Annotated in this window: 52 protein-coding genes and 4 pseudogenes (2 of these 56 running past the window's edge); 33 read left to right on the top strand and 23 right to left on the bottom strand. The window is 68.4% G+C overall.

Going from position 1 to position 56,823, the window contains the following annotated elements; translation table 11 throughout:
- The 12 genes from D4740_RS08585 to D4740_RS08530 all read left to right on the top strand — a co-directional run.
- Window positions 1–507 carry the 3' portion of an L-threonylcarbamoyladenylate synthase gene (locus tag D4740_RS08585; RefSeq protein ID WP_119836526.1) on the top strand. It extends 300 nt beyond the left edge of the window, so 507 of the gene's 807 nt are visible here — the last part of the coding sequence; the start codon falls outside the window, past its left edge; its stop codon occupies window positions 505–507.
- Window positions 504–1,841 carry an MraY family glycosyltransferase gene (locus tag D4740_RS08580; protein WP_119836525.1) on the top strand — a complete coding sequence of 446 codons (1,338 nt, stop codon included), beginning with the start codon at window positions 504–506 and terminating at the stop codon, window positions 1,839–1,841. The genes D4740_RS08585 and D4740_RS08580 overlap by 4 nt, the downstream gene beginning before the upstream one ends.
- Window positions 1,841–2,362, top strand: coding sequence for a pseudouridine synthase (locus tag D4740_RS08575; protein WP_119836524.1), 522 nt, complete (start codon window positions 1,841–1,843; stop codon window positions 2,360–2,362). The genes D4740_RS08580 and D4740_RS08575 overlap by 1 nt, the downstream gene beginning before the upstream one ends.
- A gap of 280 nt (window positions 2,363–2,642) precedes the next feature.
- Entirely contained in the window at window positions 2,643–3,461 is an 819-nt protein-coding gene (atpB, locus tag D4740_RS08570) for a F0F1 ATP synthase subunit A (RefSeq protein WP_119836677.1), read from the top strand.
- A 174-nt stretch (window positions 3,462–3,635) separates the two neighbouring features.
- Entirely contained in the window at window positions 3,636–3,845 is a 210-nt protein-coding gene (gene atpE, locus D4740_RS08565) for an ATP synthase F0 subunit C (protein ID WP_119836523.1), read from the top strand.
- Window positions 3,845–4,435, top strand: a complete 591-nt coding sequence (locus D4740_RS08560) for a F0F1 ATP synthase subunit B (RefSeq protein WP_119836522.1) — start codon at window positions 3,845–3,847, stop codon at window positions 4,433–4,435. Before atpE ends, D4740_RS08560 begins: the two co-directional genes overlap by 1 nt.
- Window positions 4,432–5,247, top strand: coding sequence for a F0F1 ATP synthase subunit delta (locus D4740_RS08555; protein ID WP_119836521.1), 816 nt, complete (start codon window positions 4,432–4,434; stop codon window positions 5,245–5,247). Before D4740_RS08560 ends, D4740_RS08555 begins: the two co-directional genes overlap by 4 nt.
- A gap of 125 nt (window positions 5,248–5,372) precedes the next feature.
- Window positions 5,373–7,004 (top strand): F0F1 ATP synthase subunit alpha, encoded by a 1,632-nt coding sequence (atpA, locus tag D4740_RS08550; RefSeq protein WP_119836520.1) that lies wholly within the window; start codon window positions 5,373–5,375, stop codon window positions 7,002–7,004.
- A 1-nt stretch (window position 7,005) separates the two neighbouring features.
- Window positions 7,006–7,905: a F0F1 ATP synthase subunit gamma gene (locus tag D4740_RS08545; RefSeq protein ID WP_119836519.1), complete on the top strand. Its 900-nt coding sequence runs from the start codon at window positions 7,006–7,008 to the stop codon at window positions 7,903–7,905.
- A gap of 95 nt (window positions 7,906–8,000) precedes the next feature.
- Window positions 8,001–9,437 (top strand): F0F1 ATP synthase subunit beta, encoded by a 1,437-nt coding sequence (gene atpD, locus D4740_RS08540; RefSeq protein ID WP_119836518.1) that lies wholly within the window; start codon window positions 8,001–8,003, stop codon window positions 9,435–9,437.
- 27 nt (window positions 9,438–9,464) lie between these two features.
- On the top strand, window positions 9,465–9,842 hold the full coding sequence (locus D4740_RS08535) for a F0F1 ATP synthase subunit epsilon (protein ID WP_119836517.1): 378 nt from the start codon (window positions 9,465–9,467) through the stop codon (window positions 9,840–9,842).
- Between the two features lie 2 nt (window positions 9,843–9,844).
- The gene (locus D4740_RS08530; RefSeq protein ID WP_119836516.1) at window positions 9,845–10,255 is read left to right on the top strand and encodes a DUF2550 family protein; all 411 of its coding nucleotides are present in this window, start codon (window positions 9,845–9,847) and stop codon (window positions 10,253–10,255) included.
- Window positions 10,256–10,370: 115 nt separating this feature from the next.
- On the opposite strand, the gene D4740_RS08525 is transcribed toward D4740_RS08530, so the two are convergent.
- Window positions 10,371–11,864 carry a DUF418 domain-containing protein gene (locus D4740_RS08525; protein WP_119836515.1) on the bottom strand — a complete coding sequence of 498 codons (1,494 nt, stop codon included), beginning with the start codon at window positions 11,862–11,864 and terminating at the stop codon, window positions 10,371–10,373.
- Window positions 11,865–12,097: 233 nt separating this feature from the next.
- Here D4740_RS08525 and nucS point away from each other — a divergent pair, with 233 nt between their 5' ends.
- From nucS to D4740_RS08505, 4 genes are all read left to right on the top strand, one after another.
- The gene (gene nucS, locus D4740_RS08520) at window positions 12,098–12,793 is read left to right on the top strand and encodes an endonuclease NucS (protein WP_119836514.1); all 696 of its coding nucleotides are present in this window, start codon (window positions 12,098–12,100) and stop codon (window positions 12,791–12,793) included.
- A 6-nt stretch (window positions 12,794–12,799) separates the two neighbouring features.
- Complete coding sequence (locus D4740_RS08515; protein WP_119836513.1) at window positions 12,800–14,101, top strand: DNA glycosylase AlkZ-like family protein; 1,302 nt, start codon at window positions 12,800–12,802, stop codon at window positions 14,099–14,101.
- Window positions 14,102–14,242: 141 nt separating this feature from the next.
- Entirely contained in the window at window positions 14,243–15,484 is a 1,242-nt protein-coding gene (locus tag D4740_RS08510) for an N-acetylglucosamine-6-phosphate deacetylase (protein WP_119836512.1), read from the top strand.
- Window positions 15,485–15,633: 149 nt separating this feature from the next.
- On the top strand, window positions 15,634–16,419 hold the full coding sequence (locus tag D4740_RS08505) for an MBL fold metallo-hydrolase (protein WP_119836511.1): 786 nt from the start codon (window positions 15,634–15,636) through the stop codon (window positions 16,417–16,419).
- 20 nt (window positions 16,420–16,439) lie between these two features.
- On the opposite strand, the gene D4740_RS08500 is transcribed toward D4740_RS08505, so the two are convergent.
- A complete protein-coding gene (locus D4740_RS08500; protein ID WP_119836510.1) occupies window positions 16,440–16,967 on the bottom strand; it encodes a carbonic anhydrase in 528 nt (175 codons plus the stop codon).
- A 135-nt stretch (window positions 16,968–17,102) separates the two neighbouring features.
- Between D4740_RS08500 and D4740_RS08495 the strand changes: the two genes are divergently transcribed.
- A complete protein-coding gene (locus D4740_RS08495; RefSeq protein WP_162933905.1) occupies window positions 17,103–17,396 on the top strand; it encodes an FMN-dependent dehydrogenase in 294 nt (97 codons plus the stop codon).
- 85 nt (window positions 17,397–17,481) lie between these two features.
- Here D4740_RS08495 and purU read toward each other — a convergent pair whose 3' ends face one another.
- The 3 genes from purU to D4740_RS08480 all read right to left on the bottom strand — a co-directional run bounded on the left by purU (window position 17,482) and on the right by D4740_RS08480 (window position 19,220).
- Window positions 17,482–18,480 (bottom strand): formyltetrahydrofolate deformylase, encoded by a 999-nt coding sequence (gene purU / locus D4740_RS08490; RefSeq protein WP_259390759.1) that lies wholly within the window; start codon window positions 18,478–18,480, stop codon window positions 17,482–17,484.
- Between the two features lie 93 nt (window positions 18,481–18,573).
- Complete coding sequence (locus D4740_RS08485; protein ID WP_119836507.1) at window positions 18,574–18,882, bottom strand: helix-turn-helix transcriptional regulator; 309 nt, start codon at window positions 18,880–18,882, stop codon at window positions 18,574–18,576.
- Window positions 18,879–19,220 (bottom strand): type II toxin-antitoxin system RelE/ParE family toxin, encoded by a 342-nt coding sequence (locus D4740_RS08480; protein WP_310732076.1) that lies wholly within the window; start codon window positions 19,218–19,220, stop codon window positions 18,879–18,881. Before D4740_RS08480 ends, D4740_RS08485 begins: the two co-directional genes overlap by 4 nt.
- 426 nt (window positions 19,221–19,646) lie before the next feature.
- Between D4740_RS08480 and glyA the strand changes: the two genes are divergently transcribed.
- Window positions 19,647–21,074 (top strand): serine hydroxymethyltransferase, encoded by a 1,428-nt coding sequence (gene glyA, locus D4740_RS08475; RefSeq protein WP_119836505.1) that lies wholly within the window; start codon window positions 19,647–19,649, stop codon window positions 21,072–21,074.
- Entirely contained in the window at window positions 21,071–21,979 is a 909-nt protein-coding gene (locus D4740_RS08470; RefSeq protein ID WP_119836504.1) for a bifunctional methylenetetrahydrofolate dehydrogenase/methenyltetrahydrofolate cyclohydrolase, read from the top strand. Before glyA ends, D4740_RS08470 begins: the two co-directional genes overlap by 4 nt.
- Before the next feature lie 50 nt (window positions 21,980–22,029).
- On the opposite strand, the gene lanM is transcribed toward D4740_RS08470, so the two are convergent.
- Window positions 22,030–24,891 (bottom strand): type 2 lanthipeptide synthetase LanM, encoded by a 2,862-nt coding sequence (gene lanM, locus D4740_RS08465; RefSeq protein WP_182911377.1) that lies wholly within the window; start codon window positions 24,889–24,891, stop codon window positions 22,030–22,032.
- Between the two features lie 367 nt (window positions 24,892–25,258).
- The gene (locus tag D4740_RS12735) at window positions 25,259–25,462 is read right to left on the bottom strand and encodes a hypothetical protein (RefSeq protein ID WP_147392882.1); all 204 of its coding nucleotides are present in this window, start codon (window positions 25,460–25,462) and stop codon (window positions 25,259–25,261) included.
- A 238-nt stretch (window positions 25,463–25,700) separates the two neighbouring features.
- On the opposite strand from D4740_RS12735, the gene D4740_RS08460 reads away from it, so the two are divergent.
- The 5 genes from D4740_RS08460 (at window position 25,701) to D4740_RS08440 (ending at window position 30,391) form a co-directional block, all read left to right on the top strand.
- Entirely contained in the window at window positions 25,701–27,011 is a 1,311-nt protein-coding gene (locus D4740_RS08460; protein WP_147392881.1) for a sensor histidine kinase, read from the top strand.
- A 6-nt stretch (window positions 27,012–27,017) separates the two neighbouring features.
- A complete protein-coding gene (locus D4740_RS08455) occupies window positions 27,018–27,866 on the top strand; it encodes a response regulator transcription factor (RefSeq protein WP_259390758.1) in 849 nt (282 codons plus the stop codon).
- A gap of 104 nt (window positions 27,867–27,970) precedes the next feature.
- Window positions 27,971–28,885 (top strand): ABC transporter ATP-binding protein, encoded by a 915-nt coding sequence (locus D4740_RS08450; RefSeq protein ID WP_119836501.1) that lies wholly within the window; start codon window positions 27,971–27,973, stop codon window positions 28,883–28,885.
- Window positions 28,882–29,634 carry an ABC transporter permease gene (locus D4740_RS08445; RefSeq protein ID WP_119836500.1) on the top strand — a complete coding sequence of 251 codons (753 nt, stop codon included), beginning with the start codon at window positions 28,882–28,884 and terminating at the stop codon, window positions 29,632–29,634. Before D4740_RS08450 ends, D4740_RS08445 begins: the two co-directional genes overlap by 4 nt.
- Window positions 29,635–29,641: 7 nt before the next feature.
- The gene (locus D4740_RS08440; RefSeq protein ID WP_119836676.1) at window positions 29,642–30,391 is read left to right on the top strand and encodes an ABC transporter permease; all 750 of its coding nucleotides are present in this window, start codon (window positions 29,642–29,644) and stop codon (window positions 30,389–30,391) included.
- Window positions 30,392–30,540: 149 nt separating this feature from the next.
- On the opposite strand, the gene D4740_RS13335 is transcribed toward D4740_RS08440, so the two are convergent.
- Entirely contained in the window at window positions 30,541–30,843 is a 303-nt protein-coding gene (locus D4740_RS13335) for a hypothetical protein (RefSeq protein ID WP_259390757.1), read from the bottom strand.
- A gap of 77 nt (window positions 30,844–30,920) precedes the next feature.
- Window positions 30,921–31,235, bottom strand: coding sequence for an acylphosphatase (gene yccX, locus D4740_RS08430; protein ID WP_119836499.1), 315 nt, complete (start codon window positions 31,233–31,235; stop codon window positions 30,921–30,923).
- Between the two features lie 42 nt (window positions 31,236–31,277).
- Between yccX and D4740_RS08425 the strand changes: the two genes are divergently transcribed.
- On the top strand, window positions 31,278–32,210 hold the full coding sequence (locus D4740_RS08425) for an endonuclease/exonuclease/phosphatase family protein (RefSeq protein ID WP_119836498.1): 933 nt from the start codon (window positions 31,278–31,280) through the stop codon (window positions 32,208–32,210).
- A 64-nt stretch (window positions 32,211–32,274) separates the two neighbouring features.
- Here D4740_RS08425 and galK read toward each other — a convergent pair whose 3' ends face one another.
- Together galK and D4740_RS12900 are read right to left on the bottom strand one after the other, a co-directional pair.
- Window positions 32,275–33,600, bottom strand: coding sequence for a galactokinase (gene galK, locus D4740_RS08420; RefSeq protein WP_119836497.1), 1,326 nt, complete (start codon window positions 33,598–33,600; stop codon window positions 32,275–32,277).
- Window positions 33,601–33,621: 21 nt separating this feature from the next.
- Entirely contained in the window at window positions 33,622–33,771 is a 150-nt protein-coding gene (locus D4740_RS12900) for a hypothetical protein (protein ID WP_162933904.1), read from the bottom strand.
- A 199-nt stretch (window positions 33,772–33,970) separates the two neighbouring features.
- Here D4740_RS12900 and D4740_RS08410 point away from each other — a divergent pair, with 199 nt between their 5' ends.
- The 6 genes and pseudogenes from D4740_RS08410 to D4740_RS08380 all read left to right on the top strand — a co-directional run bounded on the left by D4740_RS08410 (window position 33,971) and on the right by D4740_RS08380 (window position 38,549).
- Window positions 33,971–34,558: a 2'-5' RNA ligase family protein gene (locus tag D4740_RS08410; RefSeq protein WP_119836674.1), complete on the top strand. Its 588-nt coding sequence runs from the start codon at window positions 33,971–33,973 to the stop codon at window positions 34,556–34,558.
- 11 nt (window positions 34,559–34,569) lie between these two features.
- Window positions 34,570–35,520: a YihY/virulence factor BrkB family protein gene (locus D4740_RS08405; RefSeq protein ID WP_119836495.1), complete on the top strand. Its 951-nt coding sequence runs from the start codon at window positions 34,570–34,572 to the stop codon at window positions 35,518–35,520.
- 239 nt (window positions 35,521–35,759) lie between these two features.
- Window positions 35,760–36,173 carry a VOC family protein gene (locus D4740_RS08400; protein WP_162933903.1) on the top strand — a complete coding sequence of 138 codons (414 nt, stop codon included), beginning with the start codon at window positions 35,760–35,762 and terminating at the stop codon, window positions 36,171–36,173.
- A 221-nt stretch (window positions 36,174–36,394) separates the two neighbouring features.
- The gene (locus D4740_RS08390; protein ID WP_182911376.1) at window positions 36,395–36,676 is read left to right on the top strand and encodes an AMP-binding enzyme; all 282 of its coding nucleotides are present in this window, start codon (window positions 36,395–36,397) and stop codon (window positions 36,674–36,676) included.
- An 85-nt stretch (window positions 36,677–36,761) separates the two neighbouring features.
- Window positions 36,762–36,968 (top strand): annotated as a pseudogene (locus tag D4740_RS13540) (phosphopantetheine-binding protein); the annotation flags it as partial.
- A gap of 189 nt (window positions 36,969–37,157) precedes the next feature.
- A complete protein-coding gene (locus D4740_RS08380) occupies window positions 37,158–38,549 on the top strand; it encodes a mannose-1-phosphate guanylyltransferase (RefSeq protein WP_259390756.1) in 1,392 nt (463 codons plus the stop codon).
- Window positions 38,550–38,632: 83 nt separating this feature from the next.
- Here D4740_RS08380 and glgB read toward each other — a convergent pair whose 3' ends face one another.
- The 9 genes and pseudogenes from glgB to glgX all read right to left on the bottom strand — a co-directional run bounded on the left by glgB (window position 38,633) and on the right by glgX (window position 52,425).
- On the bottom strand, window positions 38,633–40,864 hold the full coding sequence (glgB, locus tag D4740_RS08375; protein WP_119836490.1) for a 1,4-alpha-glucan branching protein GlgB: 2,232 nt from the start codon (window positions 40,862–40,864) through the stop codon (window positions 38,633–38,635).
- 158 nt (window positions 40,865–41,022) lie between these two features.
- Window positions 41,023–42,651, bottom strand: coding sequence for a phosphotransferase (locus D4740_RS08370; RefSeq protein WP_243106691.1), 1,629 nt, complete (start codon window positions 42,649–42,651; stop codon window positions 41,023–41,025).
- Window positions 42,648–44,441 (bottom strand): maltose alpha-D-glucosyltransferase, encoded by a 1,794-nt coding sequence (gene treS, locus D4740_RS08365; protein WP_119836672.1) that lies wholly within the window; start codon window positions 44,439–44,441, stop codon window positions 42,648–42,650. The genes D4740_RS08370 and treS overlap by 4 nt, the downstream gene beginning before the upstream one ends.
- 170 nt (window positions 44,442–44,611) lie before the next feature.
- Entirely contained in the window at window positions 44,612–46,717 is a 2,106-nt protein-coding gene (locus D4740_RS08360; RefSeq protein WP_119836488.1) for an alpha-1,4-glucan--maltose-1-phosphate maltosyltransferase, read from the bottom strand.
- 205 nt (window positions 46,718–46,922) lie between these two features.
- Window positions 46,923–47,345, bottom strand: a pseudogene (locus tag D4740_RS13535) (polymorphic toxin type 15 domain-containing protein); the annotation flags it as partial.
- A gap of 139 nt (window positions 47,346–47,484) precedes the next feature.
- A pseudogene (locus D4740_RS13530) lies at window positions 47,485–47,535 on the bottom strand (hypothetical protein); the annotation flags it as partial.
- Window positions 47,536–47,573: 38 nt separating this feature from the next.
- Window positions 47,574–47,813: pseudogene (locus D4740_RS13525) on the bottom strand (GAD-like domain-containing protein); the annotation flags it as partial.
- Between the two features lie 343 nt (window positions 47,814–48,156).
- A complete protein-coding gene (gene trpS / locus D4740_RS08350; RefSeq protein WP_119836486.1) occupies window positions 48,157–49,341 on the bottom strand; it encodes a tryptophan--tRNA ligase in 1,185 nt (394 codons plus the stop codon).
- A gap of 669 nt (window positions 49,342–50,010) precedes the next feature.
- Entirely contained in the window at window positions 50,011–52,425 is a 2,415-nt protein-coding gene (glgX, locus tag D4740_RS08345; protein ID WP_119836485.1) for a glycogen debranching protein GlgX, read from the bottom strand.
- Window positions 52,426–52,615: 190 nt separating this feature from the next.
- Here glgX and D4740_RS08340 point away from each other — a divergent pair, with 190 nt between their 5' ends.
- Together D4740_RS08340 and D4740_RS08335 are read left to right on the top strand one after the other, a co-directional pair.
- The gene (locus tag D4740_RS08340; protein ID WP_119836484.1) at window positions 52,616–53,389 is read left to right on the top strand and encodes an electron transfer flavoprotein subunit beta/FixA family protein; all 774 of its coding nucleotides are present in this window, start codon (window positions 52,616–52,618) and stop codon (window positions 53,387–53,389) included.
- A 74-nt stretch (window positions 53,390–53,463) separates the two neighbouring features.
- Window positions 53,464–54,462 carry an electron transfer flavoprotein subunit alpha/FixB family protein gene (locus D4740_RS08335; RefSeq protein ID WP_119836483.1) on the top strand — a complete coding sequence of 333 codons (999 nt, stop codon included), beginning with the start codon at window positions 53,464–53,466 and terminating at the stop codon, window positions 54,460–54,462.
- A gap of 151 nt (window positions 54,463–54,613) precedes the next feature.
- Here D4740_RS08335 and mnmA read toward each other — a convergent pair whose 3' ends face one another.
- From mnmA to D4740_RS08320, 3 genes are all read right to left on the bottom strand, one after another.
- Complete coding sequence (mnmA, locus tag D4740_RS08330; protein ID WP_119836482.1) at window positions 54,614–55,741, bottom strand: tRNA 2-thiouridine(34) synthase MnmA; 1,128 nt, start codon at window positions 55,739–55,741, stop codon at window positions 54,614–54,616.
- A 285-nt stretch (window positions 55,742–56,026) separates the two neighbouring features.
- On the bottom strand, window positions 56,027–56,359 hold the full coding sequence (locus D4740_RS08325; RefSeq protein ID WP_147392880.1) for a hypothetical protein: 333 nt from the start codon (window positions 56,357–56,359) through the stop codon (window positions 56,027–56,029).
- A gap of 38 nt (window positions 56,360–56,397) precedes the next feature.
- Window positions 56,398–56,823: the end of a cysteine desulfurase family protein gene (locus tag D4740_RS08320; RefSeq protein WP_119836480.1), read on the bottom strand. Its footprint extends 831 nt past the window's final position; the window shows 426 of its 1,257 coding nt (coding positions 832–1,257); its start codon lies off the right edge, out of view; its stop codon occupies window positions 56,398–56,400.

Here is a 56,823-nt window from a genome sequence, read left to right as displayed (position 1 = left end):
GTCCTTGATGCCAGGCCCGGCCTGGGCTGGCGGCTGGGGCAGAGGTCGGCGACGATCGCGGTGCGCATGCCTGACCACCCTGTGGCCCTGGCGCTGCTGCGTGACGTGGGTCCGATGGCGGTGACCTCAGCCAACCGTTCCGGCCAGGCTCCCGCCACTGACGCCGACGGCGTGCGCGCCGCCTTTCCCGACAGGGTGGTGCTGCCTGGCGGGGATGCTCGCGGCCGGGACAGCCATGACCGGGACGTCCTGCATGACATCCTGCTCATCGACTCCGGCCCTACCCCGGGGCCCACCCCCTCCACCATCGTCGACCTCTCCGGTCCCCGCGGCTGTGCCGACCAGCCGTGCGTGATACGCCCAGGGATCCTGGACCCCCAGCGCCTGGCCGAGGTCGTCGCCGCCTTCCGGGAGAGCGTGGGCACCCCCGGGGCCTTTGCCAGGGACTTGGCCGTGGATGCTGCCTCGGCCTCTGCCGGACAGGTGAGTGGGAGGGCAGGGGAGTGAGGGTCTACCTGCTCGTCCTCCTTGTGGCGGCTGCGGGAACCTACGTGATGGTCCCCGTGGTGCGCCACGTCGCCCTGGTGAGCAACGCACTCACCCCGGTGCGTGCCCGTGACGTCCACTCCACGCCCATCCCGCGCCTGGGCGGCGTGGCCATGTTCGTCGGCCTTCTGCTGGCGGTCACCGTGGCCTCCAGGATCCCCTACCTCTCCAATGTCATCGACTCCTCGGCGTGGGCCGTGGTCCTGGGAGCCGGGCTGGTGTGCCTCCTGGGGGTGATTGACGACCTGTGGGAGCTGGACTGGGCGACCAAGCTGGCGGGACAGGTGCTGGCCTCCGGGGTCATGGCCTGGCAGGGGGTCCAGCTGCTCACCTTTCCCATCGGCGGGCTGACGATCGGCTCCTCACGCCTGTCACTGGTATCCACGGTCCTGGTCGTCCTGGTGGCCATCAACGCCGTGAACTGGATGGACGGGCTGGACGGGCTGGCCGCGGGGATCGTCGGCATTGGCGCCACCGCATTCTTCCTCTATGTCTACGTGCTGACCCGCGCTACCAGCCCGGAGTCCTACACCTCCCTGGCAGCCACCGTCGTGGCGGCACTTATCGGCGTGTGCGTGGGCTTCCTTCCCTACAACTTCAACCCGGCGACAATCTTCATGGGCGACTCCGGGTCCATGCAGCTGGGCCTGGTCTCGGCCGCCTCGACCATCATCGTGACCGGTCAGATCGACCCGGGCAGCTTCGAGGGCTCCCGGGCGGTGCCCGTATTCCTGCCGATTCTCCTGCCTCTGGTCGTCCTGCTGCTTCCCGTGGTGGACATGGTCAGGCTCATACTCCGCCGTGTCCTGGCCGGGAACAGCCCCTTCCACGCCGACCGGATGCACATGCACCACCGGCTGCTGGCTGCCGGCCACTCCCACCGCCGTGCGGTGCTGGTGATGTACGTGTGGGCCGCTGCTGCCTCCTTCCCGGTGGCGGCGATGGGCTTCCTGCCCCTGTGGTGGGTCCTGGCCGGTACCCTGGTGGGCGTCGTTGCGGCGCTTGTGGCCACGGTAGACATGATGCCGGGGGTACGTAGCATGGTGGCGCGGCACACGGGCGCCCGACACGTCCGGGTGGTCTCCTCCCGGCTGGTGTCAGGAACGGGTGAGGTCTCGCTTCCCGCCAGCGGCCAGGCTCCCCAGGGTACTGAGGCAGGTACTGAGGCAGGTACTGCGGCAGGTGCTGAGGGACGTACGGGGGCATCTGTGGCGTTGGCTCACGGGTCGCAGGCCGTGCAGCCTCAGATGCCGCCGCAGGCGCAGCAGGACCCCCAACACGTAGGGAGGCACTAGTGGTAACCCACCAGCGCTATGGTGGCCGACAGCGCGGCGACGACAGCGCGCAGGCCCGGTCGGCAGCTCGGCAGGATCGGCAGCAGGGGGCGTCAGTCTCAGGGCTGTCCGGGGCCGTGGCCCGGGTTCGCCGCTGCCTCCGCGTGGTCGCTGTGGTCATGACCGCCCTGGAGGCAGTCTGGGTGATCCTAGGTGATGTCGTCTCCCCCCTGGGCACCTTCCTCGTGGCGGCAGTGGCGGTGGTGGCCCTGCTTGCCTCGGTTTGGCTCTTCCTAGAGCGTATGGTGCGTTCCGGCCCCGGCCTCATGGTGGCCTGGGTGGGGGGCGGGTACCTCCTCCGCCTGGCGATCCTGGGTGCTGCCATCATGGGCGGCAGGGTGCTGGGCCTGGACACCAGGGTCATCGGTATCTCCCTCATCCTGGCGGTCCTGGCTGGTATGACCTGTGAGACGGCGACCCTGGTGCGGGTGCGGGGGGACGTGGATCGTCTTCCACCCGAGGCCCAGCCCCCGGTTCGCTGAGGAGCGCTGAAGATTGTCCACGCTGCACTGGCGCAGGGTCAGAGGGGTCACAGGGACCGCTGTCGTAGGGGGCTGGCGCCTGCCGTTGGCACCTGTAGCGTCATCCTGCCTGGTAACATGAGCACCGCTTTGCACCGCTGAGAGACCTACTGAGATAGCCCACACGCAGGAGGAGACCCTGTCCGCACACGCTGCCACTGAGGACGCTGCCGACACGGTGGGTGCGTCCTCGCCTGACTCCAGCACCCCGGTGCGTCGTCCGTGGCCCGTCTGGTACCGGATGCTGGTCGGGCTGCTTGTCGTCGTGATTGCCGTGACGGCCGTCCCGGCCTTTACCGAGCACCCCCACCAGCCGGGGGTCACCGACTTCTTCCCGCAGACCTTCCTTGGTGAGGGAACGCTCCTGGAGGTCAACCGGCTGGTCCTGGTCAGGCTCGTCATGGCTGCTGCGCTGTGCCTGCTGGTGGCTGCGGCAGCATCCGGCACCAGGCGGGTGCCGGGCCACGGGCGGGCGCTCCTGGAGGTGGTAGCGGAGTTCCTGCGCTCCAACGTTGCGCTGCCCATGCTGGGGCCTGGCAGGGGGCGCCGCTTCGCCCCCTTTCTCGCGGCCCTCTTCCTCGGTGTCCTGGCGATGAACCTGGCTGGGATCATCCCGGGACTCAACATCGCCGCCTCTGCGGTCGTCGCGGTTCCCCTGGTGTTCGCACTGGCCACCTATGTCACCTTTATCGGCGCTGGCGTGCGGGCGCAGGGGCTGGGTAGGTTCCTGTCCTCCCAGCTCTTCCCTCCCGGGCTGCCCAGGCCTATGTACCTGCTTATCACCCCGATCGAGTTCCTCTCCACCTTCATCGTGAGACCGGCCACCCTCACGCTGCGTCTGCTGTGCAACATGGTCGCGGGACACCTGCTGCTGGCCATGACCTATTTCGGGACGACGACCCTCTTGCTCCACCTCCAGGCAACGTCGGTCCTGAGCGTTCTGACAGGAGTGTCCATGGTGGTGATGACCCTGTTCGAGGTCTTTGTCGCTGTCCTGCAGGCCTATATCTTCACCATCCTCAGTGCCGTCTACATCAGGCTGTCTGTCGAGGCCCACTGACGTGCACGAGCTGGTCGCGCCGGGGCGGAGCCCGTGATGAGGTACCTCCTGCTAGTGCTGTCAGTAGCTGTCGACAGCGGACAGTAGCTGACAGCACTGGAAGGGCGACGCCCACCCGGCACCTGAGAAACCTGAACCCAACCTGCGCCCCGGCGCCAGAGCAAAGGAACACACATGACGTCTGTCGCACTCGCCTACGTCGGCTACGGACTGGCCACGCTGGGCCCCGGCATCGGTATCGGCCTGCTCGTGGGCAAGACCCAGGAGGCCACTGCCCGTCAGCCGGAGGTCGCCGGCCGCCTGTTCACCAACATGATCATCGGTGCGGGCATGGTGGAGGCGCTCGGTCTGATCGGCTTCGTCCTGCCGCTCGTCGTCAGCTGATGCTTTCCGTGGTCATCCCGGCTGCCGCCGGGGAGGAGGTCGGAGGCGTATCCTTCCTGCTTCCCCCGTTGTACGAGGTCTTCTGGGCGGCCGTCACCCTCCTGGTGATCCTCCTCCTGGTGGGCAGGTACGGTCTCCCCCGGATCTACGCCGCCCTCGACGAGCGCGCGGCGCGCATCCAGGAGGGGCTGGACCTGGCTGACAAGGCCAGGCAGCAGCAGGCTGACGCGCAGCAGCAGGCTGCTCAGCTGGTGGAGGAGGCGCGCCACGAGGCTGCCAGGATCCGTGAGGACGCGCAGGGTCAGGCCAGGGAGATCCTCGCCCAGGCGCGTCGCGAGGCCCAGGCGGAGGCGGTCGCTATCCACGAGGCGGCCCAGCGGCAGATCATGGCTGACACGCAGGCGGCCCAGATCTCCCTGCGTACCGACGTCGGCCTGCTCGCCTCCTCGTTGGCTGAGCAGATCGTCGGCGAGCAGCTGCGCGACACCGACCTGTCGGCCCGCGTCATCGACCGTTTCATGGATGAGCTTGACACGCTCGGCCCCATCGGCGGCGTTGACGACGGCGCTGCCGCCGAGGAGCTGCGGTGAATACCGGGACCGCCGCAACCCGCGCCGAGGTCCGGGCCGCCTGGGCCCCGGTGCTGGCAGCCGCAGGTCCCCAGGGGGAGGAGCTGGGCCGCCAGATCCTTGACGTCGCCCACCAGGTCGCAGCCTCCCCCTTGCGGGGGCCGCTCACGGACCCGGGGCGCGAGGGGCAGGACAAGGCTGACCTGGCATCGCGGCTCCTGCGGGGGCGGGTGGATGAGCGTGTGGTGGAGCTGCTGTGCTCCATGGCGCGGCGGCGCTGGTCGCAGCCGGTCGACATTATCTCCGCCCTCCACGACCTCGGTATCGAGGCGCTTCTGGCCGGTGCCTACGCTGACGGAACCGTGGGCGGTATCGAACGTGAGATCTTTGGCGTCCTGGAGCAGCTCGCAGCCGCTCCCGAGCTGCGTGAGGCGCTGGATCCTTCCCGGCGTACCACCACCGAGGCCCGGGTGCAGCTGGCCGAGCAGGTCTTCGCCTCCCATCTGTCCGCCCCGGCGATGAGCCTGCTGCGATGGTGCGTGCGTCACCGTGCTGAGGGCGGCACCCAGCGCAACCTGAGACGTGTGGTGGAGAGGGCTGCCGCTATCCAGCACCGCACTATCGCTGACGTGGTCACTGCCCAGCCCCTGAGCACGCAGCAGGAGGCCCGCCTGCGCTCCATCCTCACCCGCCGCCTGGGCACCGACGTCGAGCTGAGCACTGAGGTGGACCCCTCGGTTATCGGCGGCATGCGCGTCACGGTCAAGGACTACGTCCTGGACCGCACAGTTGCCAGCACCATCGCCGACCTGCGCCAGCAGGTGACGGGCTGATCTATCGTGGTTCCACCGGTCATAGCGCGCCCTGCTCCCGCTGCCAGTCTGGTCACGGGCGCGTCCACCCAGCGGGGACGCGCCACTGCGCGCACACAGCACCCACTCATCCAAGGAGACGACAGATGGCAGAGCTGACCATCAGGCCCGAGGAGATCCGCTCGGCCCTTGCCGAGTTCGCCGCGTCCTACAGGCCCGCGCAGGTGGCCGCGGAGGAGGTCGGGCACGTCGTCTTCGCCGCCGACGGGATCGCGCATGTCGAGGGCCTGCCCGGAGTCATGGCCAACGAGCTGCTGACCTTCGAGGACGGGACCGCCGGGCTGGCCATGAACCTGGAGGAGCGCCGGATCGGCGTAGTCGTCCTGGGCGGCTTCGACGGTATTGATGAGGGCCAGGTAGTGCGTCGCACCGGCGAGGTGCTCTCCGTGCCGGTAGGTGACGCCTTCCTGGGGCGCGTGGTTGACCCCCTGGGTCGGCCTATCGACGGGCTGGGTGAGATTGCCGCGCAGACCCGGCGTGCCCTGGAGCTCCAGGCGCCCGGCGTCATGGCCCGCAAGTCCGTCCACGAGCCGCTCCAGACCGGCCTGAAGGCCATTGACTCGATGATCCCTGTCGGTCGTGGCCAGCGCCAGCTTATCATCGGTGACCGCCAGACCGGCAAGACGGCCATTGCCCTGGACACCATCCTCAACCAGAAGGCGGCCTGGCAGACCGGTGACCCCGCCCAGCAGGTGCGCTGCATCTACGTGGCCACCGGGCAGAAGGGCTCCACCATCGCCTCCGTGCGCGCCACCCTGGAGGAGCACGGCGCCCTGGAGTACACCACCATCGTCGCCTCTCCGGCCTCCGACCCGGCGGGCTTCAAGTACCTCTCCCCCTACACCGGGTCGGCCATCGGCCAGCACTGGATGTACCAGGGCAGGCACGTGCTCATCGTCTTCGACGACCTGTCCAAGCAGGCGGAAGCCTACCGGGCCGTGTCCCTGCTGCTGCGCCGCCCCCCGGGCCGCGAGGCCTATCCCGGTGACGTCTTCTACCTCCACTCCCGCCTGCTGGAGCGCTGCGCCAAGCTCTCCGACGATCTTGGCGCCGGTTCGATGACTGGCCTGCCGCTCATCGAGACCAAGGCCAACGACGTCTCTGCCTACATCCCCACCAACGTCATCTCCATCACCGACGGGCAGATCTTCCTCCAGTCCGACCTGTTCAATGCTGACCAGCGCCCTGCCGTGGACGTGGGCATCTCCGTGTCGCGAGTGGGGGGTGCGGCGCAGGTGAAGGCCATGAAGAAGGTAGCGGGAACCCTCAAGATCACCCTGGCGCAGTACCGCTCTATGCAGGCCTTTGCCATGTTCGCCTCCGACCTGGACGCCACCACCCGGGCCCAGCTCACCCGTGGGGAGCGCCTCATGGAGCTGCTCAAGCAGCCCCAGCACACGCCCTACCCCGTCGAGGAGCAGGTGGCTTCGGTGTGGACAGGGACCAACGGCTACCTGGACGACCTGGAGGTCTCCGAGGTCCTCCCCTTTGAGGCCTCCCTCCTGGACCACCTGCGACGCCGTACCACGGTGCTGGAGACGATCCGCACCACGGGTGACCTGGATACGGAGACTGAGGAGGCACTGCGCCAGGCGGTGGAGTCCTTCCGCACCTCCTACGTCGCCGACGGACGGGTGCTCGGTGCTCAGGCTGCTGACCCGCAGGCACCCAGCCCCGCCGAGCGTACCCACGAGCGGCTCGTGGTCAGGAGGGACTGACGTGGCGGGCAGCCAGCGCCTCTACAAGCAGCGCATCCGCTCCACCCAGACCCTCCAGAAGGTCTTCAAGGCGATGGAGCTGATCGCCTCGTCCCGGATTGGGCAGGCGCGACGCAATGCCCAGGAGGCCTCGCCCTACGACCACGCCCTGAGTCGGGCTGTAGCGGCCCTGGGCTCCTACGCCCGTCTAGACCACCCCATCACCCGGCCTCGTACCGACACCAACCGGGTTGCCGTCCTCGTGGTCACCTCAGACCGGGGCATGGCGGGGGCCTACTCGGCCACGATTCTGCGTGAGAGCGAGCACCTGCTCAACCAGCTTCAGGACGAGGGCAGGCAGCCGGTCCTGTTCACCTTCGGCAGGCGGGCACAGTCCTACTTCTCTTTTCGGGGCCGTGATATCGAGTACTCCTGGACGGGGGAGTCTGACCGGCCCAGCGACCCCACCATCAACGAGGTCGCCTCGCTGCTCCTGGAGTACTTCCTCGCCTCGGAGTCGGCCGGGGGCGTGGCCGAGGTCCACATCGTCTTCACCCGCTACGTCTCCATGGTCTCCCAGGTCCCTGAAGTGCGTCGCATGCTGCCGCTGACGGTGGTCGACGTCGACGAGGTGCGGGAGCAGCCGCAGCAGGCACTGCCTCTCTACGAGCTCGAGCCGAGCCCCAACGAGGTGCTGGGTGCCCTCCTGGCCCGCTACGTGACCACCCGTATCCGCAACGCCTTGCTGCAGTCGGCGGCCTCGGAGCTGGCGGCCCGGCAGCAGGCCATGCACACGGCTACGGACAACGCTGAGGAGATCATCACCACGTACACCCGGCTGGCCAACGCGGCCCGCCAGGGGGACATCACCCAGGAGATTACCGAGATCGTCTCCGGGGCTGACGCCCTGGGCTCCGGATGAGGCCCAGGACCTGCGATACTCCACCAGGAGGGCTCTGCCAAGCCCCGCGCGCCCTCGGGAAGACCCCAGGAAGACACGGACACGGAAGAACGAACATGGCTGACACCACCACCCCCGGTACGGGACGCATCGTCCGCATCATCGGCGCCGTCGTCGATGTCGAGTTCCCGCCTGAGGCCGTCCCCGCGATGTACAACGCCCTGCACGTAACCGTCCAGGCCACCAGCGAGGGCGAGGAGTCTCACGAGATCACCCTGGAGGTCGCCCAGCACCTGGGTGACAACGTCGTGCGGACCATCTCCCTCAAGCCCACCGACGGCCTGGTGCGTGGCACCGAGGTCCGTGACACGGGTGCGCCGATCTCCGTGCCCGTGGGCGAAGTGACTAAGGGCCGTGTCTTCAACGTCACCGGGGAGGTCCTCAACCTTGCCCCCGGCGAGTCCCTGGAGGTCACCGAGCGCTGGCCTATCCACCGCCAGCCCCCGGCGTTTGACCAGCTGGAGTCCAAGGAGCAGATGTTCGAGACCGGCATCAAGGTCATCGACCTGCTCACTCCCTACGTGCAGGGAGGCAAGATCGGCCTGTTCGGCGGTGCCGGGGTAGGCAAGACCGTCCTCATCCAGGAGATGATCCAGCGCGTGGCCCAGAACCACGGCGGCGTCTCGGTCTTCGCCGGAGTGGGTGAGCGCACCCGTGAGGGTAACGACCTCATCGTGGAGATGGAGGAGGCCGGGGTCTTTGACAAGACTGCCCTGGTCTTCGGCCAGATGGACGAGCCCCCGGGCACGCGTCTGCGGGTGGCGCTGTCCGCTCTGACCATGGCGGAGTACTTCCGCGATGTCCAGAACCAGGACGTCCTGCTGTTCATTGACAACATCTTCCGCTTCACCCAGGCGGGCTCGGAGGTCTCCACGCTGCTGGGCCGCATGCCATCCGCAGTGGGCTACCAGCCCAACCTGGCCGACGAGATGGGCCAGCTCCAGGAGCGGATCACCTCGGCAGGCGGGCACTCCATCACCTCGCTGCAGGCCATCTACGTCCCTGCCGACGACTACACCGACCCTGCTCCGGCCACGACCTTTGCCCACCTGGACGCCACGACCGAGCTCAGTCGGGAGATCGCCTCGCGCGGCATCTACCCTGCGGTGGACCCGTTGGCCTCAACCTCGCGACTGCTCGCTCCCGGCTACGTGGGTACCGAGCACTACGGCGTGGCCACCCGGGTCAAGTCCATCCTGCAGAAGAACAAGGAGCTGCAGGACATTATCGCGATCCTGGGCGTGGACGAGCTGGGCGAGGAGGACAAGGTCACCGTGGCCCGGGCACGGCGCATCGAGCAGTTCCTGTCGCAGAACACCTACATGGCGGAGAAGTTCACCGGTGTGCCTGGCTCCACTGTCCCCCTGGCGGAGACCATTGAGGCCTTCCGGCGAATCTGTGACGGTGACTACGACCACCTGCCGGAGCAGGCCTTCTTCAACATCGGCGGTATCGAGGACCTAGAGCGCCGGGCCGCTGAGCTGCAGGACTGAGCGAGGCACCGGACGGGAGGAGGAGCCATGGCACTGGGGGCGCTGAGCATTGAGGTGGTCTCACCCTCCGGCCACCTGTGGTCTGGCGACGCTGCGCAGCTGTCTGTCCCGCTGGTCGACGGTGAGATGGGCGTCCTGCCGGGGCGGCAGCCGATCCTGGCCGTGATCGGCTCCGGGCTGGTGCGGATCACGACCCACCGAGACAGCGGTGACGACGGTCGGGACAGCAGCCCGGGTGACGCGTCGGGTGACGGTTCGCTGGTACTGATCAGGGTCGCGGGCGGTTTCTGCTCGGTGGACCACGACACCGTCACTATCGCCGCAGACGAGGCGACCATGGAGGGGACGGCTGAGGACCGTGCCTCCCGCGCTGGCGGCGGCTCCCCAGAGGAGAACAGGGTCTGAGCATGATGGCGCACACGTGGGCAGTCCTGGCGGTCGCCACCCTGGTCGTCGTGCTGCTGTGTGCTGCTGGCTTCCTGGTGCGCGTGCGCCACCTGGCGGGGCAGGTCGGCTCCTTCGAGTGCGCCTGGCGGGTGAAGGAAGGCACCCGATGGTTCAGCGGGGTGGCATCCTTCCGCAGCGAGTCCCTGGAGTGGTACCGGCTCATGTCCCTGTCCCCGCGTCCCTCACGCTCCTTTGCACGGATCGACCTGGAGGTGGAGGGTGCCCGCCGCCGCCGGGCGCAGGGACGTGTGGTGGAGGTACGCTGTCGTGACGCGCTGGGCAGCTTTGACCTGGCGATGATGGAGGACTCCTATGCGGCACTGGTGGCCTGGGTGGAGGCTGCCGCACCCCAGCAGCCCCGCCTGTTCTGATCAGGTCCTGGCAGCCCTCGCCTGCTGTCTCTTTCCCCCACGCGTTATCCCCCACGCGACTGAGGTGGTTACGCGGGGACGTCAGTCCGGCTAATGGGACGGTCCGGCGCTGCGACTAGTCCCTGGCCCTGGTGGCCCGAACCGAGACCACGTGCACCAGGTGCTCCAACGGACCCCGGGCGAACACCGCGAACCAGGCCATGGCGAACACGCAGGATCCGCCAGCCATGGCCGCCCACAGCAGGTTGGACTCCCCGTAGTGCAGGGTGGTGGACCCCAGCACCCAGAACACCACCAGGTGTCCGCAGTACACGGTCAGGGACATGGACCCGGCAGCAGCCAGAGGGGCGAGGAGGTAGCGGGCACGGCGGGCCACCAGCTGGGCCACGGCGATGACTACCATCGCCACGCTCCCGGAGCCCACGACCTCGAAGGGCGATCCGGAGTGGGGCTCGGTTGTGGCCAGGTATCTCAGGTCTGGCAAGGAGATCGTCGGCTCTGTGGACAGGGCGCCCTTGCTCAGGACGCTACTGTCTGCCGACCCCGGCTCAGGGATCCCAGAGCCTTCAGACCCATCTGGGACGGTGTCCTTCCAGGAGCTCGACCCGGAGGGAAGGCTGCTGCCCGGGTCGTTCACGACCAGGGAGGACGACAGCTCACCAACGGAGAAGCACTCGGCAGGGTCGGCCGGGCTGACAAGGTGGAAGGTCTCCGGAAACTCGGGGTTGACAACCTGCGAGAGCGCCCATCCTGAGCCGTAGCCGATAACTGCGCACAGCAGGCCGGCTCCCGCCAGCCGTCGCAGGTTGACGGTACGGGACCAGTCCAGCCGGGACAGTCCCAGGCCCAGGAAGATGAAGGCCATCCACACCACACCCGGGTAGGTTCCGGTAACAAAGAAGTCCGTGACGGCGTTGTTGCCGTCGCCCATGGACGGCTGGAGGGTGAGCCCCAGCTCCTGGGCGAGGGCCGGTAGACCGACGGAGACGACGCCGCCGGTGAGCGCGCAGGCTCCCGCCAGCAGGAACAGGCGCGAGGGGCGCACACGCAGGAACGGGATCCCCAGCACCAGCCAGGCCGCGTAGAAGCCGAGAATGATCGCTACCGGCGTGCCCAGCCAGGACATGACTGCGGCCAGGACCAGGAGCATGGCGCTGCGCACCATCAGCCGCAGCCGGGTGCGCACCAGGCGCTCACCGCTGTGTGGGTTCCTGCCGCCTGACATGATACCCAGGGAGAACCCGGCGATAGTGGCGAAGAGGATTGAGGAGCGCCCGTGACTCTGGTTGAGCAGGCCCGGTAGCGTGGTCAGCCCGCAGGTGGTGAAGGCTGCGTGCGCCGCCATCATGCCGATGAGCGCCAGTCCGCGGGCGGCGTCCAGCCCGGTAAGACGGTCGGGGCCAGCCGTGCCGGTGAGATAGGCGCCCCGGCGCCGTGGCAGCCGCCAGGAGTAGTACGAGGCGTCGGGTCTGCTGGGCGTGGTCGGTGCCGGGGAGTCGGCGGGCTCAGCCAGGTCTGAGGCACTGGTGGAACCGGGAGCCTGCGGGGTGCCGTCGTCGTCGTGGCTGGGAGGCTCAGGTGCGGGGGGAGTAGGGGGAGCGGCTGTCATGGCGCAAGTTTGCTGTGGCAGCGTCTCGCAGCGCGTCCGTCCCGAGGATGACCCGGCTCGTGCGGACTTCCTCCTCCGGGGCCAGATAGGCGCGGTAGCCTGCGGTCCCGTGTGGCTGGGCACGATCCTGTGCGGCCGTGTCGTGCCGGTAGCGGACGGCCCGACCCGGCTGGTGTCCGGGTCCGGCGCGCGCTGCGCCCGGCTCCGCCTGCCTGAGCCGTTACAGTGTCCGGGTGCGCCTTGTCATCGCCTCCTGCTCCGTGGACTACTCCGGCCGTCTGGACGCCCACCTGCCCCGGGCCAGGCGGCTCCTCATGCTCAAGGCCGACGGGTCGGTCCTCGTCCACTCTGACGGAGGCTCCTACAAGCCCCTGAACTGGATGACAGCCCCTGCTCGTCTCACTGTCACCGACCCTGACCCGCAGGACGCGCTGGACGGCGTCACCCAGGTCTGGCAGGTCCAGGCCACCAAGACTGACGACCGGCTGGTCATCCGCGTCTACGAGGTGCTGTCTGACGTCACCCAGGACCTGGGGACGGACCCGGGCCTGACCAAGGACGGGGTGGAGTCCCACCTCCAGCAGCTGCTGGCCGAGCAGATCGAGCTCCTGGGACCCGGGCACCGGCTGGTGCGCCGGGAGTACCCCACAGCCATTGGCCCGGTCGATCTCCTGGCTAAGGCTCCAGACGGCACCTCCGTGGCCGTGGAGATCAAGCGCGTAGGCGGGATCGACGGGGTCGAGCAGCTGACTCGCTACCTGGAGCTGCTGGAACGTGACCCGCTGCTGTCACCGGTGCACGGAGTGTTCGCCGCGCAGACCATCAGGCCCCAGGCCCGGGTGCTGGCCCAGGACCGGGGGATCCGGTGTGTCGTGCTCGACTACGACGCCATGCGCGGCATGGACGACTCCGCCGCCCGGCTGTTCTGAGACGTCATGCCTGCTGCTCGGCCCGCGGCCGCCCCGCGCGAGATGTCCTACCTGCGCATTGTCGCCCAGGGGCTCGTCCCCGCCACGACCGCCCCGGATGCCGTCGAGGCGGTGCGACGCCTGCTGGCAGTCCAGGGCCAGCAGGTCTCCGCTGTTGCGCACGCTCTGGTCGTGCGTGCCGAGGACGCAGGAGGGCCGGATGTTGACGCGGCCTTTGAGACAGGCAGGCTCGTACGCTCCTGGCCGATGCGCGGCACCGCCCACATCACCACGGCTGCCGACCACCACTGGCTGCGCGTGGCACTGATGCACCGCACCGACGCGTGGACGCGCTCCAGCGAGCGGCGTCTTGGAATCGATGACTCCGTGCTGGCCCGTGCGGCCGACACCGCCCTGGGACTCGTTGCCGAGCGCGGGCCAGTGACGCGGGCCGCGCTTGTCAGTGCCTGGGTGGACGCGGGTCTGATCCCGGCCACAGAGGCTGCTGGCTCCTTGGCTACTGGGGCCGGGCGACGGCGCCACCTGATCGTGCGCCTCCACCGCGAGGGCGTGCTGGCCCAGGGGCCTAGGCGGGGCAACGAGCACCTTGTCGTGGACGCCCGCAGCCTTCCCGGCGCACAGACGGGACCAGGCGGCACGGGAGGCGGCGCCCGCGGAACCGGCGGACACCGGGCCGCGCTGGCGGAGATCGCCCGTAGGTACGCGACCTCCCACGGACCGGTCAGCGCTGCGGACCTCGCCAGATGGACCACGCTGCCGGTCAGGGAATGCCTCCAGGCGCTTGAGGACGCCGTCGAGGTCACCACCGCTGCCGGGTACCAGGTGGACCTGGCGACTGCACGGGTACCTCTTGTCCGGGCGACGGTGAGGGGTGGTCTGCGAGGGGCAGTTGATGTCCTGGGTGCCCAGGGCGTCGTTGGCCGCCAGGGCAGAGCCTCCCAGGACAGCAGCTCCTCGGTGGCGCCGAGCGACCGGGCGCGGGTCCGCTACCTGCGCGCTGACCTGCCAGAGCTCCTGGCCTCCAGCCGTCGTGCTGCCGGGCGGACCTTGTTCCTTCCCTCCTTCGACGAGCTGCACGTGGGGTACAAGGACCGCCTGTGCCTGACTGACGCGGCCGGAGAGGCGCTGATATGTCCGGCATCCAACGGCATGTTCCGCCCTCTGCTGGTGGACCGGGGGCGCCTGGTCGCGGTGCGTCCGGTTAGTGAGGGTCTGTTGTGGCTGGGCGGGCAGGCTCCGTCCGCCCGGCTGGAGCACGATGTGGAACGGGTTGTCGGGCACGTCCAGCGGCGCCTGGCCCAGGTCTAGGTCGGCTGCGCACCGACTGGGGGCTGGCTGCTGCCGGCTGGACAGGCAGGTCGTAGCACCTCGCTGCGCCCAGGCTGGAACGTACGGAAGTGTCACTGCTTCTGCGGGTGCCACACTGGTGCCGTGAGCAACGAGCAAGTGATGACATGCACCCATGTCCTGCGCGGTCGGGTGGTCACGCCGGAGCGGGTCATTGACGACGGGCTCGTGGTTACCGAAGGCAGCCGCATCGCCTGGGTGGGAGAGGCTGACCGAGCCGGAAGCGCAGGTTATGGTCCGGCTCTGGACCAGGCTGTGCCTGCACCGCAGGGAGGCTATCTGCTTCCCGGTCTGGTGGACCTCCACTGTCACGGGGGCGGGGGTGCGTCCTTCCCCGATGCGCAGACGCCGCAGCAGGTCATGGTCGGTGTCATGGAGCACCGTCGCCACGGCACCACCTCGCTCGTAGCCTCCTGCGTTACGGCGGCTCCTGAGGTCCTGCGTCACAGGACTCGGCTCCTCGCCCGCCTGTGCGAGGACGGTGAGCTGGCCGGCATCCACTACGAGGGGCCCTTCCTGTCGTCACGGCGCTGTGGGGCCCAGGACCCGGCCTTCCTCACCGAGCCTGACGCGGACCTGGTCCGTGAGCTTGCCCGCCTGGCCTGTGGCCATGTGGCAACCATGACCGTGGCCCCGGAGAAGCCTGGTGTCACGGGGACCGCAGGGGTCAATGCCGCCCTTGTCAGCGCGGGGGCGCTGCCTTCCTACGGGCACACCGATGCTGACGGTGATGCGGTGCGGGCTGCTGTGGCCGACGCGGTCGGCCGGATCTCCTCCCGCCGGGCCGCAGGTCTGCCGGTCCGCTCCCGGCGCCCCACGGTCACCCACCTGTTCAACGCGATGCCTCCTGTCCACCACCGCCACCCGGGTCCCGTTCCTGCCTTCCTGGCTGCGGCTCGACGTGGGGAGGTCGTCCTGGAGCTGGTTGCCGACGGAGTGCACCTGTCTGCTGAGCTGGTCACCGAGCTCTTTGAGGTCCTGGGACGTGAGAGCCTCGTGCTCGTTACTGATGCCATGGCGGCTGCGGGTATGGCGGACGGGAGCTATGCGCTCGGCCCGGCTGCCGTCACGGTGTCCGGCGGGATTGCCCGGGTCACGGGTAGCAGCACCATCGCCGGGGGAACTGCCCATCTCATCGACGTCGTGCGCACCACCTGGCGCGGGGGCGTGGATCTGACGGACGCCGTATACGCCGCCAGCCTCCAGGGGGCGCGGGTCCTGGGAGACCCGGAAGTCGGGGCGCTGGTGGCGGGTCTGCGGGCTGACGTCGTGGTCACGGACACCGCGCTGCGCCCTGTCCGGGTGATCAGGCGCGGTCGGGAGGTGCCCGGGTGCGCCGGTTAGCACCAAGTGCCGTATCGCTGTTCAGCCAGTCTTTTCCACTCTGCTGGCCCGGCCCTGGGCCGTGCCGTCTACCGCTATGACTCGCGGTACCGACGTGACATGCGGGTGTGTCGCGCTTGTGTCACCGAGTTGGAATGTAGGGTGTCGATATGGAATTTCTTCACATTCGCAATGCCACGGCCAGGCTGACCTACAGCGGGCAGGTATTTCTTATTGACCCGATGCTGTCGCCCAAGGGTTCCCTCGACCCCTTCCCGTCGCTTCGAGGCAGTGAGCGCAATCCGCTCCAGGATCTCCCCCTTCCAGCCAAGGAGGTCGTGCGTGGTATCGATGCGACTATTGTCACGCATACACACATAGACCATTGGGACCAGGAGGCAGCTCACTTTGTTCCCAAGGAGATACCGGTGTTTGTCCAGAATGAGTACGACGCCGACACCATCTCCTCCGCAGGCTTTACCGACGTTCGGGTCCTGGAGGGGACGGCGCGTCTGGGCCAGGTGGTCCTAGCCAGCGTCGCGGGTCAGCACTACGACACTCCTGAGCTGGTGCAGCCGATGATCGAGCGCACCGGCAGCGCGGACACGATGGGGGTGGTCCTCAGCGCGGAGGGGGAGCCGACCCTCTACCTCACCGGTGATACCGTCTGGTTCGCCGGGCTGGAGAAGGCCCTGGACGTCTTTGCTCCCGACGTCGTGGTAGCTAACGCTGGGGGCAACAGCATCCCCGGGGGGCGGCTGGTCCTGGACGACGCGGAGGTGGCCCAGATCCACCGAGCGGCACCCGAGGCCAGGATCGTGGCTGTCCACATGGAGGCCCTCAACCACTGGGGCACCTCCAAGGAGCGCCTGCGCCAGACTGCTGCCGAGCAGGGTTTCGAGGGAAGCCTCCTCATCCCTGACGACGGCCAGTCCCTGGTGCTGCATACGCGTTGACAGCCGCTGCCAGCGGTGGCCTAGCGCTGCACCTCCGTCAGTCTCCCGGTGGCGACGTCGTAGACAAAGCCTCGCGCGCTCGCCCCGCCAGGCACGTGCGGGTCGGCAGTCAGCCCGGCCAGGGCCTGGCGCACGTCCTGGGCAGCGTCGGTGAAGCCTCCGGGCTGCCAGGGAGGGCGCTGGCCAGTCTCCCGCTCCAGGGAGTCGGTGAAGGTCTCGTCGTCCAGGCGGGACATGCCGCAGTCGGTGTGGTGGATGAGCAGAATCTCCTGGACCCCCAGCGCGTGCTGGGCGATGGCCAGGGAGCGGCGCACGTCCTCGGTGAGGATACCTCCGGCGTTGCGGATGACGTAGGCGTCTCCGGCCTGCAGCCCCAGCAGCGACATGACGTCCAGGCGCCGGTCCATGCAGGCGACGACGGCCAGGGTGGCGTGCTCTCCTCGTGCGGGGACAAAGTCCGCGGCGTAGTGGCGGGCCGCCTCAAGCGCTGTGGCAGCTGTGGGAGCGGAAGGGGCGGCGTCAGGGTTGGTGGGGGACTGGGACGACATGGGCGCTCCTTGGGTCTGGTCGTGCTGGCTCCCGGCTGGGGCGCTGGTCACGACGGTGCTGGAGCCACTGACACTACCGGTCACGCCTGCTGGCGGGAGCGGTGACTCCTCAGACTTCTGTCTAGGCTTGCCGCCGTGCCCTCCTACCGCACCGTGCTCACTGTGACTACTCTGCATCCCGGCCGGGTGCCCTGCGATGTCGAGGAGGCCGCCCGTGCTGCGGTCACCATCTCGACCGCGCTGGAGGCCTTCCAGGTCGACGTCGTGAGTGGTGAGCCCCGCGTCACCATTCGCTTCACTGGGACCGACGACGTCGATGCCCGCCGCACCCACCGCCGCGTGGTAGCCGAGGTGCGCGGTGTTGCGGATGTCTCCCGGCAGCTGCTCGCTAAGGTCGTTGCTGGTCGCAGCGTGCCGACGCAGGTGTGAGGCGTGGCTGCTCCAACTCCACGACGATCTGCCGTGCGAGAGGTCTTGTCCGGCCGGGTCCTGGACCGGGGCTCAGGCCATGATCTCAGGCGAAGACGACGGTGCGGTGCCCGTTGAGGAGCACCCGGTGCTCGGCGTGCCAGCGCACGGCCTGGGCCAGCACCCGCCGCTCGACGTCCTGGCCCTTGGAGCGTAGCGCCTCCACGGAGTCCTCGTGGCTGGCCCGGGTGACGTCCTGCTCGATGATGGGTCCCTCGTCGAGGTCGGCTGTCACGTAGTGGGCGGTGGCGCCGATGAGCTTGACCCCGCGCTCGTGGGCCTGCCGGTAGGGGTTGGCCCCCTTGAAGCTGGGCAGGAAGGAGTGGTGGATGTTGATGACCCCGCCGTGGAGGCGCTCACACAGGGTAGGGGAGAGGATCTGCATGTAGCGGGCCAGGACTACCAGCTCCACGCCCAGGGAGTCCACCAGGCCCAGCAGCTCGGCCTCAGCCGCCTCCTTGGTGTCCTTGGTGACCGGGATGTGGTGGAAGGGGACGTCGTAGAACTGCGCGACGTCGCGCAGCGTCTCGTGGTTGCCCACGACCCCGGCTACCTCGACGGGCAGGCCCTGGCTGCGGGCGCGGAAGAGAAGGTCGGTCAGGCAGTGGCCCTCCTTGGAGACCATGATGAGGGTGCGTACCCGGCGGCCGACCTCATCCAGGGTCCAGGTCATGGAGTAGGTACGGGCCAGCTCGTCGAGGTCCTTCTCCAGCTCGGTGCGAGGCACGGTGGTCATGACCTGGACGCGCATGAAGAACAGGCCGGTGCGCTCGTCCCCGAACTGCTTGGACTCGGTGATGTTGCCCCCACGGCGTGCCAGGGCGCCGGTGACCGCGTGGACGATGCCGGGCCGGTCCGGGCAGGACAGGGACAGGACCAGGTGCTGGGCGTGCGCGCCGTCTGCCGCTGCCGGGGAGGGCTCCGGAGCCTGGGCGCCCGAGGAGCCGCCCGGAGTGCCTGGGCGGCTCTGGGTGCCCAGGCTCGTCGGGGAGCCCGGGGACATCGGGGTGCCTGGTGAGCCTGGGGTGCTCGTCGGGGTGGTCATGGGGCGAGGGTAGCCCGGGTGTGGGACGGGAGGACAGCCGCAGCGGGCCGACCGCAGAAGATGGCTGGGAATGCTGGGAATGACTGTCATCTGTCATGCGGCGGTCTGGATGGTCAGGGTCCCGCCCAGCGCGTGGGCGATGCGCGCGAGCATGACACCTCCAGGAGCCTGTGCCCCGTTCTCGATGGCAGAGATCACCGACTGCCGGGTGCCGGCCTGCTGGGCGAGGCCGGTCTGGGACAGCCCGGCAGCAGTGCGGGCGTTGTAGACCAGTTCGGCCAGCTGGAGCCGAGCCTCCGCCTCAATGGCGGCTGCGTCGTACTCTGAGCGCTCGGCCTTGGTCATGGCGGCAAGAGACTCCTGCCGGACTTGCTCCCACGATGTCGTGCTTGTGGTAGTCATGATGCTCCGTCCTTTCTTCTGTCGGCCTGGCGGGTTGCCTTATGGGCAGCCTGCGCCTGTCTGGCTCGAAGGATCTCGGTGCGCTCGTTGCTGCGTTGCTTGCGAAAGGTCGTGAGCGTCACCACCATGGGATCCGGGTCGATCACGTACGTGATGCGTCGGTTGACGTTCTCGCAGAAGAACCGCAGCTCAAACAACCCGTCGCCGAGCGCCCGTGAGTGTGGCATCCGCAGCAGGTGTCCCTGAGACGCCAGGCGCTCTATGGCGCGGTCTGCCGCAGCCTTTCCCGCTGGACTGAGCGCGAGGTACCAGGTGCGTACCTCCTCGGAGAGCGTCACCGTCCATCTCATGTACTGACTATGCTGCTGGGGGCATATTCTGTCAAGAGGATACTCGCTGATTGGGAGGAGTGGACGTGAGGACGTTGTCGGTTCCTGCTTCAGGATCCCCGTCCGTGCCAGGTCATGGGTGGCTGGTACGGACGGGCCTGCCGGGGGTGCGGGGGCCGTCGTCAGAGCGAGGTCCTGAGACAGGCAGTCCGTCCGGGTCCTGCTGTCGTTGTATGACGGGCCGCGAGAGGCGGGCCTCGCGCCCGACGAACGTGCGGTCACGATGCGGTAGGCTGCGTCCGTCGCGACTGGCGCCGGGTGGAGGACCACCGGGGAGCGGCACGAGGATCGAGACCACGGGGTCGCCCGCCTGGGCCACGGGTCACCCGATCACGCGTAGGCCTGTGCCACGCGTCCCACCACGGAGGAGACCACATGACCGCTGAAGTTCCCTCTGCTCCTAGCGCAGCCGCTGAGACTCCCGAGGCCCAGGCCGTCCCCGCTGGAGCCCGCGCCGTGGGAGCCACCACCACAGGGTTCCCTGACGCCCCCGCGCAGCCCAGCCTGCTCAGCCAGCCCCTGGCGCAGCTGGACCCGCAGATCGCTGCCACCCTGGCCGGGGAGTTGGACCGCCAGCGCTCCACCCTGGAGATGATCGCCTCGGAGAACTTTGTGCCCCGGGCCGTCCTGGAGTGCCAGGGCTCGGTTCTGACCAACAAGTACGCGGAGGGCTATCCCGGGCGGCGCTACTACGGGGGCTGCGAGGTCGTCGACGTCGCGGAGTCCCTGGCCATCGAGAGGGCCAAGGCTGTCTTCGGGGCCGAGTGGGCCAACGTCCAGCCCCACTCCGGCGCCCAGGCCAATGCCGCTGTCCTGCACGCCCTGGCCGCTCCCGGTGACACGCTCCTGGGGCTGTCCCTGGCCCACGGCGGCCACCTCACCCACGGGATGAGGATCAACTTCTCCGGCAAGAACTACCATGCCACCGCCTACGGCGTGGACCAGGCCACTCACCGCATCGAGATGGACCAGGTGCGCCAGGCCGCCCTGCGCGAGCGCCCCCGGGTGATCATCGCCGGGTGGTCGGCCTACCCCCGCCACCTGGACTTCCAGGCCTTCCGTGAGGTCGCCGACGAGGTCGGCGCTGCCCTGTGGGTGGACATGGCTCACTTCGCCGGGCTGGTCGCCGCAGGCCTGCACCCCAGCCCCGTGCCGTGGGCCGATGTCGTGTCCACCACTGTCCACAAGACGCTGGGCGGGCCGCGCTCTGGCCTGCTGCTGTCCAGCCGGGCCGAGCAGTGGGGGCGCAAGCTGGACTCCGCTGTCTTCCCCGGCCAGCAGGGCGGTCCGCTTATGCACGTGGTCGCCGCCAAGGCCGTGGCCATGAAGATCGCCGGGACCCAGGAGTTCGCCGAGCGCCAGGCCCGCACCGTCGAGGGCGCCTCGATCATCGCCGAGCGCCTCCTGGCCGACGACGTCCGCTCCGCCGGCATCACCCTGGTGACCGGGGGCACCGACGTCCACCTGGTCCTGGTGGACCTGCGTGAGTCCTCCCTGGACGGCCAGCAGGCTGAGGACCTTCTGCACGAGGCCGGCATCACCGTCAACCGCAACGCCGTCCCCTTCGACCCCCGGCCCCCGCGCGTGACCTCCGGCCTGCGCATCGGCACCCCCGCCCTGGCCACCAGGGGCTTCGGTGCGGCAGAGTTCACCGAGGTGGCCGACGTCATCGCCACCGCCCTGGTGCGTGGCGCAGCCGGCACCGCAGACGAGGATCTGCTGGGCGCCCTGCGAGGCCGTGTCACGGCCCTGACCGACGCCTTCCCCCTCTACGAGGGGCTGCCTGGGGGGCTGGGCCAGTGAGGGCGCCGTGGCAGGGGCCTGCCCGGGTCCTGGACGGCACGGCGACTGCCGCCCGCATCAAGGCCGAGCTCACCCAACGGGTCACGGCCCTGGCGCAGCGCGGGGTCACCCCCGGCCTGGGCACCGTCCTGGTGGGGGAGGACCCGGGCTCGGTGCGCTACGTGGCGGGCAAGCACTCCGACTGCGCGGAGGTGGGGATCACCTCCATCCGGGTGGACCTGCCCGCCACTGCCACTCAGGCTGAGGTGGAGGCCGCCGTGGACCGGCTCAACGCGGACCCCGGCTGCACCGGCTACATCGTCCAGCTCCCCCTGCCCGCAGGGATCGACACCAACGCCGTCCTGGAGCGGGTGGACCCGGGCAAGGACGCTGACGGCCTGCACCCCACCAACCTGGGGCGCCTGGTGCTGCGCGCCTCGGAGCCGGTCACCTCCCCGCTGCCGTGCACGCCCCGGGGCTGTATCGAGCTGATGACCCGTCACGGCATCGACCTGCCGGGACGCAACGTGTGCGTGGTGGGGCGCGGCGTGACCGTGGGGCGCTCCATCGGGCTGCTCCTGGGCCGTAAGGACGTCAACGCCACCGTGGACGTGTGCCACACGGGCACCACGGACCTGGCCAGCCACGTGCGCCGGGCCGACGTCGTCATCTCCGCCGCAGGCAGCCCCGGCATCATCACCGCCGACATGGTGGCTCCCGGGGCGGTGGTCCTGGACGTGGGCGTCTCACGCGTGGTGGACCCGCTCACCGGCAAGGGGCGGATCGCGGGCGACGTGGCCGACGGGGTGGATGAGGTGGCCTCCTGGCTGTCCCCCAACCCCGGCGGCGTGGGTCCCATGACCCGCGCGCTGCTGCTGGCCAACGTCGTGGAGGCTGCTGAGCGGGCTGTGGGCACGACACGGTAGAACAGGGGCTTCAGCAGGTTCTTACCTGGCGTCGGCAGCAGTGCTCCTAACTACCTACCCATTGATACGCTCTTCCTGGCAGGTTCCTGCAGTAGGAGGGGGTTCGGTATTGACTCATCTATCTCTCTGCTGAGTGTAAGTAGTGCTCCTGCCGTCCCTAGCATGAGACTTCGGACCGTGGTGACGCCTTCAGGAAGTCCGCTGCGAGGCTTGCGCTCCAGGAGGCGCGACAAAGCGGCTTGCCGGTACGTTTCGAGGTCCGCGCGGGTAATCTCCGTAGCCTGGGTCCTGCCCTCAAGTACAGGAACAGTCTCGTCGAGTGCGAGAAGGTTCCCAAGCGCACCGTGGCACAGCGAGTCATCTACGGGAAGACCGCTGGCAACAGTCTCCTGTGCGCCGACACCTACGTGGCTTAGAAGCGTGCTGTCGTCCAACAAACTTGAGGCGGCCGCTCGCGCCATGGCAATACCTGCAGTTCCATGGCACCAGTGCACGGGATAGAGACTGCCCTGGTCAAGGGACTCGGGGCGTGCGTCGAGCCACCGCCGACGGCTGACGTCGAACAGCGAGTCATCAAAGCGGAGAGCGGCCCTTGCGGCACCGGTGACTGTCTCGTCGCCGAGGGCAGCACCTACCTTTGCGAGTGCCCATCCAATCCCTGTGGCCCCGTGCGAGAACCCTCCCAGGCGAGCAGCCTCATTCCCGGTTTCCCAGGTGATGACCCCGTCATCGACTTCGATAGCATGAGCAAGAAGGTGCTGAACCAGTGCTTGCAGCGCCGCCTTCGCGCTGTGGTCGTCCGCATCGCTTACAGACGTGATGACGGCAACGGCACCAGCCGCACCAGTCATGACGTCGGTATAGATATCAGAGGAGGCTGCTGCGGTTAACCGATGGAGGACTCGCTCCTTGAGTTGCCCGTAGCGGCTGCCACCTAGCTCAGCGTCGAAGTGGGCAAGAGCGTAGAGTATTCCCGAGACACCACTGAAAGCGCCAATCGGCAGAGTGAGGCGTGATGCGGACCAGTCCTCTAAGATATTTGTGACGGCATGGGCGGAGCGGCGTGCGAGCTCATCTAATCCAAGGCCTGGAAGGACGCGGTTCGCGTAAGTTGTAGCCAGCATGACGCCAGCTAGGCCGTCGTACAGGGTTGGACCCAGCGGTTGGTACTCGAGACCGGTGCTATCAGTGCTGCTAGAAACACTGATCCAGGTAGCGTCGTCGTCACCGAAGATGGCGGACTCCAGCAGTATCTCCGCCTGGTTCCGTGCAACCCTGAGAACATCTGCAGCGTTCACCTCGGCAGTTTGGATCCCTGGACTCACTTGCCAAGTGGGTGCGGAGGGAGAGGAGGTGGCTGCCAGGATAGACTCTTCAATAAGGTTGGTTGACTTGTGAATATCATCGTTATTTAAGCTTTTGATTCGCTCGATTGCCTCCTCGCGAGTCGTCTTCATAAAATACTCTGGAACTACCTGTCGTTGCTGCGCGGTCAGTGAGCGGGAATCAAGCCGCGTACTGAACAAGGGCGTATCAAGTTCGAACAGAGCTTTTTCCTCCTCCCTGATGACTTGCGCTCTACAGCCCTGTTTGTTGAATTGGTTCCAAAGAGCGCGAAACAGGTCGTCGCGATTGATGCCGCTGTGCATCCGTGAGGGCTGTCGCATTTCAGTCAGCAACAGCGAGTATGACCTGGTTGCCCGGAGTATGCAGCGTACCTCCGTGTCGGGCATTGAGGAAAGTAACTTTACTATAGGGTTCCGCTGCTCCATGATGGCGTGTGACATCTCCGTGAATCCCCGAATCAGTGACTCGCGCCTTGCGCGAACAGTGCCAACGGTCATGTCGGGTGGCTGATTTCTTGATTGGCCGATGGGGACTCGAGTACTAGCGATTCTCATCGTGTCGGTAAGCGGATCGAGAACCTGGTGGGTGGTGGCGTAGCGAGCGCCAATCTGATCGAGTCCTCCCGTGGCCACGCTGACGTCAATGCTGGTGTCATGCCCAGCGGAAAGGTGCATGGGAAGAATCCCTGTGCCAAGAACGGACTCGTTCAGTTCTGACACCGCCCTCTCTGCGGCGGTCTGAGGTGTCGGTCCTGTGTCACGGCTGTGGTTCTGGATCAGGGTCTCCAAATCTACCGGAACCGGGCCCTGAGGTGAAGCGATGACGTTCTCCATATGAAGGTCTGATGCTCCCAAGGAGTGGGCTACTGCCAGTAGCGCTCCAAGTTTCCTAAGGTGCTTCTCCGGGGCTATCTGTCCTGGCTCCGCCTGGGGAATGTACTCAATCCATCCGTACTGGCTCCGGTTCAGGACCTCCGGGGCGTAGAGTGCCGTCTGCCCGGGCACGTGGGCTCGTGTCAGCCCCAGGAGGTCCCGGTAGAGGACTACAGATCCGCAGTCTCGAGGCTTGTAGACGAGCCTGTGCCCGTCCTCAAACTGGAGTATCGCCACGGACTGGCCTCTGTCGTGACGGTCTCCGGAGAACTCTACTGATCCTAGTGGAGTTGAATCTTGTGGAAGCATTCCCTGTGCGACTAGCGCCTCGGTGTCGTCATCTAGGCGTGTCAGCATTTTACTCACCTGGTTCCGCCAGCCACGTATAACTGTGACGAGATCCCGGGCGAGGACAGGGTAACGGGTAAGGAACTCCAGTCTCTGGTCGGGAATGTTCATCCTTTCGTCCAGGCCTCGATAGTCTCTCTCGCGCGAAAGTTCGGCGAGCAAACAGCGCAGCGATAGCGTTGACACCGTGCTTCCAAGGTTTCTGAGCAAACTCTTGCGTGCCGTTCCTGTTAACTGCGGCCACTGATCTAGGTAGTCTTCCTGCCGTGCTGTAATTGCCGTTACCAGTGCAGGAAACGGCGGGGAGTTCAGCAGGGTATTCTCGACAACGAGTTGGTCCAGCACGATTGGATTCCGTGCTGTGCACAGAATCCAATCCTCAATGTTTTCGATCCAGGCGGTACTTTCGTGCTCTGGACTCCAAGGAAGCCCAGTGAGCAAGGATGCAAGTGTTGTCTTGCTAAAGTTGCGACTGTGCAGGTAGCCGTCTAGAGTCGCAGCATCATTCAGCGATCCAGACGCCCAGGAATTCACGACAGCCGACATAGTGGCGTTCTTGGGCTGGCGTGTCGGATTCCGCTCGGCGAGGGCAGTTGCCTGCAGGAGGGTTTGAAGAATGTGCTGGGACAACATTGTGACTTCCGGGTTCTGGTGGGTAGTGGTAGGGCCGGGTGGTCCAAGAACTATGCCCGGACCACCCGGCGGACGTCTATCACCGACAGGCGCAGACAATTGTCCCGCATTCGATCGTCAGTGTGCATACCCAGCCACTGCTTCGCAGGTACGGGCTTACGATCTTACGGAACTCTTCGTCGATCTGCGCCTGCAATGACGGAGTGCTGTCATCTGCTGCGCGTGCCGCCATGTCCCAGTGCGGACTGACGACTGTGATTTCCTGGTTGAGAACGTTGCTCATATTTTTCACCTCCTTTCTTTATGTTTGGCTGCTAGGTCCTTGGGTGTGCTTTCGCCGTCGGAGTGGTTCTTAAGATACGTGGTCCATGACTGGTGCTCTACTAGCCTCTTGGACGATTTTTGCTTCGTGTCAATACTGAGGTTGTAGGTATCTCGTTCTAGGTGTCTAAGACCGTGGGCGGAGTTCGGTGCTTTGTTATGTGGTTATAGTTACATTGACGGCTGTGTATGCTGTCTTCATGGGCCGGTTTCGGGAGTGCAGCCGGAAGGGCGACGTGACTGTTGCCGCCCTCGGCCTCGCCCTGTGCGCCGTCCTGGGACTGATGGGGCAGCCAGACTGGGCGTGGTCGGCCGCGATGGCTGCCACGCTGGGTCTGCGGCGTAGCGCACCAGTCGCCTGTGCCGCCGTGGCGACGGTGGTCTCGGTCGTGCACCTGCTTACCGAGGCGGCGCTGCTGTTTCCGGGCGACGTTGTCCTGCTCGCGGCGGCGTACTCGGTAGCCGCCTACGCTGACGGGCGGCGGCGGCGCGTGGCGCCGGTGCTGGGGCTGGTCGTCGTCGGGGTGCTGGGTGCCAGCCTGCCTGCTCGTGGGGTCGCGCCCACGCAGGGGGCGCTGGTTGCCGGTCTCGTGGCCGCCAGCCTTGTGGCGGCGTGGGCGGCGGGACTCCTCCGGCGCCGCACGCTCCAGGCGCTGCGCGACGCTGAGCACCGGCGACTGCTGTCTGAGCGCAACGCGCAGGCCCGCTCCCAGCTGGCGGCCTATGAGGAGCGGGAGCGGATCAATGACGAGATGCACGACGTGCTCGCGCACACGCTGACCAGTGTCGTGGTCCAGGCCGAGAGCGGCCGGGCCATTGCTGCCGACAGGGAGGTCGCCGAGCTGTTCGAGACAATATCGCGTGCCAGCAGGTCGGCACTTGGTGAGGTGCGGGCGCTGCTGGCTCCCTCGGACCAGGAAGGCACCTACCCTGCTCCCGGCCTCACTCCCAGTCTCGATGACCTTGACGACCTGCTCGCCGGGGTGGAGGCTGCGGGCCAGCACGTGGAGTGCCGCACCAGCGGGACACCCAGCGATCTGGAGCCGGGGCTGTCGCTGGCGGTCTACCGGGTGGTGCAGGAGTCGCTGACCAACGCCCAGCGCCACGGCACGGGGGACGCGGTGCGGCTGACCCTGGAGTGGGCCTGCGACCGTCTCAGCGTCACGGTCTCCAACAGCGTCGACAACCCCGTCGGTCCGGGTGCGGACAGCGTGCTGCTCCGCGAGAACCGTGGGCTCGCGGGGATCCGCCGCCGCTGCACCCTCTATGGCGGCAGCCTTCACTACGGCTTTCACCACGGTACCCGCAACGATCCTCACGGTGATCCTCACGGTCACCACCGCACCGACCCCGGCCACCACGACGTCAGCCAATACGACCACCGCGACAGCCACGGCCCGGCGGACACCTTTACCTTGGTGGCTACCTGGCCACTGACGGTAGCGGCGGAGGCCGCGACGGGAGTGTCGGGAGTATCGACAGACGCCCCCGAGGGCAGCGAGAGACGGTGAGTGGTGGTGACTGAGCCCGAGCACGCAGGGCGCCGGATCTCCGTCCTCGTCGTTGACGACCAGTCCCTGGTCCGTGACGGGATCAGCCGCATCGTCAGGGCCCAGCCCGACATGTCCGCCGTAGGCAGCGCCAGCGACGGTGCTCAGGCTGTTGACCGCGTGCGAGAGCTGCGGCCCGACGTGGTCCTCATGGATGTGCGCATGCCTGGCCTGGACGGAGTGGAGGCCACGCGCAGGATCACCGCCGAGCAGGCCGACTCCGCTCCCCGCGTCCTGGGCCTGACCTCCTACGACAATGACGCCTACGCGATCGGCATGCTCAGGGCCGGGGCCGTTGGGTTCATCCTCAAAGACAGCACGGCGGTCCAGCTCGCCGACGCGATCCGAGCCGCCTGGGACGGGACGTTCACCGCCGCCATGAGCACCACCCAGCGGCTGCTGCGACACCTCACCGAGAACCCAGAGGCACCGGGGGACGCGGGCCGCCCGGGGGCTCCAGGAGCCTCATCGGACACCCGCGCCCTGGAGGCCCTGGACACCCTGACCGCTCGCGAGCGTGACATCCTCGCCCGCGTGGTCGCGGGACGCTCGAACCCTGAGATCGCCCGTGAGCTCTACGTAGCAGAGGTCACTGTCAAGACCCACGTGGGCCACGTGCTCATGAAGCTAGGGGTCCGCGACCGGGTCCAGCTCGTCATCTGGGCCTACCGCCACGGGCTGGCTGACTCACTGACCACCCCCTCCACAGACCAGGGCAGTCTCCCTGCCCCGTCCGGCGGACCCGGTGCCTCCCGGGACGCTGGCAACGGCTCCTTGACCTCTCCGGGATCCGACGTGCCCGGGCAGTCCGGCTGAGACGGTGGTAGGAGCCTCTCCTGCAACCGTATGACGCGGGGATCGGAGCGGTTCCCACCGCAGCACGATGCCTGGGCAACCCCGCTCCTGCGAGCATGACGGGCATGCGTACGGATCAGAAGACGACCGCCGTCGCCACGCGCGGGCTGACCAAGCGGTTCGGGGACCGTACCGCTGTCGAGGCCCTGGATCTGAGGGTCCCTCAGGGTGCCCTCTACGGGTTCCTGGGACCCAACGGGTCCGGGAAGTCGACGACGATGAAGATGCTCCTGGGGCTGACCCGACCCACCGCCGGAGAGATCGAGGTGCTCGGCCAGCGCCTGACCCCGGCGTCACGAGGAGATCTCCTGCCGATGATCGGGTCCATGATCGAGGCACCCCCCGGCTACGGCCACCTCACCGGCTGGGAGAACATGACGATCGTGCGTGACATGCTCGGGCTGTCCGACTCCCAGCTTGACCGGGCTCTGGCCACGGTGCGCCTGCGCGACCACAGGGACACGCTGGTGCGCCACTACTCCATGGGTATGAAGCAGCGCCTGGGCATCGCCATGGCCCTGGCCCGCGAGCCCTCCCTGCTGATCCTGGACGAGCCCACCAACGGGCTGGACCCGGCCGGGATCGAGGAGGTCCGCAGCCTCCTCGTGGAGCTGGCCCAGACCGGGGTCACGATCATGGTCTCCAGCCACCTCCTTGACGAGATCGACAGGATGGCCACGGTCCTGGGCATCCTCTCCTCCGGGCGGCTCATCTTCCAGGGGACCCGCGAGGAGCTCTTTAAGCGTTCCGTCCCGGACCTGGTCATCGAGACACCCCAGCCGGACCGTGCGCGAGCCCTCATCACAGGGGCGGTCCCTGGTCACGGCGGCGTCACCGTCAGCGGCCTCGACAAGGAGCAGACCGCCGAGGTGGTCAGGCGCCTGGTCGCTGCCGACATCGACGTCTACGGGGTGCGCCGGGTGCAGCAGAGCCTGGAGGACGTCTTCATGGACCTGACCGGTCGAGGTGGGCTGCTATGAGACGTGGCATTATGCTCGAGCTGCGCAAGACACGGCGCCTGCGGACACGCCCCCTGCTGGCCAGCCTGGTTGTTGCCGTGGCCGCGCTCAGCTGCCTGTCCCTGTTCGCCGGCAGTACCCGGGACTCTCTCGACGACCCCCAGGCCCGTCCCTGGGCCGCTCTCCTGCTGACCTACACGTTCATGGCAGCGATGACCTCCCCGCTGCTGACCGCGGTCCTCGCCAGCCGCCAGACCGACATCGAGCACTCCGGGCAGGGGTGGGTGCTTGCTGCCACCGCAGGCCACAGCCCCGGCACCCTGTGCCGCGCCAAGCTGGTGACGCTGGCACTCCTCCTGCTGCCTGCGGTCGCGGTGCAGTCAGGTCTTGTCGTCGCTGTCGGCGTGCTCGCCGGTATCCGGGTCCCCCTCGACACCGGCTCCTGGGCGGGCTACACGCTTCTGCTGTACCTCCTTGACGTCGCTTTCTGTGCCCTCCACATCTGGCTCGCGGCGCGGGTGGACAACCAGCTCGTCAGTGTGGGAGTGGGTACGCTCGGCTCCTTCCTGGCTGTGTTCAGCCTTCTCATGCCCTCGGCAGTCAGCAGGCTGATCCCGTGGGGCTACTACGCCGTCATCTCCCACGCCGGGCAGGAGGGCGACCGCGTCTCCTACGTGAGCGCGCCTTACGGATGGGTCGCAGGCTTTCTGGTCCTGGTCGCCGTGGTGTTCACCGTGGTGACCCGACGTCTGGACCGTGTGGAAAGGTAGGGTGCCTGTGCTGCACGCAGAACTCACCAAGCTCAGGCGGTCCAGCACCTGGGTCATCGCGATCGTCCTGCCCGTCCTGGCGGTCGTCACCGGCACGCTCAACGCCATACGCAACGAGGACGCCCTCGGCTCCGGGTGGGGCCCGCTCACCTCCCAGGTGGTGCTCTTCTACGGCTTCCTGTTTTACTCGCTGGGCATCAGCCTGCTGACCGCGACCGTGTGGCGCACGGAGCACCAGGGCACCAACTGGAACCTGCTCCTGACCACCACAGCGGCTCCGCTGCGGCTGGTGGCTGCCAAGGCGGCCTCGGTCCTTCTGCTGGTGGCAGTCATGCAGGCCGTGCTGGTGGGCGGCACCGCTGCGGCGGGGCTGCTCGTGCTCCACCTGGAGGAGCCCTTCCCGTGGCAGTTCGCCCTGACGGGCCTGATCGCCCTGGTCGCGGCTCTTCCCCTGGTCGGGGTGCAGTCGCTGCTGTCGATGCTGCTGAGGTCCTTCGCCGCTCCCGTGGCGCTGTGCCTCCTGGGCTGCGTGGTCGGCATCGCCTCCGTGACCTCCACGGCTCTGCGCCCCCTCAGCTACGTGCTGCCCCAGGCTATCGCGACCCGGGCACTCAACCTGGGCTCCTTCGCCGCCCTGGCCGACTCCGGCGGTGTCGTCGTCCCCGACGTGGCACCCCTGCTGGCGTCCAGCCTGGTGCTCGCCGCCCTGCTCGCCTGGCTGGCAGCGGTGCTCATCCGGACGGTGAGGCTGCGCTGAGCGCTGAGCCAGGGACGGGGCAGGTGTGAGGTGAGTCAAGGTGAGCTTGTTGGGGCGAGTCCGCGAGGCGGGCCGCCTCCCCGGGTAGGGCTGTCCGCGTGTGTCCGGTGGCTGCCCGGTGCTGTTCGGTGGCCGGTCAGCCCGGGCGCTCACAGCTGCGTCTCCTCCTCCCGCGCCCGGCGTGCGGCCGCCAGATGCAGCGCGCCGCGGCCCGCGACACCCGCTCCCGCCAGGCACAGGGGCATGGAGGCCAGCCACATGAGGGTGGAGGCCGGTGGGGTCGTGAGCTGGGCCGCGAGCGGCAGGCAGGCCGCCAGCACCATGATGGCCAGGCCCCAGCGCAGCGCCCTGCGCGCACCCGGCGCACCCGGGGCCTGCGGGCGCCTCCCGGCTTGTGAGCCAGCCGGGGCTGTCGGTCCCGTCGTGTCCGTTGTACCTGGAATGTCCGTCATGTCTGTGCCGTCCCGTGTGGGCCGTCCCGTGTGGCTGCTGTGTGTGGCTGCTCTGTGCGTGCCGTGCCCGGCCAGCGTCAGCCGGTGACCTCGAAGCGGCGGCCGGTCAGGCTCCCCGCCCTGAGGTCGGTGACGCTGACCTGCTCCACGCGTGCCCAGCGCGGCCCCTTGTAGAGCCAGGCGACCAGCCGGGCGACGTCGTCGGCCGGTCCCTGCGCCATGACCTCGACGTCGCCGTCGGGCAGGTTGCGCACCTGGCCTACCAGGCCCAGCTGCTGGGCCTCGGCGGCACAGTGGTAGCGGAAGCCCACACCCTGGACCACACCGGTGACCAGGGCGTGGATGGTACGGGTACTGCGGGTACGAGAGGCGGAGCTGGTCGTGGGGGCCATGTGCCCATGGTGACAGCCTCCTGGGCTGTAGGCTAGGCAGCCATGCGTATCGCCACGGTCAACGTCAACGGTATCCGGGCTGCAGCCCGCAAGGGCATGGGGGACTGGCTGGCCGCCTGCGCCCCCGACGTCCTGCTGCTGCAGGAGGTCCGCGCCGACGAGCGCATCGCTGCCGACCTCCTGCCCGGTTACACCGTGTCTACCTGGCCCTGTCGCATCAAGGGGCGCGCGGGCGTGTCCGTGGCGGTGCGGCAGGGCGGCCCGGCCGTCGTCAGTGCCGTGCGCCGGGGCGTGGCCGCGCCAGAGGCGCCTGAGCCCGACGTGGACTCCGGGCGCTGGCTGGAGGTGGACCTCCGGCTGGGCAGGGACGTCGAGCCCGGTGAGACAGTCGGCGGCGAAAGCGGTGACGATACTGACGGCCCCGGTAGCGTGGCCACAGGGTCTGCTGTGGGGGGCACCGACCTGACGGTGGTCTCCGCCTACCTCCACTCCGGCCAGCTGGGCACGGAGAAGATGGATCAGAAGTACGCCCACCTGGCCCTGGTGGGGCGGCGCCTGGCCGCGCTGCTGGAGGCAAGCCGCCAGGGTGGGCCGCAGGCGCTGGTCGCGGGGGACTTCAACGTGGTCCGCTCCGAGCGCGACATCAAGAACTGGAAGCCCAACCACAACAAGATCGCCGGGGTCATGGACGAGGAGATCGCCCACCTGGAGGAGTGGTTCTCCTCCGGCTGGGTGGACGTCTCCCGTGTCCTGGCCGGAGCTGAGACCCAGGGTCCTTATACCTGGTGGTCCCAGAGGGGCAAGGCCTTCGACAACGACGCCGGGTGGAGGATCGACTACCAGGCCGCCACCCCGGGGCTGGCCGAGCGCGCGCGATCCTTCACGGTTGACCGTGCCCTGGACTACGCCTCCCGCTGGTCTGACCACGCCCCGCTGGTGGTTGACTACGCCGACGGCGCTGGCTGCGCTGACTAAGCCGACGGTGCTGCCGCAGCTCCTGCGGCTGGCTGGTCGCGACGCAGACCCTGCTGGTCCTGACTCAGGCCAGGCGGCCTGCGGGCGCTGAGGGGACGGCGTCGAGGAAGGCGGGCGGGGTGAACCCCGCCCGGGCGTAGGCGTCGGTGACAGCAGCCGCGACGTCGTGGACACGCGCGGCGTCCACCAGGGCGATCGCGGAGCCGCCAAAGCCGCCCCCGGTCATGCGGGCGCCGTGGGCTCCGGCGGAGCGGGCCGCCTCCACGGCTGTGTCCAGCTCGGGGCAGGTGCACTCGTAGTCCACGCGCAGGGACTCGTGGGAGGCGTCCATGAGAGCGCCAGCGGCGGCGAGCTTGTCACCTGCCAGAGGGCGGCCGTCCTGCAGGAGCCCTACCAGTTGGTGGGTCCGGTCAATCTCAGTGACCACGTGCCTGGTGCGGCGTACCAGCACGTCGGGCTCCAGCGTGTCGGCCCCGGCCGCGCTCGTGGAGCCCTGGGAGCCAGAGGCGGCTGCCCGCAGGCGCTCCAGCGCCTCGTCAAGGTCCTGCACGGCGACGTCGGCCAGCAGCTCGACACCCAGGAGGTTGGCCGCCTGCTCGCAGGCGGCGCGACGCTGGCCGTACTGGCCGTCAACCAGGGAGTGCTTTGCCTTGGTGTCGATGACCAGCAGTGCCAGCTCCTGGGCGGCAAGGTCAAAGGGCACGTGGGCTACCGACCCGTCCCGGCAGTCCAGCTCCAGGGCGTGCCCGGGCAGGCAGCGCAGGGAGGCGGACTGGTCCATGCCCCCGGTCGGTGCGCCAGCCATCTCGTTCTCAGCGCGCACGCACACCTGGACCAGCCGGGCACGCCCGGCGTCGTCAGGGGAGTCGGCACTGCCTGCCAGCCCCAGGCCTGCCACCTCGTCGATAGCGACAGCGGCCGAGCACTCCAGGGCCGCTGAGGAGGACAGGCCCCCACCCAGGGGCACGCAGGACACCAGGGCGGCGTCAAATCCCGGCAGGCCCGCGAAGCCCTCCCGCTCCAGCGCCCAGGCGACGCCAGCGACGTAGGCGGCCCACTGGCGGACCTCCCCTGGTGTCCCCTTGGGGCCGATCGTGTCCAGGTCCGTGACGTCAACCTGCTGCCTGGTCTGCGGGGAGACCAGGCGGACCGTGCGGTCTTGGCGCCTGCGCAGCGCCAGGTGGGCGCGGTGGGGCAGCGCGATGGGCAGGGCCAGGCCGCCGTTGTAGTCCGTGTGCTCACCGATGATGTTGACACGTCCCGGGGCGTACCACACGCCGTCGGGCTCGCCGCCAAAGGTCTCGCGGAACAGGGCGGTGGCAGCGCTGGTACCCTCCTGGGGCGACATGGCGGGGGTGAACAGGGGCTGGGTGGGCTGCTGGGTGCTCATCGGGGGTCTCCTGGGATTGGGTCAGTGGTGGGTGGAGCGGCGACGGCCGGGTGGGCTGTGGTCCGCGCAGTGGCTGGTAGCGGCTGGCGGCGGCAGCTGGTACCACGGGCGGCACGGCTGGTAGACCACCACGTCCTCGTGGGTGGTCGATCCGGGTGACACAGCGCGCACGTCGGTATTCTGCCAGAGTCTGCCGGTGTCTCCACCACGGGTGCTGTCAGAGGCTGGACGCGTCTGACCCCTGTCGGGACTGGTGCCCTGGCTCGCGGTAGTGTGGGCTCCTGCAGGGCGCTGCCACGCGGCTGCGGCAGGAGCAGACCTGTCCTCGCGGTCTCGCGGGCGGGTCCGGACAGGAAGGAGGTTGGTGGCCATGTACGTTCCTGTGACGGGCGCCAACCAGTGCGTCATCGGTGTGGTGCTTGCCCTGCCAGACGCGGGGGCGGAGCGGGTGCGTACCGTGCGCGCCATGGCAGGGGACCCCCTGGCCCAGGTGGTGCCACCCCACATCACGCTTCTGCCTCCTACCGCGGTGGACACTGACGCCCTGGCAGCGGTGGCTGATCACCTGCGGTGGGTGGCGTCCCGGACTGCCCCCTTTGACGTCCGTCTGCGGGAGGTGGGCACCTTCCGACCGGTCTCCCCGGTGGTCTACCTCAGCCTGCGCAGCGGAGCCGCGCAGTGCGACCTTCTCCAGGCGCGTGTACGTGACGAGGCCGGCCCCCTGGCGCGGCCGCTGAGCTTCCCCTTCCACCCGCACGTCACCTTGGCCCAGGGGCTGGACGACGCCAGCCTGGACCTGGCTGCCACTGCGGGCGCCGAGCTGGAAATCTCTTTTGAGGCTGCCAGTCTGGACCTCTGTCGCCTGTCCCCGCAGGGGCTGTGGGAAGAGATCAGGTCCTTCTCCTTCGGGACCTCCACCGACCTGTCCCCCCTCCCGCAGTTCCACCAGCACGTCTGAGAGGCTGGGCTGTGCTGGGAGGAGTCGGACAGCTGGTGGGACGCCTGCGGCGCTCGCGGGTGGGACGTGCCCTGGAGCGCTACCAGGAGGCGCACGGGAACCTCATCGCCGGGGGGATCGCCTACACCGGCCTGTTCTCGGTCTTCGCCGCCCTGGCGATCGGGGTGAGCGCCCTCATGGCGTTCGTCGGCAGCCACGACTCCGTGCGTCGGTCCGTTGTGACCACTATCGACTCGCTGCTTCCCGGGGTCGTGGACACCGGTAGCGGCGGCCTGGTCACCGTTGACCAGCTGGTGCTGGACTCGGCCCTCACCGTGGGGTCGGTCCTGGCCGTCGCAGCCCTGATGTTCTCGGCGATGAGTCTCATGGGGGCGATCCGGACGGGACTGAGAGCCGTGTTCACGCTGACGGACCAGTCCACGGGGCTGGTACGCACCCAGCTGATGAACCTGGTCGGTTTTGTCATCATCGTGGTGGGGGTCCTGGTGACTGCTGTCGCCTCGGTGCTCACCAGGCTCCTGTCGGGGGAGGCTGGGCAGGCCCTGGGGCTCTCAGGTGCGCTGACCAGCACCGGCTCCAGGGTGGCGGTCCTGGTGGTGTCATTCGTGATTGACTCCGGCATCCTGGCTCTCCTGGTGAGAGTGAGCGGCGCGCGGCCACCTCGGCGTGACCTGCTGTGGGGCAGTGCGCTGGGAGCGCTGGCCCTCGGGGTGCTGCGTGAGTTAGGGACCGACGTGGTGGGCTCCTCGGCGAGCAACCCCCTGCTGGCCTCCTTCGCTGCTGTCGCAGTGCTCCTGCTGTGGCTGAACCTGGCGGCCCGCGTGGTGCTCCTGACGGCGGCCTGGATGGCAGAGGCAGACGAGGCTCCCGCCGAAGGGTCCCACCGAGTTCCACCAGATGAGGCAAGTGCGCAGACCACGAAAGGCATAAGAAGAGCTCTTGGTGCTGGTGAAGGTCACTAAACTGTGTGAAGCGCTTGCGCCGCAGTACCATTTCGCTTAGACCGCAAGCACCAGTCAGGGTCAGCAGCCAGGCTGCGTCGGCAAGGCACGGTTGTGGTCCTGGAGGCGATACGGGATCATCAACCGGAAATCCCGCCCTAATAGGCTGTCAATCACGCAGGAGGGTACCTAGAATAATCTAAACAACAAATTATCGAATGAAGTCAGCTGATAGGTCGAGCAAGTTAAGGAGAAGGAAGATGAAGCCTGACCTCAGTCCATACCTGGCATTCGAGGGCAAGGCGCGCGAAGCGCTAAACTTTTACGCAGAGGCTCTTGGGGGAGACCCTTCGATCTACACTTACGGTAGTTATGATGCGAGCGACGACCCTCGTGACAGAGAAAGGGTGCTTTATGGTGTTTTGCGGACTCCGGACGGCTTTGTTGTTCGTGTGACCGATGTGCCGGTAGCAAGCAGCCTGACCCCAGGCGATAATTATTATATCTGCATAAGTGGTGACGATGAAGAGCTCATTCGGCGTTGCTGGAGCAATCTTTCTGAAGAAGCCACTATTACGATACCACTGGAAACTGCTAGTTGGGGTGACGCGTACGGACAGTTGATTGACAAGTTCGGTGTTACCTGGCAAATAAATATTGGCGACTCTGAATAAGATTCATCAGAATCGCCTGCATTCTTTTACCTCTTGATGACGGGGATACTGAACTGGGTATTTCCGGCCCTTGTTTAGCCGAAGGGTATGTTGGCGATTCTGATACTACAGATTCTACTTTTGTTTGGATTGATTCGACTCGAGTTTATCGTACCGGCGATGTTGTTTCTTCGGATTAGGGTGATTTGCAATGGATCCGGAGGCGAGATAGCCTTGTTAAGGTGCGTGGCCACCGCATTTCGACTTTGGAAGTGAGGTTTGCTGTCGAGGCTTGTCCGGAAGTTATCGGATGTGTTATAGATGTTGTTGGCGCCGAAGTTGATGCGGCTGAAATGGTTGCGTATATTGCTGTTGTGGACGGGTTTAATGATCTAGGTTCTATTCAGAGTTTCGTTTCGTCTGAGTTGCCTGAATACATGTTACCTGACAGATGGGTTATAGTTGATGATTTTCCTTTGAACTCTAATGGTAAGTACGATCTTCGTTTACTGCGATCTTTCTAGACAAATCGCCGACGGTGGAGGCGACGAGGTTTCCGACGAGAATCCGCAGTTGAATTTTAGATATTAGGATGCTTTTCAAGATGTATTTTCTACTATTTGTCCTGAAGCATTGGAGTCGCCGTCTGACAGTTTTGTCTCCTTAGGGGTGACTTCGACGCAGGCTTTAATGATAGGGGCGCTTCTCAGCAGGAAGTTAGAGTTGCACATCTCCGCCAAGGACGTTATCGACGCGGGAAGCATTGATCGACTCGTCCTCCATGCAAAATATATTTGCAGTTCAGGAGATTCTTGAGTTTTAATGGATGACATCTATGCTTTGTCCCGTAGTGCATGAGTGAGTTTGCTCTCCACGGAACTAAGTTGAAGGGAGTCGTGCGCCTCGAGTGTCTGTGGTGTGTGGACTACGCTGTCGCGCTTCACCGGGGGTTACCTGCGTACTCGCCTGACGCGCTGCGGTACAGCGCCGGGGTAGTCTGCCGGGGTGGGTGACACGAGGACTGAGATGACCGGGCGGCCAGGGCGCCCGGAGAGAGCTGTCCAGGCCGCAGGCTCAGCAGGACAGGCGCGCAGGCTGACACAGCGGCACGCTGAGTCGGTGGGGAGCAGGCAGATCCACGCAATCATCCCGGCCGGAGGGGCTGGGACCCGGCTGTGGCCGCTGAGCCGACGTCACCGTCCCAAGTTCCTCCTCGACCTCACCGGTAGCGGACGCAGCCTGCTCCAGGCCACGGTCGCCCGCCTGGCGCCAGTGGCGGCCACGACGACGGTGGTCACCGGAGCCGCCCACCTGGAGGCCGTGGCGGACCAGCTTCCCGGGCTCCCGCCTGACAACCTCATTGCCGAGCCCTCACCGCGTGACTCCATGGCTGCCATCGGCCTGGCCGCAGCCATCATCGCCTACCGGTACGGCCGTGAGGCGGTCGTGGGCTCCTTCGCCGCCGACCACGTCATCACTGACGAGGCTGCCTTTACCGACGCCGTCACCCAGGCGGCTGTCCTGGCGGAGGCGGGCTGGGTGGTGACTATCGGCATCGAGGCCACCGGGCCCTCCACCGCCTTCGGCTACATCCGTGCCGGCCGACGCCTCGGGGTGCCAGGAGCCCCCCAGGGCTACCAGGTCCTGGGCTTCACCGAGAAACCGGATGCGGCTACCGCGCAGGCCTACCTGGATGCCGGTGGCTACCAGTGGAACGCGGGCATGTTCGTGGCCCGGGCCGGGGTGCTGCTGGACCACCTCGCGGCCCAGCGCCCGGACCTGGCAGCGGGGATCGAGGAGGTGGCCCAGGTCTGGGACACCCCCAGGCGGAGCAGTGTCGTCGCGCAGGTGTGGCCGGGCCTGGAGAGGATCGCCATCGACCACGCCATCGCCGAGCCGGTGGCCGCCGAGGGGGGAGTGGCCGTGGTCCCGGCCTCCATGGGGTGGGACGACGTCGGCGGCTACGACAGCCTCGCCCAGCTGGTGCCAACCCGCACGGAGGGGCCTGCCGCAGGAGCCGCCGTCCTGGACTTCGCCCTGGCAGGCCAGGACGGTACGACAGGACGTGCCTCAAGGCCTGCGCCTGTACCTGAGGACGGCCGAGCAGCGGTGGCGGCCAGTCCGCCTGCACCGGCTCGGGAGGGCACGGCTGCGCAGGGTGGGAGCGAGACTGAGGAGAATACCGAGGAGAATGAGGACGAGGAGGTTGAGGTGTTCTCCTCGCCGGGGTCGCTCGTGGCCGCAGCGAGCGGCAGGACGGTGGTGCTGCTGGGCGTGCCCGGGGTCGTCGTGGTTGACACCCCGGACGCGCTCCTGGTGACGACTCCAGACCACGCGCAGGAGGTCAAGGGTGTTGTTGACCGGCTGGCCGACCACGGGCGGGATGAGCTGCTCTGACCTGCTCTGACGGGACGCCCCGGGGCTCCTAGAACGCGGACCGGGGCCGGAGCACACGCCCCGGCCCCGGGAAGGCCTGCCCCTCAGTCCTGTGAGGGCCGCAGGAAGACGGCGCCCAGCGGGGGCACGCGCAGCCGTACGGAGGCGGGACGCCCGTTCCAGGGCAGCTCCTCAGCCTCAAGGTGGCCCAGGTTGCCCACGCCGGAGCCCCCGTACTGCGGGGAGTCGGTGTTGAGGACCTCGTCCCAGTCGCCAGCGAAGGGCAGCCCCACGCGGTAGCCCTCGTGCGGGGTGCCGGCGAAGTTGACCACGCACACCATCAGGTCCGCCCTGCCCTCGGCGTCAGTGCCCTTGCGCAGGTAGGACAGGACGTTGTGGTCCCCGTCCCCGGCCTCGATCCACTCGAAGCCTCGGTGGGAGAAGTCCTCGGCCCACAGGGCGGGAGAGGCCTTGTAGAGGGTGTTGAGGTCGGTGACGAGCCGCAGCAGGCCCTGGTGGCCGGGGTCGTCCAGGATCCACCAGTCCAGGGAGTTGTCCGCGTTCCACTCCGCGCCCTGGCCGAACTCCTGGCCCATGAAGAGCAGCTGCTTGCCCGGGTGGGACCACTGGTAGGCGTACAGGGCGCGCAGGCCCGCCAGCTCCTGCCAGGCGTCGCCGGGCATCTTGGACAGCAGGGAGCCCTTGCCGTGGACCACCTCGTCGTGGCTCAGGGGCAGGATGAACTGCTCGGAGAAGGCGTAGACCAGGGAGAAGGTCAGCTCGCCGTGGTGGTAGCGGCGGTTGACCGGGTCCTCCGCCAGGTAGCGCAGAGTGTCGTTCATCCAGCCCATGTTCCACTTCAGGCCGAAGCCCAGGCCGCCGTACTCCGTGGGGGCGGTCACCCCCGGCCAGGCGGTAGACTCCTCGGCCGCCATGAGGATGCCCGGGCACTTGCGGTAGGCGGTCGCGGTAGACTCCTGGAGGAAGCTGATGGCCTCCAAGTTCTCCCGCCCACCGAACTGGTTGGGGTGCCACTGACCGTCCTCGCGGGAGTAGTCCAGATAGAGCATAGAGGCCACCGCGTCCACGCGTAGGCCGTCGATGTGGAAGTCCTGGAGCCAGTACAGGGCGTTGGCCACCAGGAAGTTACGTACCTCGTTGCGACCGAAGTTGAACACGTAGGTGCCCCAGTCGGGGTGCTCACCGCGCTGGGGATCGGGGTCCTCGTACAAGGCGGTGCCGTCGAAGCGCGCCAGTGCCCACTCGTCCTTGGGGAAGTGGGCGGGGACCCAGTCCAGGATGACACCGATGCCCGCCTGGTGGAGCTGGTCCACCAGGTACCTGAAGTCGTCAGGGGTCCCGAACCTCGCCGTGGGAGCGTAGTAGCCGGTGACCTGGTAGCCCCAGGAGCCTCCGAAGGGGTGCTCGGCCACGGGCATGAGCTCGACGTGGGTGAAGCCTGCCTCCTTGACGTAGGGCACGAGCTCCTCGGCCAGTCCCCGGTAGCCCAGGCCCTGGCGCCACGAGCCGACGTGGACCTCGTAGATGCTCATGGGCTGGTTGTGGGGGTTGGTCTCCGCCCTCCTGGCCATCCACTCCTGGTCACCCCACTCGTGGAAGCGGTCGGTAACCACGCTGGCGGTGGCCGGGGGGACCTCGGTGGCTCGGGCCAGGGGGTCGGCCTTCTGGTGCCAGGAGCCGTCGGCGAAGCAGATCTCGTACTTGTAGCGGGCGCCCACCCCAACCCCTGGGACGAACAGCTCCCACACACCGGAGGAGCCCAGGGAGCGCATAGCGGTGGCGGTGCCGTCCCAGTAGTTGAAGTCGCCCACCACGCGCACGGCCCGGGCGTTGGGCGCCCACACCGCGAAGGCGGTGCCGTCCACGTCCCCCAGCGAGCCGGAGAAGTGCTTGACGTGGGAGCCCAGTACCTCCCACAGCTCCTCGTGGCGCCCCTCGGAGATGAGGTAGGTGTCCATCTCGCCCAGGGTGGGCAGGAAACGGTAGGGGTCGTCCACGGTCGTGGTCTCGTCCCCGTAGGTGACCTTGATGCGGTAGTCGGGGACCTCCTGGCCGGGCAGGACCGCGACCCACACGCCGTCCTGCTCGTGGGTGGCGGGATAGGCGCCCTCCGCAGTGACCACGACGACGGCGTCGGCCAGGTGGCGCACGGTACGCACCGTCACCCCGTGGTCGCCCACGTGGGCGCCGAGGACCTCGTGCGGGTTGTGGTAGCGGGCGTAGGCCACGTCTGCCAGCACCCAGGGGTCCACGGGGACGGGCCTGGGCTGCGCGGCGTTGTCGGGGGCGGGCTCGGGTGCGGTCGCATCGGTCATGAGTCAACTATTCCATGGGTCGAGGGCTGGTGGGAGTGTTTGGGCGGCCAAGTCAGTACCTGAGTCGGCAGCTCAGCCAGCGGGCAGGGTCGGCGGCCTGGTTCGTGGCCTGGTCAGCGGCCCGGCTAAGGGTGTCGCCGACTGAGCCGCTGAGCGCCTCAGCGGTGTGCAGGACCCGGGGCACCCGGTGCGGTAGGAGTCCCCAGCAGACAGGCGATACCGTCCAGAGGGATGTCGAGCCAGTCGGGACGGTTACGGGCCTCGTAGACGGCCTCGTACAGGGCCTTGTCCAGCTCGAGGCAGGCCAGCAGCACCTCGGAGGCAGCCTGGTCCAGCGCGGTTGGGCCGTGCCCGTGGCGGGCACGGCTGTAGTAGCCGTCAGTGAAGGCGCGGCGCACTGCGGGCAGCCAGTCCGGGTGCACGGTCCTGCCCACCGCCGCGGCGTAGTCGAAGGAGCGCAGCATGCCCGCCACGTCGCGCAGAGGCTGGTCGGGACGAGTGCGCTCCGCCAGCGGGCGCAGGGGCTCCCCCTCGAAGTCCAGGACGTACCACCGCTGCTGCCCGCCGGTCTCGTGGAGGACCTGGCCCAGGTGGTAGTCGCCGTGGACCCGTGAGGACGGGCCCAGGGTGTCCAGCGCCTCCAGGCGGGTGAGGAAGCGGCGGACCTGGTCTGCGGCACCGGGTATCCTCTGGGAGACCTCAGGGACCTCGGCCAGCGCCCACCCGGCGCGCAGCCTCAGGGCGGCCGCCAGGTCGCGGGGCGAGGGCGGTGCGCTGGCTCCCAGGGCGGAGACCAGGTGGTCGTGCATCTGCGCGGTCGTATCCCCCAGGGACGCAGCCAGGGACAGCGCCCTCTTGCGGCGCGGCCCGTCGGCGTCGTCGGAGGAGGCCAGCGCGCAGAACAGCTCGAAGCCGTCCTCGGCCTCGGGTACGAAGACGCAGGCCACGGCCGAGTCGGTGGAGACTGTGGATGCTGTGGCAGGTGCGGGCATCGTGCTGGGTCCTAGCTCCGACCGGGCAGGGTTCCAGGTAGCCACGGACCAGGCCACAGGCCTGCGGACCCGGTCCCAGCCGTCGCGGGCCAGGGCCACGGAGACCTCCACGTCCGGGTTGCGCCCCTCGTCCAGGACCCGGAGGAGCTTGACGACGAGGTCCGGGACGCAGGCGTCCTCAGGGCCGCCTGGCTGCTGGCCACAGGCAGGGGCTGGCAGTACCACCGAGCTGTTCGACTGCTGGGAGGTGGACACGCGCAGCCGGTGGGCGCGCTGGAGGATCGCCCTGGCCCCGTCCTCCTCCAGGACCGTGCCCGCCTCCAGGGCCTGCCGGGCCCAGGCCCGCCAGAAGTCCGGGTGGTGGGCGCCGTCGACGAGAGCCACCTGGCCGCTAGGACCTTCCAGGGTGAGGCCGTGGCTGCCCGGGGGCTCGCCAGCAACCGCGAAGGAGTCCAGGGCGCCGGGCTCCTCCAGGACCATGGGCACGTGCAGCACTACCTGCCCCCGCAGTCCCTGGGCTGCCTCCACCCCGTCAGTGCTTGCCCCGCTTGCCCTGCCGACGTCGGCCCCGCCCTGCCCGGTGACCCCCTCCTCCGCTGTGGCTGGCTGCGTGCTGCGGGGGACGGCGACGAGCAGGTCACGTACTGCCGGGGCCATATCCTGGCAGGCGACCAGCCTCAGTGACTGCGGCTCGGACCCGGCGGCGCCCTTGAGCGGGAACCACCGGCGGGCGGGCAGCCAGGCCCCCAGAGCCTCCAGCAGCGCCTCGTCCTGCGGCCAGGCCCCGGATCTCACAGCCCCTCCCCGGCGGGCTGCGAGGGCATACCCGGGACCGTGCTCCTCCACGTCGCCTCCGCGACCGCTCCTGAGGCAGCATCCGGGCGTGTCACGGACAGCCAGTAGTAGCCACGGGCCCCCAGTGTCAGGGTGAGCACACCGGACTCGTCGAACCGGGGGAAGACGGTGCCCCCAAAGACGTCGGTGGTGCTCATCCCGGCCAGGTCCGGGGCCTGGACCCTCACCGAGCGCGGCACGGAGGACAGGTTCGTCACGCACAGGAGCGTCTCCCCGCCCGGTCCCGCCTCGGAGCGGGTGTGGGCCAGGACCGCATCGTCGCTGGTGGGACGCAGACGGAAGTCGCCTCGTCCCAGTGCCGGGTGCTGGCGCCTCAGGTGCAGCAGGCGGCGCATAAAGTGCAGCAGGGAGTCGGGCCGGGCCATCTCGGTGGCTACTGTCAGGTGGGAGTAGCCCGGGGTCTGGATGAGGGGCAGGGTGAGGGAGCCCGGGTCCACCGCAGTGGAGAAGCCCATGTTGGGCGAGTCGTCCCACTGCATGGGGGTGCGCACGGCGTCGCGGTCCTCCAGCCAGATGTTCTCCCCCATGCCGATCTCGTCACCGTAGTAGAGGCAGGGGCTTCCTGGCAGGGACAGCAGCAGCGCGTTAGCCAGCTCGATCTCCGCGCGGGAGGCGTCCAGCAGCGGCGCCAGGCGGCGGCGTATCCCGATGTTGGCCCGCATACGCTCGTCAGGTGCGTACCAGGCGTACATCTGGGCCCGCTCGGCGTCGGTGACCATCTCCAGGGTCAGCTCGTCGTGGTTGCGCAGGAAGGTACCCCACTGGCCGTGGGCCGGAATCTGCGGGGTCTGCTCCAGCACCCAGCGGACCGCTGTGGCTGACTCCTGGCGCAGGGCGTAGTAGATCCGAGGCATCACCGGGAAGTGGAAGCACATGGTGCACTCCGGCGCCTCCTCGGTGCCGAAGTAGTCCACGACGTCGTGTGGCCACTGGTTGGCCTCGGCGATCGTGATGACACCGGGGAACTCCCGGTCCAGCATGGCCCGGATCCCGGCGACGACGGCGTGGGTGCCTGGCAGGTTCTCGCAGTTGGTCCCCTCTTCCTCGGTGAGGTAGGGGACCGCGTCCAGGCGGAAGCCGTCCACGCCGGTGCGCGCCCAGAACCGGATGACGTCGTGGACGGCTTCCACCACGGCCGGGTTGTCGTAGTTGAGGTCGGGCTGGTGGGAGAAGAACCGGTGCCAGTAGAACTGGCCGCGCTCGACGTCGTAGGCCCAGTTGGACTCCTCGGTGTCTACGAAGATGATCCGTGTGTCCGGGTAGCCGGAGTCGTCGTCACGCCACACGTAGAAGTCCCCGTAGGGTCCCTCAGGGTCCGAGCGGGAGGCCTGGAACCACGGATGGGTGTCCGAGGTGTGGTTGAGGACCATGTCGATGACCACCCGGATACCCCGCTGGTGGGCCTGGTGGACCATCTCGCGGAAGTCCTCCATCGTCCCGTAGCGGGGGTCTACGGCAGTGTAGTCCGAGACGTCGTAGCCGCCGTCGCGCATGGGGGAGGGGTAGAACGGCGGGATCCAGATGCAGTCCACTCCCAGCCAGGCCAGGTAGTCCAGGCGGGAGATGAGGCCGATCAGGTCGCCCGTGCCGTCACCGTCGGAGTCGGCGAAGGAACGCAGCAGCGCCTCGTAGAACACGGCGGTGCGGAACCACTCCGGGTCCGCGCTGATGCCAGGACGGTCCTGGTGGGGCAGCACGGGGATGCCGGGGACCGGCGGTGCCACTGTCATCGGGACGGCACTGCCTGCGGTGACAGGCGCAGCGGCGGTGGTGACGGGAGGACCTGCTGGAGCGGCAGCGTCCGAGGCCAGGACGGGTAGCCCGGCTGCTGGTGTCACTGACCCCGGTGCTGCCAGCAGCCCTGCCGTAGGCACTTCGCCAGCACCGGAAAAGGCCTCGTTCACAGCGCCTCCACCGCGAACACGTGGGCGGCCTGTCCGACGAAGGGGTCCAGACGCACGTAGTTCTGGCCGGACCACTCGTAGGACTCCTCGTCCAGGAGGTCGGTGACGCGGACCACTGGGCGGGAGCCGTCGGTCTCAGCGGGCAGCCCCAGGGCCTCCAGGTTGAGGAAGACCTCCCCGGCCCGGGCGCTGTGCGGGTCCAGGTTGACCACGGTGAGCACCGTGTCGTCACGCCCGGTCGGGCTGTGGGCGGCGTCCACCCGCTTGGAGTAGGCGATGATGTGGTCGTCGCTGGTGGGGTGGAACCACACGTCACGCAGCTGTCGCAGCGCGGGGTGGGCGGCGCGTGCGGCGTTGAGGCGCGTGAGCAGCTCCTCAATGCCGTTGGAGCGGGCGGCGGCGAAGTCACGGGGCTTGTACTCGTACTTCTCGTTGTCGATCTGCTCCTCGTAGCCGGGGCGAGGCACCGACTCGGCCAGCTCGTAGCCGGAGTAGATGCCCCAGGTGGGCGACAGCGTGGCTGCCAGGACGGCGCGCAGCCGGAAGGCAGGCACCTTCCCGGCCGTCATGAAGGGGGTGAGGATGTCGTGGGTGGTAGGCCAGAAGGTCGGGCGCAGCACGTGGGCGGTCTCCTGGCTCAGCTCCACCACGTAGTCGGTCAGCTCCGCCTTGGTGTTGCGCCAGGCGAAGTAGGTGTAGGACTGGTGGAACCCGATCTTGCCCAGGGTGCGCATCATGGCCGGGCGGGTGAAGGCCTCAGCCAGGAACAGGACGTCAGGGGACTCGGCTCGCACCTGGGCGATGAGGCGCTGCCAGAAGGGCAGGGGCTTGGTGTGCGGGTTGTCCACCCGGAAGATCGTCACCCCGTGGTGGACCCAGGTGCGCACTACCTCCAGGATGGCCTGGTAGATCCCCTCCGGGTCGTTATCGAAGTTGAGAGGGTAGATGTCCTGGTACTTCTTGGGGGGGTTCTCTGCGTAGGCGATGGACCCGTCGGCCAGGACGGTGAACCACTCGGGGTGCTCAGCCACCCACGGGTGGTCCGGGGAGCACTGGAGGGCCAGGTCCAGGGCTACCTCCATGCCGAGCTGGCGGGCGCGCTCCACCAGGGCGTCAAAGTCGTCGAAGGTACCCAGATCGGGGTGGATGACGTCGTGGCCGCCTTCGGGGGAGCCGATTCCGTAGGGGGAGCCCGGGTCGCCGGGGCGGGCTGTGAGGGTGTTGTTGCGACCCTTGCGGTTGGTGGTGCCGATCGGGGAGACCGGGGTGAGGTAGAGGACGTCGAAGCCCATGGCAGCGATGCGGTCCAGGTGCTCGGTGGCGGTGCGCAGGGTGCCGGAGTGCCAGTTGCCGTGCTCGTCGGCGCCCGAGCCCAGGGAGCGGGGGAAGATCTCGTACCAGGAGCCGGCCAGGGCGCGGGTGCGGTCCACCTGCAGGGGGTAGGACGCCGAGGAAGAGACCAGGTCGCGCAGGGGCAGGCGCTCCAGCACGGTGGTCACTTCCTGCGACAGGCCTGCCTCCAGGCGGGCGTCCGCCTCCTGGGAGGTGTCGCGCAGTGCCGCAGCGGCCCGGGTCAGCACCTCGGCGTCCTCGGGAGCGCGCCCGGGGACCTGGGCGGCGCGTTCCATGACGCGCGCGCCCTCCTCCAGCATCAGCTCGACGTCGACCCCGGCAGGCACCTTGATGGAGGCATCGTGCGCCCACGTGCCGTAGGGGTCGGACCAGCCCTCCACCCGGAAGCGCCAGTCGCCGGGAGTGTCAGGGGCCAGCCGGGCCTCGTAGCGGTCCAGACCCACGGCGACCTCGTGCATGCGCGCGCTGGGCCCGTCGGTGCCGTCGGGGCGCACGAGCACTGCCGTGGCCCCGAAACGGTCATGGCCCTCCCGGAAGACCGTGGCGCGTACCGGAATCACCTCGCCGACCACGGCCTTGGCGGGCCAGCGGCCGTCCTCCACCACGGGGAAGACCTCGGTGACCGGGATGCGACCGACGGGTGCGAAGGGAGCGGGCTGGGGCACCGCCCCCACCGGGTAGGACCCGGCGGCTGAGGAGCCGACAGGAGCGGCCTCCTCTGACGGGGTCGGCAGGGACGGGGGCGTCATCGGTGCGGCCGTGCTCGGCGTCGTGTGCTCAGTCACAGGGACAGGGTACCTGCCTGTCGCGGTACCGGGGGACCGACGGTGGGACGCGGTGTGTGGTCCGGGCCTCGGGGCGTTGCCTGGTGGCATGGCTGGGGCCTGTGGGGTGGATGCAGGTCCGGGGCGGGCTGGCGGGCGCGCAGGCGCCTGACGCTGCGGCGCCGGGCGGTCAGCACGACCTGGAACCCCAGCGGCAGGTGGCCCCGACCCGCTGCGGCCTGGCGCCGGGCGGCAGCGTCAACCACCGCCGCGTTGCAGGGGTTCTGCGCCCCCAGGGAGGAGCTGACCCCCGGTCACCAGGCACCGGCGCGCCCGAGACGTCCCGGGCCGGCTCGGGGCCACCACCCAGGACCTGGTCCTGGTTGTGCAGCTCCGCCACTTGCCACACGGCCTCACCCGCCCAGCCACGCGCCTGCTCCTGTGACCAGCGAAAGCCACGTACTCCGTACTCAATGAGTTTGTCTGTGAGCCGCCTGCGTGCGCGTCCGGTGGCCTCGGCGCCCTTCCTGCCCTCCTGGTGGAACAGGTCGTCGGCGGCCAGGTAGTCCTGGGCGGGCACCTGGGCCAGGACCTGGTACTGGCCGTGGAGCTGGAGCTCGAACTCCACCCCCCTGGCCCGCAGGCCGGGGCTGCGCCCGCTGTGGTAGAACGGCGCGCACCACGCCCCGCTGGGCCTGCACGACCAGGTAGGCGCGGGCGTCCACCACGCGCAGGTTGTCCACGCTGACCCGCCCGCCCAGCACCGGCGCGACGATGAACCCGTAGACCTGGCCGACCCCCACCGGCCCCAGCCGCCCCAGCGCCAACGGCCCCACAGGAACAGGTTGCCCATGGCCGAGCGCGCCAGGCAGTACCAGGTGTCCGAGAACGGCAGCCGGTCACGCACCGGGTCCAGCCACTCACTGACCACCGGCTCCCACTCCAGAGGGTCAGTGACCCAGAACAGGCCCCGCCCGAACCCCTCGAACCCGAACCGCCGCCACACCCGCAGCACCGAGCGCGGCAGCACCCGCCCGAACCGCTCAAAGCGCTCCTCCGGCACCGGCACCCCCACCCCCATCGGCGCCAGCCCCGTCCCCGACACCGGATCAATCAGGTCCCGGTCAACCACCTCATCCGTCAGCGCGTCCTGCTCCACCGGGTCAGAAGGCTCCGGCGCCGGCCCAGTGCCCCACAGCCCCCCACCAGCACCACCATCACCCGCCCCAGGACCAGACCCACCAGGCCGGACACCGTCACTCACCATCAGCTACCACCAGGCCCTCACCGAGGTGTCCAGAGCCTGACCGGCGGGGGCGGCCCGCCTCCGCGCCTTATCCATGTGCATGGGCACACCGTAACCCATGCCACGACGGTAACGGAAAAGTGTCGTCGTGGCATGCAGTACTCTGCCGTTCCCGCTCTCAGTAGCTCATACCCATGGCGGTGCGCACGGCCTCTAGTGTCTCCTCCGCCACGGCACAGGCGCGCTCGTTGCCGTCATGGAGTACCTGGAGCAGGTAGCCCTCCTCCGTCTCCAGCTCGCGCCGACGGGCCCTGATCGGGGCGAAGAACTCGTTGACCGCCTCGGTCGTGATCCCCTTGAGCCTGCCCGCCCCGCCGTCGCCGATGCGCTCGGCGATCTCCTGGGGCGCCCCCGCCCCGCACAGCGAGGCCAGCCTCAGCAGGTTGGAGACTTCTGGCCGCCCCACCGGGTCGTAGGTGATGACCCGCTCGGAGTCCGTCTTGGCCTTCCTCAGCAGCCTGGCGGTCTCGTCGGCGCTCATCCGCAGCTCAATGGTGTTGTGGCGCGACTTGCTCATCTTCTCCCCGTCCAGTCCCAGCAGCAGCGGAGCCTCGCTGAGCAGGGCCTCGGGGCGGCGGAAGACAGGGTGGTCCTGGACTGCGCGCCCGTAGCGCCGCTCGAAGCGCTGGGCGATGAGCCTGGCCTGCTCCAGGTGGGGCAGCTGGTCCTTGCCGACGGGGACAAGGTTGGCCTGGCAGAAGAGGATGTCGGCCGCCTGGTGGACCGGGTAGGTCAGCAGCAGGCCGCTCATGGCGCGGCCCTCGGTTGCCTCCAGCTCGGCCTTGACCGTGGGGTTGCGGTGGAGCTCGGACTCGGTAACCAGGGACAGGAAGGGCAGCATGAGCTGGTTGGCGGCCGGAACCGCCGAGTGGGCGAAGACGGTGGAGCGCTGCGGGTCCACGCCTACAGCCAGGGTGTCGGCCACCAGGGACAGGACGCGCTCACGCACCGGTCCCACGGCGTCGCGGTCGGTGATGACCTGGTAGTCGGCCACCAGGATCCAGGTCTCCACACCCGTGTCCTGGATGGTCCGCCACGAGCTCATGGTCCCGAAGTAGTGCCCCAGGTGCATGTTGCCCGTAGGGCGCACCCCGGTGAGCATCCGGTACCGGTCGGGGTGGACCGCCAGGTCCGCCTCGATCTCGGCTGAGCGGGCGACGGAGCGGGCCAGGGAGGCCTCGTTGGTCGACGCGGCCAGGGTGTCCTCGGCCGAGCTGGCCAAGGAGGAGGCGGAGGCCTCCGGGACGGCCTGCGCGACGTCCTTGAGAGTGTCCGAGGGGTCCCTCGGGGTCGGCTGAGTCATGGGGACCATCCTAGGGGTGCTTCCCTGTGAGGTTGTGTCCGTGTTGTGCGGGGTCGGTGGGTGCCTGGTGCTCTGGAAGTGCCCGGCGCCGTGTGTGTGCTGTCGTATCTCCTGGGAGGGGGTGGGGTTGTTCGTCTGAGCAGATCCACACCAGCGGGACTCGCGTGAGGTTGGCTGGCACGGACGAGGCCCAAGTGGAAGATGTCAGCAGAAGGAGGAAGCGGTGCCAGCACACCGCGACACCGGCAGCGCCCTCGACGCCGGCAGCGCTCCAGAGAGGGAGCCTGGCTCACGCTGTTGCACCCCACATCGACAGGCTCCACTCCGGCAGGAGTGGAGCCAGGCAGGCTCGCGCTGGTGCACGCCACCTGGAACAGCCCCAACAGGTACATGCCCCGCCCCCGCCAGTTTCCAGACAGCCCCAGCCGCCCACACCCCTCAGCTCAGTACCCCTCCGTTGTCAAGTACGCGTCAACGTGAGTCGTCAAGGCCCTGGTCAGGGTGCGAGCGTCATAACCCGCGTCATGCGTAGGCCTCATCCGCCACCTACTCCGTTCCGTCCACGATCTCCCAGGGTAGTGCGGCTAGAGCCTGTCCAGGACGTGCCGTCGAGGGCCTGCTGTCCAGGGGCGGTCAGTCCGGGGGATCGGGCGGCCAGACCAGGACTGGTCAGCGACGAGCCGTGCTCAGCTCAGCCAGCCGCTCCCCGGAGAGGTACACGCGCAGGGACAGAGCGTCCAGGTTGGTGGTGTCCCCCGGGCGGTCCTGACGACAGTCCACGGTCCCAGGGCGCCCGGCGTCCCGGCGTCCCGGTTCGGCGCCGCTGCGGGCGGAGCCTGCGGGGCCGGTGCCTGCCTGCTCCCCGCCCTGGTGCCCTGCGGCGGCGTACAGGTCACCGGCCGTCGCCGCGCGGCTGACGCGCCGGGCCAGGGTGAAGGGCAGAGTATGGGGCTGGGGGACGGCCCAGGTGGAGTCCCAGGCCAGGTGCCAGTCCGTGTCGTGCCCGTTAGGCAGCACGACCTCGACCTGGTCCAGGGTGCCGTTGACAATGGCCAGGAGGTCGTCGTCGCCCCACAGCCGTCCTGAGCGCAGCATCTGGACCACGCGCGTGTGCGGGTCGTGCCAGGCGACGGCGTCCATCAGCTCACCGTCACCGCGGAACCAGGACAGGTCGGGGATCGTGTCCTCCGCCTGGACCTGCCCCGTGGCAAAGCGGTCCGGTCGCACCACCGGATGGGCGTGGCGCAGATCGACAAGGAAGCGGGTCGTGGCGACCAGGTCCTGCTGCCAGGGCTCCAGGTCCCAGTCCACCCAGGACAGAGGGGAGTCCTGGCAGTAGCAGTTGTTGTTACCCTGCTGGGTGCGGCCCAGCTCGTCGCCTCCCAGGATCATCGGAGTGCCCGCGCTCAGCAGCAGGGTGGCCAGCAGGTTGCGCATGGAACGGCGTCGCAGGACCTCGATAGGCCCCAGGTTCAGGCCCTCGACCACCGGCCCCTCGAAGCCGTGGTTCCAGGAGCGGTTGTCAGAGGTGCCGTCCCGGTTGTCCTCCTTGTTGTCCAGGTTGTGCTTGTGGTCGTAGCACACCAGGTCCCGCAGGGAGAAGCCGTCGTGAGCGGTGATGAAGTTGACCGATCCCAGGGGGCCGCGCCCCCCGGGGTTCTCCCCGTTACTGAAGAGGTCGGCGCTGCCCGCCAGCCTCGTGGCCAGGTCCCGCAGGTCTGAGCCCTGCCGCCCCCGGGACATCTCCGAGGGGTCGTGCAGCCAGAAGGAGCGCACCGTACCCCGGAAGTGGTCGTTCCAGTCCTGGAAGGGCTCCGGGAACTGGCCGGTCTGCCACCCGCCGGGGCCCACGTCCCAGGGCTCGCTGATCAGCTTGACCCCGGACAGCACGGGGTCGGTCGCGGCCGCTACCAGCAGAGGGTGACGTGAGGAGAACTCCGAGGCGTGGCGCCCCAGGGTCACGGCCAGGTCAAAGCGGAAGCCGTCCACGCCGACCTCGTTGACCCAGTAGCGCAACGAGTCCAGGACCAGCTGGACTGCCCGCGTAGAGCGGAAGTCCACCGTGTTTCCGGTTCCGGTGACGTCGACGTACTGGGCGGGCCGGTGGGACCCGTGGAGGTAGTAGCCGAGGTTGTCCAGGCCCCGCAGGCTCAGGGACGGGCCATCCATACCGCCCTCGCAGGTGTGGTTGTAGACGACGTCGAGAACCACCTCCAGCCCGGCCTCGTGGAGCATGGAGACCATGCCTCGTACCTCGTCCAGCACGGCTTGCGGCCCTGCCGCACGGGCCCCGGGCGAGGCGTAGGAGGGCTCCGGGGCGAAGTAGCTCAGGGTGGAGTAGCCCCAGTAGTTCGTCAGGCCCTTCCTGGCGAGGAAGGGCTCGGTGAAGGCGGCGTGGATCGGCAGCAGCTCGATGGTGGTCACGCCCAGCTTCTTGAGGTGGTCCACAGTGGCGAAGTGGGCCAGCCCGGCGTAGGTGCCGCGCAGGTGCTCGGGCACGCCGGGCAGGTCGTGGGTCAGGCCCTTGACGTGGGCCTCGTAGATGACGGTGCGCTCGCGGGGCACGCGCGGCCCCGGGACGACGGGGAAGGAGTCCCCGGTGACGACCCCCATGACCGTGTGCCCCACAGAGTCGAGCGTGGAGGGCTGCCAGTCGTGGGAGGCAGGGGAGGTCGGAACCAGGTCGGAGTCCACCGTGTGCGCGTAGATCTGCGGGCCAAGATCCACCCTGCCGTCCAGGGCGCGTGCGTAGGGGTCGAGAAGCAGCTTGCGAGGATTGTGCAGGAGTCCCTCACCGGGGTTCCAGGGGCCGTGGACGCGGTAGCCGTAGCGCTGCCCGGCTCGCACGCCGGGAACGTGCGCGGACCACACACCCTGTCGGGGGCCGTGCATGCCTACCCGGGTCTCGCTGACCACTGCTGCGTCGGTGTCTACCTCCAGCAGGCACAGGTCAACCGCCGTGGCGTGGGCGGCGTGAACTACGAAGTCCGCACCGTCACCGGTGAGGACAGCCCCTAGTCTGTGTCTTGCAGGAACGTCGTGCGCTGCGCGCGGCGCAGGTGTCAGCACAGGTGTCGGAGGCATGCCCACTATTGTCGGGTCCTGCCTGGGGACGTACCAGCCGAAACCGGTGTGAGGTCTCACTCCGGTATCACGGGTCACACGGGACTGCGACACCTTGCGGTGGTGAGACAGGTAACCGTGCAGGTGACAGCATGTCAGCGTGACTGAGCGCTCATGGGCCGGTGCGGCCTGGTGTGGCAGTCTTGGCTGCATGAAGATCGTGGTCTGCATCAAGCACGTCCCTGACGTGCAGTCTGAGCGCCGCCTGGAGGAGGGGCGCCTGGTCCGTGGTGAGGACGACGTGCTCAACGAGCTTGACGAGAACGCGGTCGAGGCGGCGGTCAGCCTCGTCGAGGCAGTTGACGACGGTGAGGTCGGCGAGGTTGTCGCCCTGACCATGGGGCCGCACGACGCTGAGGACGCTGTGCGTCGCGCCCTCCAGATGGGAGCGAGCAGGGGCGTGGTCGTCAGCGACGACTCCCTGGAGGGGGCCGATGTCGTCGCGACGGCGAGGACCCTGGCGGCGGCGGTCTCCAGGATCGGCGGGGTGGACCTGGTCGTCACCGGCATGGCCTCGTTGGACGCAATGACCTCGATGCTCCCCGGCGCCCTGGCGACTGCTCTCCGACTGCCTGCCTTGACCCTGGCCAGCCAGGTGGACGTCGCCGACGGTTCCGTGACGGTCACCCGGACGCTGGGCACGGTCCGTGAGGTGCTCAGCGCTCCTCTTCCCGCCCTGGTCTCGGTGACGGACCAGGCTAACGAGCCCCGCTACCCCAACTTCGCCGCGATGCGTGCGGCCAGGAAGAAGCCTGTGGACGTGTGGGACCTGTCTGACCTGGGGCTGGAGCCCAGCGCCGGGCCCTCAGTGGCGGTGGTTGACTCCCAGGAGCGCCCGGCCCGGCAGGCGGGTACCATCCGCACCGACGCAGGCCAGGCCGGGCGCGAGCTGGCTGCCTGGCTGGTGGACAACAAGCTCGTCTGACTTGTGCGGGTGCGTCCGCCGCGGCAGGGGGCGTACACACCAGAAACACCTGCTGAGAAGGAGACTGATCCCCGATGCTCGATGCTCCTGTGCTCGTGCTTGTCGACCTTGAGACCTCCGGGGCGCCTCAGGGTGCGACCCCGACTGCTCCCGCGCTGGAGCTGCTGGCCGCTGCCCGGTCGCTGACCAGCGGGGAGGTGGTGGCCCTGGTGCTACAGCCTGTGGACACCGAGACGGCCTCGACGCTCGCCGCAGCAGGCGGATCCCGCCTCCTCGTCGCCGACCTGGGTGAGCAGGCGGTCGTGTCCGCAGCTGTGGCTGACGCGGTGGTGGCTGCCTGCGGCCGGGTGGGGCCGGGCGCGGTCCTGGTGGCCAGTGACTTCCGTGGCAAGGAGCTGGCGGGACGTGTCGCGATCCTCCTGGAGTCTGCCTGCGTGAGCGACGTCTCCCGACTGGAGGTGGTTGACGGGGATCTGCGCGCCTCCAAGCTGGTCCTGTCCGGCTCCTGGGCCACCACAATGTCAGTCGCTCCCCACCGTGAGGGCACCCCGGTCATCGCGGTGCGTCCCGGTTCCGTCGAGGTGCAGGCCCCTGCCGGGGCCGAGCCCTTGGGGGTCGAGCCTCTGGAGGTGGCCCTGAGCCCTGAGGCGACGGCGACACGCCTGGTCTCGCGGGAGGAGGCCTCTGCGGCGGCTGGCCCTGCGCTGGGCGAGGCGCGTACCGTGGTGGTGGGTGGACGCGGTGTGGACGGGGACTTTGACCTGGTCCGCTCCCTGGCCGAGCCGCTGGGTGCTGCCGTGGGGGCCACCCGGGTGGCCTGCGACGAGGGCTGGATCGACCGCAGTGCACAGATCGGCCAGACTGGTGAGACCATTGCCCCGCGCCTGTACATCGGGTTGGGCGTCTCCGGGGCCATTCACCACACGTCCGGTATCCAGGGTGCGGGCGCTGTCGTCGCGGTGTGTGACGACTCCGAGGCCCCGATATTCGAGATGGCGGACTTTGGCGTGGTCGGTGACGTGACCGAGGTCGTGCCCCAGCTGGTCGAGGAGCTGGACCGCCTGCGCGGCTGAGAGGTGAGCGGCCATCATCTCCTACGGCGGTGCTGACCCGCTCGTCACCATCAACTCTGCCATCTTCCTCGGGGAGGGGAGAGGGGGAGGACAACCCGCCTCCGTCGGTTCGGAGCCAACAGGGCTAGCCCGGTCCGTGTGGACTTGTGGCTCAGGCTACTGTCGCCTGGGCCAGGACCCTGTCGCCTCCCGCCCCGCCGTAGACGACCACGGACTGCCCGGCTGCTAGGCCCCGCAGGGGCTCGTGCAGGTCGGCCCGCAGTGTGCCGCTCGCCTCGTCCACGCTGACGTCGGCGGGCACCGGCCTGCCGTGGGCGCGCACCTGCACGGCCGCCCCGCTCCAGCCGCGGCTGCCAGGTGGGCACGCCAGCGCCTCCGAGGCAGCCAGCAGTACCAGGTCCTTCCCCTCGACCCGGGAACGGGTGAGCAGCTCCTCGGGACCCACCACTACCTCGTTGGTGGCGGGGCGGGTCTCGATGACGTAGCGGGGGCGTCCGTCAGCGGCGGGACGGTCCAGCCCCAGCCCCCGACGCTGTCCCACGGTGAAGCCGAAGTACCCGTCGTGGGAGCCGAGGACCTCGCCGTCGGGAGAGACCATGGCGCCTCGGTGCGTTCCCAGGGCTCGGGCAAGAAAACCTCGGGTGTCGCCGTCGGCCACGAAGCAGATGTCGTAGGAGTCGGGCTTGGAGGCCACAGGCAGCCCCCTCGCTCTCGCCTCGGCCCGCACAGCCGCCTTGCTCGGTGCCTCGCCCAGGGGGAACAGCGCCCGAGCCAGGCCAGCGCGTCCGGAGACAGCCAGTACGTAGGACTGGTCCTTGGCCTTGTCAGCCCCACGGCGCAGCTCCAGCCCCTCCTCGTCCCCGGGGCGGCCGCAGGCGGCGCCCCCGCTCAGGCGGGCGTAGTGGCCTGTGGCTACGGCGTCGAACCCCAGGGCCAGCCCCCGGTCCAGGAGGGCGTCGAACTTAACCCGCTCGTTGCAGCGCACGCAGGGGTTGGGAGTGCGCCCCGCCCGGTACTCGGCTAGGAAGTCAGCGACCACCCGTTCCTCGAACTCCTCCGACAGGTCCCACACGTAGAAGGGGATTCCCAGGACCTGGGCGGCCCACCGGGCGTCGCCGGAGTCCTCGACAGAGCAGCAGCCCCGCGATCCTGAGCGGGTGAGCGGACGGTTACGGGTCAGGGCCATGTGCACCCCGACCACCTCGTGGCCTGCCTCCACGGCGCGCGCAGCGGCAACGGCCGAGTCGACACCGCCAGACAGGGCAGCCAGGACACGCACGGGTACTCCCTCCACTTGATCCGGTCTCCGTCCGGCCAGCGCCCCAGCGGGCGCCGACCCAGCCGCATGACCCGCTGGCTGGCCCATGAGTCCCTGGCTGGCCGTGCGGCTGACAGGCCGTGGCAGCCTATCGCGGCCCGGACGCGGCAGGGAAGTGGCTCCGGTGCGATTGTCAGGGGCCCTGCTACCAGCACCGCCCGGCTACTGCTGGTACGGCTTCCTGCTGTACGGCCGGGCAGTCCAGTGCCTAGCGGCTTGACGCCCTCGTGCCTCGTGTGCCCGGACCTAGATGACCCCGGCGTCGTTGAGTGAGTAGAGCGTCCAGAGCACGCCGGTCATCGCGGCTGCGCCCAGTACCAGCGCCGCCACGAGGAGCGCAAGGAGACGAGCTCGTGCCAGCCCGGTGCCCAGTGCCCGCCACGCCCTGGCGTAGAAGTACAGGAGGTAGAACCCCACAGAGGGCGCGGCCACGCACGTCGTGGCGAAGGCCAGATGCATGGCGGCCCGCATTCGTGAGGACACCGGGTCGTGGAAGACGGCCTGGATATACAGCCATATACCGCTGTCCAGCATGACGACCACCAGGCCACCCAGTACTGCTGCCGCGAGTATCGGCACGGTGTTCCCCCTGCGCACCAGCGCGCTACAACGCGCCCTCACCGGCGCTGCTCTCGGGGAGTGTCAACGCAGGACCGTGCCGCCCATGCTCTCCTAGCCCTCTCCAGGGCTGTGGGCAGGACCTCCAGCAGGTGGTCGACGTCGTGTCCGGTGGTCGTGGGACCCATGCTTACGCGTAGGGTGGAGCGAGCTGCCTGCTCGCCCAGTCCCATGGCGACCAGGACGTGGCTGGGTTGCGACACCCCCGCGTGGCAGGCCGACCCTGCGGAGACATCGACCCCCGCCAGGTCCAGCCCCATGAGCAGGGCCTCGGCGTCGCAGTCCTCAAACCACAGGTGCGCCGTAGCGGGGGAGCTGGCTGCGTCGGTCGGCAGGGTCGCGTGCGCGCCGCCCAGGGCGCTGGCCCCGCGCAGCACCCGCTCACGCAGCTCCTCCAGGCGGGAAGCCTGCTTCTGCCGCTCAGC

This window comes from Actinomyces sp. 2119, from assembly GCF_003591215.1.
Taxonomy (GTDB): Bacteria; Actinomycetota; Actinomycetes; order Actinomycetales; family Actinomycetaceae; genus Actinomyces; species Actinomyces lilanjuaniae.
This window is presented reverse-complemented; position numbering and strand designations above follow the sequence as displayed.

Coding starts and splice junctions, on each gene's coding strand:
- D4740_RS08510 (WP_119836512.1), top strand. CDS start 14,243: ATGACATGCACCCATGTCCTGCGCGGTCGGGTGGTCACGCCGGAGCGG.
- glgB (WP_119836490.1), bottom strand. CDS start 40,864: ATGACCGATGCGACCGCACCCGAGCCCGCCCCCGACAACGCCGCGCAG.
- purU (WP_259390759.1), bottom strand. CDS start 18,480: ATGACCACCCCGACGAGCACCCCAGGCTCACCAGGCACCCCGATGTCC.
- D4740_RS08335 (WP_119836483.1), top strand. CDS start 53,464: ATGCTCGATGCTCCTGTGCTCGTGCTTGTCGACCTTGAGACCTCCGGG.
- D4740_RS08560 (WP_119836522.1), top strand. CDS start 3,845: ATGCTTTCCGTGGTCATCCCGGCTGCCGCCGGGGAGGAGGTCGGAGGC.
- D4740_RS08535 (WP_119836517.1), top strand. CDS start 9,465: ATGGCACTGGGGGCGCTGAGCATTGAGGTGGTCTCACCCTCCGGCCAC.
- glyA (WP_119836505.1), top strand. CDS start 19,647: ATGACCGCTGAAGTTCCCTCTGCTCCTAGCGCAGCCGCTGAGACTCCC.
- D4740_RS08525 (WP_119836515.1), bottom strand. CDS start 11,864: ATGACAGCCGCTCCCCCTACTCCCCCCGCACCTGAGCCTCCCAGCCAC.
- D4740_RS08460 (WP_147392881.1), top strand. CDS start 25,701: ATGGGCCGGTTTCGGGAGTGCAGCCGGAAGGGCGACGTGACTGTTGCC.
- D4740_RS08445 (WP_119836500.1), top strand. CDS start 28,882: ATGAGACGTGGCATTATGCTCGAGCTGCGCAAGACACGGCGCCTGCGG.
- trpS (WP_119836486.1), bottom strand. CDS start 49,341: ATGACTCAGCCGACCCCGAGGGACCCCTCGGACACTCTCAAGGACGTC.
- D4740_RS08425 (WP_119836498.1), top strand. CDS start 31,278: ATGCGTATCGCCACGGTCAACGTCAACGGTATCCGGGCTGCAGCCCGC.
- galK (WP_119836497.1), bottom strand. CDS start 33,600: ATGAGCACCCAGCAGCCCACCCAGCCCCTGTTCACCCCCGCCATGTCG.
- atpE (WP_119836523.1), top strand. CDS start 3,636: ATGACGTCTGTCGCACTCGCCTACGTCGGCTACGGACTGGCCACGCTG.
- D4740_RS08500 (WP_119836510.1), bottom strand. CDS start 16,967: ATGTCGTCCCAGTCCCCCACCAACCCTGACGCCGCCCCTTCCGCTCCC.
- atpB (WP_119836677.1), top strand. CDS start 2,643: ATGCTGGTCGGGCTGCTTGTCGTCGTGATTGCCGTGACGGCCGTCCCG.
- treS (WP_119836672.1), bottom strand. CDS start 44,441: ATGACAGTGGCACCGCCGGTCCCCGGCATCCCCGTGCTGCCCCACCAG.
- D4740_RS12735 (WP_147392882.1), bottom strand. CDS start 25,462: ATGAGCAACGTTCTCAACCAGGAAATCACAGTCGTCAGTCCGCACTGG.
- glgX (WP_119836485.1), bottom strand. CDS start 52,425: ATGCCTCCGACACCTGTGCTGACACCTGCGCCGCGCGCAGCGCACGAC.
- D4740_RS08515 (WP_119836513.1), top strand. CDS start 12,800: ATGCCTGCTGCTCGGCCCGCGGCCGCCCCGCGCGAGATGTCCTACCTG.
- atpD (WP_119836518.1), top strand. CDS start 8,001: ATGGCTGACACCACCACCCCCGGTACGGGACGCATCGTCCGCATCATC.
- D4740_RS08340 (WP_119836484.1), top strand. CDS start 52,616: ATGAAGATCGTGGTCTGCATCAAGCACGTCCCTGACGTGCAGTCTGAG.
- D4740_RS08360 (WP_119836488.1), bottom strand. CDS start 46,717: ATGACGCCCCCGTCCCTGCCGACCCCGTCAGAGGAGGCCGCTCCTGTC.
- D4740_RS08410 (WP_119836674.1), top strand. CDS start 33,971: ATGTACGTTCCTGTGACGGGCGCCAACCAGTGCGTCATCGGTGTGGTG.
- D4740_RS08530 (WP_119836516.1), top strand. CDS start 9,845: ATGATGGCGCACACGTGGGCAGTCCTGGCGGTCGCCACCCTGGTCGTC.
- atpA (WP_119836520.1), top strand. CDS start 5,373: ATGGCAGAGCTGACCATCAGGCCCGAGGAGATCCGCTCGGCCCTTGCC.
- D4740_RS08505 (WP_119836511.1), top strand. CDS start 15,634: ATGGAATTTCTTCACATTCGCAATGCCACGGCCAGGCTGACCTACAGC.
- D4740_RS08485 (WP_119836507.1), bottom strand. CDS start 18,882: ATGACTACCACAAGCACGACATCGTGGGAGCAAGTCCGGCAGGAGTCT.
- yccX (WP_119836499.1), bottom strand. CDS start 31,235: ATGGCCCCCACGACCAGCTCCGCCTCTCGTACCCGCAGTACCCGTACC.
- D4740_RS08450 (WP_119836501.1), top strand. CDS start 27,971: ATGCGTACGGATCAGAAGACGACCGCCGTCGCCACGCGCGGGCTGACC.
- D4740_RS13335 (WP_259390757.1), bottom strand. CDS start 30,843: ATGACGGACATTCCAGGTACAACGGACACGACGGGACCGACAGCCCCG.
- D4740_RS08400 (WP_162933903.1), top strand. CDS start 35,760: ATGAAGCCTGACCTCAGTCCATACCTGGCATTCGAGGGCAAGGCGCGC.